Source organism: Pseudomonas sp. PKS, from assembly GCF_051913525.1.
GTDB lineage: Bacteria > Pseudomonadota > Gammaproteobacteria > Pseudomonadales > Pseudomonadaceae > Aquipseudomonas > Aquipseudomonas guariconensis_D.
In genome coordinates, this window is the sequence record NZ_JBEGDO010000021.1 from 1 (window position 1) to 55,946 (window position 55,946).

The 55,946-nt window shown below is 59.6% G+C and carries 59 protein-coding genes and 5 tRNA genes (1 of these 64 running past the window's edge); 60 read left to right on the forward strand and 4 right to left on the reverse strand.

Going from position 1 to position 55,946, the window contains the following annotated elements; all coding sequences use genetic code 11:
- Positions 1–173: 173 nt before the first annotated feature.
- From birA to bfr, 50 genes are all read left to right on the forward strand, one after another.
- Entirely contained in the window at positions 174–1,133 is a 960-nt protein-coding gene (gene birA / locus ABOA88_RS18705) for a bifunctional biotin--[acetyl-CoA-carboxylase] ligase/biotin operon repressor BirA (protein WP_196170821.1), read from the forward strand.
- Positions 1,123–1,872, forward strand: coding sequence for a pantothenate kinase (locus tag ABOA88_RS18710; RefSeq protein ID WP_196170822.1), 750 nt, complete (start codon positions 1,123–1,125; stop codon positions 1,870–1,872). Before birA ends, ABOA88_RS18710 begins: the two co-directional genes overlap by 11 nt.
- Positions 1,873–1,879: 7 nt before the next feature.
- The gene (locus tag ABOA88_RS18715) at positions 1,880–2,305 is read left to right on the forward strand and encodes a hypothetical protein (protein WP_196170823.1); all 426 of its coding nucleotides are present in this window, start codon (positions 1,880–1,882) and stop codon (positions 2,303–2,305) included.
- A 144-nt stretch (positions 2,306–2,449) separates the two neighbouring features.
- Positions 2,450–2,534: transfer RNA gene (locus ABOA88_RS18720), tRNA-Tyr, on the forward strand.
- Positions 2,535–2,557: 23 nt separating this feature from the next.
- Positions 2,558–2,631: transfer RNA gene (locus tag ABOA88_RS18725), tRNA-Gly, on the forward strand.
- A 28-nt stretch (positions 2,632–2,659) separates the two neighbouring features.
- A tRNA-Thr gene (locus ABOA88_RS18730) sits at positions 2,660–2,735 on the forward strand.
- Between the two features lie 80 nt (positions 2,736–2,815).
- Positions 2,816–4,009: an elongation factor Tu gene (gene tuf, locus ABOA88_RS18735; RefSeq protein WP_099593972.1), complete on the forward strand. Its 1,194-nt coding sequence runs from the start codon at positions 2,816–2,818 to the stop codon at positions 4,007–4,009.
- Positions 4,010–4,064: 55 nt separating this feature from the next.
- Positions 4,065–4,140: transfer RNA gene (locus ABOA88_RS18740), tRNA-Trp, on the forward strand.
- Positions 4,141–4,183: 43 nt separating this feature from the next.
- Positions 4,184–4,552: a preprotein translocase subunit SecE gene (gene secE / locus ABOA88_RS18745; RefSeq protein WP_196170824.1), complete on the forward strand. Its 369-nt coding sequence runs from the start codon at positions 4,184–4,186 to the stop codon at positions 4,550–4,552.
- A gap of 9 nt (positions 4,553–4,561) precedes the next feature.
- Positions 4,562–5,095 (forward strand): transcription termination/antitermination protein NusG, encoded by a 534-nt coding sequence (nusG, locus tag ABOA88_RS18750; protein WP_011531880.1) that lies wholly within the window; start codon positions 4,562–4,564, stop codon positions 5,093–5,095.
- Positions 5,096–5,214: 119 nt separating this feature from the next.
- Positions 5,215–5,646 carry a 50S ribosomal protein L11 gene (gene rplK / locus ABOA88_RS18755; protein ID WP_084859380.1) on the forward strand — a complete coding sequence of 144 codons (432 nt, stop codon included), beginning with the start codon at positions 5,215–5,217 and terminating at the stop codon, positions 5,644–5,646.
- Positions 5,646–6,341: a 50S ribosomal protein L1 gene (rplA, locus tag ABOA88_RS18760; protein WP_043215354.1), complete on the forward strand. Its 696-nt coding sequence runs from the start codon at positions 5,646–5,648 to the stop codon at positions 6,339–6,341. The genes rplK and rplA overlap by 1 nt, the downstream gene beginning before the upstream one ends.
- 200 nt (positions 6,342–6,541) lie before the next feature.
- Positions 6,542–7,042 (forward strand): 50S ribosomal protein L10, encoded by a 501-nt coding sequence (gene rplJ / locus ABOA88_RS18765; RefSeq protein ID WP_043215352.1) that lies wholly within the window; start codon positions 6,542–6,544, stop codon positions 7,040–7,042.
- A gap of 80 nt (positions 7,043–7,122) precedes the next feature.
- Positions 7,123–7,494: a 50S ribosomal protein L7/L12 gene (rplL, locus tag ABOA88_RS18770; protein WP_043215349.1), complete on the forward strand. Its 372-nt coding sequence runs from the start codon at positions 7,123–7,125 to the stop codon at positions 7,492–7,494.
- A gap of 219 nt (positions 7,495–7,713) precedes the next feature.
- A complete protein-coding gene (gene rpoB / locus ABOA88_RS18775; protein ID WP_196170825.1) occupies positions 7,714–11,787 on the forward strand; it encodes a DNA-directed RNA polymerase subunit beta in 4,074 nt (1,357 codons plus the stop codon).
- A gap of 64 nt (positions 11,788–11,851) precedes the next feature.
- Positions 11,852–16,051, forward strand: coding sequence for a DNA-directed RNA polymerase subunit beta' (rpoC, locus tag ABOA88_RS18780; RefSeq protein ID WP_043215343.1), 4,200 nt, complete (start codon positions 11,852–11,854; stop codon positions 16,049–16,051).
- 210 nt (positions 16,052–16,261) lie between these two features.
- Entirely contained in the window at positions 16,262–16,633 is a 372-nt protein-coding gene (rpsL, locus tag ABOA88_RS18785; protein ID WP_003257088.1) for a 30S ribosomal protein S12, read from the forward strand.
- A 105-nt stretch (positions 16,634–16,738) separates the two neighbouring features.
- Positions 16,739–17,209, forward strand: a complete 471-nt coding sequence (rpsG, locus tag ABOA88_RS18790) for a 30S ribosomal protein S7 (RefSeq protein ID WP_003246741.1) — start codon at positions 16,739–16,741, stop codon at positions 17,207–17,209.
- Positions 17,210–17,239: 30 nt separating this feature from the next.
- Positions 17,240–19,387 (forward strand): elongation factor G, encoded by a 2,148-nt coding sequence (gene fusA, locus ABOA88_RS18795; protein ID WP_196170826.1) that lies wholly within the window; start codon positions 17,240–17,242, stop codon positions 19,385–19,387.
- A 30-nt stretch (positions 19,388–19,417) separates the two neighbouring features.
- Positions 19,418–20,611 (forward strand): elongation factor Tu, encoded by a 1,194-nt coding sequence (gene tuf / locus ABOA88_RS18800; protein ID WP_099593972.1) that lies wholly within the window; start codon positions 19,418–19,420, stop codon positions 20,609–20,611.
- A 142-nt stretch (positions 20,612–20,753) separates the two neighbouring features.
- A complete protein-coding gene (rpsJ, locus tag ABOA88_RS18805; RefSeq protein WP_003186070.1) occupies positions 20,754–21,065 on the forward strand; it encodes a 30S ribosomal protein S10 in 312 nt (103 codons plus the stop codon).
- A gap of 81 nt (positions 21,066–21,146) precedes the next feature.
- Positions 21,147–21,782: a 50S ribosomal protein L3 gene (rplC, locus tag ABOA88_RS18810; RefSeq protein WP_043210317.1), complete on the forward strand. Its 636-nt coding sequence runs from the start codon at positions 21,147–21,149 to the stop codon at positions 21,780–21,782.
- 12 nt (positions 21,783–21,794) lie between these two features.
- Positions 21,795–22,397 carry a 50S ribosomal protein L4 gene (gene rplD, locus ABOA88_RS18815; protein WP_043210315.1) on the forward strand — a complete coding sequence of 201 codons (603 nt, stop codon included), beginning with the start codon at positions 21,795–21,797 and terminating at the stop codon, positions 22,395–22,397.
- Positions 22,394–22,693, forward strand: a complete 300-nt coding sequence (rplW, locus tag ABOA88_RS18820; RefSeq protein WP_003255484.1) for a 50S ribosomal protein L23 — start codon at positions 22,394–22,396, stop codon at positions 22,691–22,693. Before rplD ends, rplW begins: the two co-directional genes overlap by 4 nt.
- Positions 22,694–22,707: 14 nt before the next feature.
- Positions 22,708–23,532, forward strand: a complete 825-nt coding sequence (gene rplB, locus ABOA88_RS18825; protein ID WP_043210313.1) for a 50S ribosomal protein L2 — start codon at positions 22,708–22,710, stop codon at positions 23,530–23,532.
- Between the two features lie 16 nt (positions 23,533–23,548).
- Entirely contained in the window at positions 23,549–23,824 is a 276-nt protein-coding gene (gene rpsS, locus ABOA88_RS18830; protein WP_010486981.1) for a 30S ribosomal protein S19, read from the forward strand.
- Positions 23,825–23,835: 11 nt separating this feature from the next.
- Positions 23,836–24,168, forward strand: coding sequence for a 50S ribosomal protein L22 (gene rplV, locus ABOA88_RS18835; protein WP_003103908.1), 333 nt, complete (start codon positions 23,836–23,838; stop codon positions 24,166–24,168).
- A gap of 13 nt (positions 24,169–24,181) precedes the next feature.
- A complete protein-coding gene (rpsC, locus tag ABOA88_RS18840) occupies positions 24,182–24,868 on the forward strand; it encodes a 30S ribosomal protein S3 (RefSeq protein ID WP_003255481.1) in 687 nt (228 codons plus the stop codon).
- 12 nt (positions 24,869–24,880) lie between these two features.
- Positions 24,881–25,294 (forward strand): 50S ribosomal protein L16, encoded by a 414-nt coding sequence (gene rplP / locus ABOA88_RS18845; protein WP_009397508.1) that lies wholly within the window; start codon positions 24,881–24,883, stop codon positions 25,292–25,294.
- Positions 25,294–25,485: a 50S ribosomal protein L29 gene (gene rpmC / locus ABOA88_RS18850; RefSeq protein WP_002555481.1), complete on the forward strand. Its 192-nt coding sequence runs from the start codon at positions 25,294–25,296 to the stop codon at positions 25,483–25,485. Before rplP ends, rpmC begins: the two co-directional genes overlap by 1 nt.
- A 2-nt stretch (positions 25,486–25,487) precedes the next feature.
- Positions 25,488–25,754, forward strand: a complete 267-nt coding sequence (gene rpsQ / locus ABOA88_RS18855) for a 30S ribosomal protein S17 (protein WP_043210310.1) — start codon at positions 25,488–25,490, stop codon at positions 25,752–25,754.
- 23 nt (positions 25,755–25,777) lie between these two features.
- The gene (rplN, locus tag ABOA88_RS18860; RefSeq protein ID WP_008089810.1) at positions 25,778–26,146 is read left to right on the forward strand and encodes a 50S ribosomal protein L14; all 369 of its coding nucleotides are present in this window, start codon (positions 25,778–25,780) and stop codon (positions 26,144–26,146) included.
- An 11-nt stretch (positions 26,147–26,157) separates the two neighbouring features.
- Positions 26,158–26,472, forward strand: a complete 315-nt coding sequence (rplX, locus tag ABOA88_RS18865) for a 50S ribosomal protein L24 (RefSeq protein ID WP_013970637.1) — start codon at positions 26,158–26,160, stop codon at positions 26,470–26,472.
- Between the two features lie 20 nt (positions 26,473–26,492).
- On the forward strand, positions 26,493–27,032 hold the full coding sequence (rplE, locus tag ABOA88_RS18870) for a 50S ribosomal protein L5 (protein ID WP_043210306.1): 540 nt from the start codon (positions 26,493–26,495) through the stop codon (positions 27,030–27,032).
- Between the two features lie 13 nt (positions 27,033–27,045).
- On the forward strand, positions 27,046–27,351 hold the full coding sequence (gene rpsN / locus ABOA88_RS18875; RefSeq protein WP_013970638.1) for a 30S ribosomal protein S14: 306 nt from the start codon (positions 27,046–27,048) through the stop codon (positions 27,349–27,351).
- A gap of 209 nt (positions 27,352–27,560) precedes the next feature.
- Entirely contained in the window at positions 27,561–27,953 is a 393-nt protein-coding gene (gene rpsH, locus ABOA88_RS18880) for a 30S ribosomal protein S8 (protein ID WP_043210304.1), read from the forward strand.
- A 12-nt stretch (positions 27,954–27,965) separates the two neighbouring features.
- Positions 27,966–28,499, forward strand: a complete 534-nt coding sequence (gene rplF, locus ABOA88_RS18885) for a 50S ribosomal protein L6 (protein ID WP_070093900.1) — start codon at positions 27,966–27,968, stop codon at positions 28,497–28,499.
- Between the two features lie 10 nt (positions 28,500–28,509).
- Positions 28,510–28,860, forward strand: a complete 351-nt coding sequence (gene rplR, locus ABOA88_RS18890; protein ID WP_011531893.1) for a 50S ribosomal protein L18 — start codon at positions 28,510–28,512, stop codon at positions 28,858–28,860.
- A gap of 3 nt (positions 28,861–28,863) precedes the next feature.
- Positions 28,864–29,364: a 30S ribosomal protein S5 gene (rpsE, locus tag ABOA88_RS18895; protein WP_023382626.1), complete on the forward strand. Its 501-nt coding sequence runs from the start codon at positions 28,864–28,866 to the stop codon at positions 29,362–29,364.
- Positions 29,365–29,366: 2 nt separating this feature from the next.
- Positions 29,367–29,543 carry a 50S ribosomal protein L30 gene (gene rpmD, locus ABOA88_RS18900; protein WP_009397493.1) on the forward strand — a complete coding sequence of 59 codons (177 nt, stop codon included), beginning with the start codon at positions 29,367–29,369 and terminating at the stop codon, positions 29,541–29,543.
- 3 nt (positions 29,544–29,546) lie between these two features.
- Positions 29,547–29,981: a 50S ribosomal protein L15 gene (gene rplO / locus ABOA88_RS18905; protein ID WP_003257107.1), complete on the forward strand. Its 435-nt coding sequence runs from the start codon at positions 29,547–29,549 to the stop codon at positions 29,979–29,981.
- The gene (secY, locus tag ABOA88_RS18910; protein WP_070093901.1) at positions 29,982–31,313 is read left to right on the forward strand and encodes a preprotein translocase subunit SecY; all 1,332 of its coding nucleotides are present in this window, start codon (positions 29,982–29,984) and stop codon (positions 31,311–31,313) included.
- A 28-nt stretch (positions 31,314–31,341) separates the two neighbouring features.
- Positions 31,342–31,458: a 50S ribosomal protein L36 gene (gene rpmJ / locus ABOA88_RS18915; protein WP_011531897.1), complete on the forward strand. Its 117-nt coding sequence runs from the start codon at positions 31,342–31,344 to the stop codon at positions 31,456–31,458.
- A 131-nt stretch (positions 31,459–31,589) separates the two neighbouring features.
- The gene (gene rpsM / locus ABOA88_RS18920; protein ID WP_003255457.1) at positions 31,590–31,946 is read left to right on the forward strand and encodes a 30S ribosomal protein S13; all 357 of its coding nucleotides are present in this window, start codon (positions 31,590–31,592) and stop codon (positions 31,944–31,946) included.
- An 18-nt stretch (positions 31,947–31,964) separates the two neighbouring features.
- The gene (rpsK, locus tag ABOA88_RS18925; protein WP_003255454.1) at positions 31,965–32,354 is read left to right on the forward strand and encodes a 30S ribosomal protein S11; all 390 of its coding nucleotides are present in this window, start codon (positions 31,965–31,967) and stop codon (positions 32,352–32,354) included.
- Between the two features lie 15 nt (positions 32,355–32,369).
- Positions 32,370–32,990, forward strand: a complete 621-nt coding sequence (gene rpsD / locus ABOA88_RS18930; protein WP_196165009.1) for a 30S ribosomal protein S4 — start codon at positions 32,370–32,372, stop codon at positions 32,988–32,990.
- Positions 32,991–33,012: 22 nt separating this feature from the next.
- Positions 33,013–34,014 (forward strand): DNA-directed RNA polymerase subunit alpha, encoded by a 1,002-nt coding sequence (locus ABOA88_RS18935; RefSeq protein WP_003255452.1) that lies wholly within the window; start codon positions 33,013–33,015, stop codon positions 34,012–34,014.
- A gap of 42 nt (positions 34,015–34,056) precedes the next feature.
- Positions 34,057–34,443: a 50S ribosomal protein L17 gene (rplQ, locus tag ABOA88_RS18940; protein ID WP_043210290.1), complete on the forward strand. Its 387-nt coding sequence runs from the start codon at positions 34,057–34,059 to the stop codon at positions 34,441–34,443.
- Between the two features lie 170 nt (positions 34,444–34,613).
- Positions 34,614–36,053, forward strand: a complete 1,440-nt coding sequence (locus ABOA88_RS18945) for a catalase (RefSeq protein ID WP_367851956.1) — start codon at positions 34,614–34,616, stop codon at positions 36,051–36,053.
- A gap of 163 nt (positions 36,054–36,216) precedes the next feature.
- Positions 36,217–36,681: a bacterioferritin gene (gene bfr, locus ABOA88_RS18950; RefSeq protein WP_012316512.1), complete on the forward strand. Its 465-nt coding sequence runs from the start codon at positions 36,217–36,219 to the stop codon at positions 36,679–36,681.
- 74 nt (positions 36,682–36,755) lie between these two features.
- Here bfr and uvrA read toward each other — a convergent pair whose 3' ends face one another.
- On the reverse strand, positions 36,756–39,590 hold the full coding sequence (gene uvrA / locus ABOA88_RS18955) for an excinuclease ABC subunit UvrA (RefSeq protein ID WP_196170828.1): 2,835 nt from the start codon (positions 39,588–39,590) through the stop codon (positions 36,756–36,758).
- Between the two features lie 129 nt (positions 39,591–39,719).
- Here uvrA and ABOA88_RS18960 point away from each other — a divergent pair, with 129 nt between their 5' ends.
- Together ABOA88_RS18960 and ABOA88_RS18965 are read left to right on the forward strand one after the other, a co-directional pair.
- On the forward strand, positions 39,720–41,114 hold the full coding sequence (locus tag ABOA88_RS18960) for an MFS transporter (RefSeq protein ID WP_196170829.1): 1,395 nt from the start codon (positions 39,720–39,722) through the stop codon (positions 41,112–41,114).
- A 9-nt stretch (positions 41,115–41,123) separates the two neighbouring features.
- Positions 41,124–41,669 (forward strand): single-stranded DNA-binding protein, encoded by a 546-nt coding sequence (locus ABOA88_RS18965; protein ID WP_043210277.1) that lies wholly within the window; start codon positions 41,124–41,126, stop codon positions 41,667–41,669.
- Positions 41,670–41,753: 84 nt separating this feature from the next.
- Here ABOA88_RS18965 and ABOA88_RS18970 read toward each other — a convergent pair whose 3' ends face one another.
- Positions 41,754–43,136, reverse strand: coding sequence for an aminotransferase-like domain-containing protein (locus tag ABOA88_RS18970; protein WP_367851957.1), 1,383 nt, complete (start codon positions 43,134–43,136; stop codon positions 41,754–41,756).
- Between the two features lie 276 nt (positions 43,137–43,412).
- On the opposite strand from ABOA88_RS18970, the gene ABOA88_RS18975 reads away from it, so the two are divergent.
- From ABOA88_RS18975 to ABOA88_RS19010, 8 genes are all read left to right on the forward strand, one after another.
- The gene (locus tag ABOA88_RS18975) at positions 43,413–44,183 is read left to right on the forward strand and encodes an SDR family NAD(P)-dependent oxidoreductase (protein WP_367851958.1); all 771 of its coding nucleotides are present in this window, start codon (positions 43,413–43,415) and stop codon (positions 44,181–44,183) included.
- Positions 44,184–44,348: 165 nt separating this feature from the next.
- Positions 44,349–47,417: a formate dehydrogenase-N subunit alpha gene (gene fdnG, locus ABOA88_RS18980; RefSeq protein WP_139146855.1), complete on the forward strand. Its 3,069-nt coding sequence runs from the start codon at positions 44,349–44,351 to the stop codon at positions 47,415–47,417.
- Entirely contained in the window at positions 47,417–48,367 is a 951-nt protein-coding gene (fdxH, locus tag ABOA88_RS18985) for a formate dehydrogenase subunit beta (protein ID WP_367851959.1), read from the forward strand. The genes fdnG and fdxH overlap by 1 nt, the downstream gene beginning before the upstream one ends.
- Positions 48,364–49,020 carry a formate dehydrogenase subunit gamma gene (locus ABOA88_RS18990; RefSeq protein ID WP_367851960.1) on the forward strand — a complete coding sequence of 219 codons (657 nt, stop codon included), beginning with the start codon at positions 48,364–48,366 and terminating at the stop codon, positions 49,018–49,020. The genes fdxH and ABOA88_RS18990 overlap by 4 nt, the downstream gene beginning before the upstream one ends.
- 4 nt (positions 49,021–49,024) lie before the next feature.
- Positions 49,025–49,945, forward strand: a complete 921-nt coding sequence (fdhE, locus tag ABOA88_RS18995) for a formate dehydrogenase accessory protein FdhE (RefSeq protein WP_070573904.1) — start codon at positions 49,025–49,027, stop codon at positions 49,943–49,945.
- Between the two features lie 130 nt (positions 49,946–50,075).
- On the forward strand, positions 50,076–51,503 hold the full coding sequence (gene selA / locus ABOA88_RS19000; protein WP_367851961.1) for an L-seryl-tRNA(Sec) selenium transferase: 1,428 nt from the start codon (positions 50,076–50,078) through the stop codon (positions 51,501–51,503).
- A complete protein-coding gene (gene selB, locus ABOA88_RS19005; protein ID WP_367851962.1) occupies positions 51,500–53,422 on the forward strand; it encodes a selenocysteine-specific translation elongation factor in 1,923 nt (640 codons plus the stop codon). The genes selA and selB overlap by 4 nt, the downstream gene beginning before the upstream one ends.
- 6 nt (positions 53,423–53,428) lie before the next feature.
- Positions 53,429–53,524, forward strand: a tRNA-Sec gene (locus tag ABOA88_RS19010).
- A 73-nt stretch (positions 53,525–53,597) separates the two neighbouring features.
- On the opposite strand, the gene ABOA88_RS19015 is transcribed toward ABOA88_RS19010, so the two are convergent.
- Positions 53,598–54,587: an asparaginase gene (locus ABOA88_RS19015; RefSeq protein ID WP_367851963.1), complete on the reverse strand. Its 990-nt coding sequence runs from the start codon at positions 54,585–54,587 to the stop codon at positions 53,598–53,600.
- Between the two features lie 70 nt (positions 54,588–54,657).
- On the reverse strand, positions 54,658–55,946 hold the 3' portion of the coding sequence (locus ABOA88_RS19020) for an alanine/glycine:cation symporter family protein (protein ID WP_043210256.1). The gene runs 154 nt beyond the window's last position; 1,289 of the gene's 1,443 nt are visible here — the last part of the coding sequence; the start codon falls outside the window, past its right edge; the stop codon is at positions 54,658–54,660.

The following is a 55,946-nucleotide window of genomic DNA, read 5'->3' on the forward strand; positions in this document are numbered from 1 at the left end:
CAAGATTCATTTCGCAAAACCCCTATCTGCGCGAGCAGGTAGGGGTTTTGTCTTTTCTGGTTCGACCTTTTTCTCCCCGTGTTGCTTCAGTACTGCCTTTCTGTGGGCCCTTTTCCTATGCAAGCCCCCGGGCCGTGGCTATCATGCCAGCCTAATTCCTAGTCGAGACTGGCATGCTGAAGTTGTTGAATCTCCTCAAGGATGGCCGGTTCCATTCCGGGCAGGCCCTGGGGGAAGCAATGGGGGTGAGTCGCAGCGCCGTGTGGAAGCAGCTGCAGCACCTGGAAAGCGAATTGAACCTTGTCATTCACAAGGTGCGAGGTCGTGGCTATCAATTGGCCGTACCGCTGACCTTGCTCGAGTCTGAGGTTATCCATGAGCACGCCCGGTGCGAACACTGGCCGCTTTGGATTCACGAGACAATCGATTCCACCAATGCCGAAGCCCTGCGTCTTATTTCTGGGGGCGAGTCCGCGCCTTTTCTTGTATTGGCGGAGCAACAGACTGCTGGCCGTGGCCGACGCGGGCGCCAATGGGTGAGTCCGTTCGCTGAAAATCTCTATTACAGCCTAGTGCTGCGGGTCGAGGGCGGCATGCGTCAGCTTGAAGGGCTGAGCCTGGTCGTGGGTTTGGCGGTCATGCGCACCTTGCAGGCGTTCGGTTTGAATAGTGTCGGTTTGAAATGGCCGAATGATGTGCTTGTGGGGGAGCGGAAAATTGCGGGCATCCTGCTGGAGTTGGTGGGCGACCCTGCAGATGTGTGTCATGTAGTGCTGGGTATCGGTATCAATGTGAACATGCAGAGCAATGACCGGGTCGATCAGCAGTGGACTTCGATGAAGCGTGAGGTGGGCGCGTCAATCGACCGCAACTACCTAGTCGCGCAACTCAACCAGCAACTGCAGCATGAGTTGGCCCGTCATCGTCGTTACGGGTTTGCGGCGTTCCAGGAGGAGTGGGAGCAGGCAAGCCTGTGGCAGGGGCGCACGGCGTCCCTGATTGCGGGAAGTAACCGGATCGATGGTGTGGTGCTAGGGGTTGACGGGCAGGGCGCCTTGCGCCTCGAGGTCGACGGTGTGGAGAAGAGCTTTAGTGCTGGAGAGCTCAGTTTGAGGTTGCGTGATGATTCTTGAGCTCGACTGCGGAAATAGTTTCATCAAGTGGCGTGTAATTCATGTCGGCGATGCGACCATTGTGGGTGGGGGCATAGTCGACTCTGATCAGGCTCTGCTGGCCGAAGTGTCGGCGTTGCCTTCCGTGCGCCTTAGTGGCGGCCGGATGGTGAGTGTGCGCAGCGAAGAAGAAACCGAAGCGCTTTGCCTACAGTTGACGAAACATTTCGGTGTCCGGGTGCGAGTTGCTCACCCTGCCCGGGAGATGGCCGGTGTGCGTAACGGATACGACGACTATCAGCGCCTGGGCATGGATCGCTGGTTGGCGGCACTGGGTGCATACCATCTGGCAAAAGGGGCGTGCTTGGTGATTGACCTGGGTACAGCAGCCAAGGCGGACTTCGTCGCTGCGGACGGTCAGCATCTGGGCGGTTACATTTGTCCGGGGATGCCATTGATGCGTAGCCAGTTGCGCACTCATACCCGTCGGATCCGTTACGACGATGCTTCGGCTGAGCGAGCTTTGGTCAGTCTCGTGCCGGGGCGCTCCACCGTGGAAGCTGTCGAGCGCGGGTGTGTGTTGATGTTGCAGGGTTTTGCGCGCACGCAGATCGAGCAGGCGCAGGTGTTATGGGGTGAGTCATTCACGGCGTTCCTTACTGGCGGGGATGCGCCTCTGGTGAGAGATGCCGTTCCTCAGGTTCGGGTGGTGCCCGATCTGGTCTTTGTCGGCCTGGCCATTGCCTGTCCACTTGGTTGAGGTGCCTATGCGTTGGTTGTTTCTGCTGTTGGTGGTGCTCAATGTTGCCTATTACGTCTGGCACCAACAGGAGGCGCCTCTGAAGGCCAAGGAGGTTGCTCCTCTTTCCTTGTACAAAGGTAGTCAGCAAGAAATTCGCCTATTGCGTGAAACAGGTGCTTCTGCGCCGGCCAAGCGCCGCGATGAGTGCCTGGTCGTCGGTGGAGTTCAGACTCAAGAGCAGTTGGACGCGTTGCGTCAGCGCCTGGTAAGCCTGGATATTTCGACAGCGGAGGTGCCTGGTCAGTTACCGGGTGCCGATGGGCGCTGGCTAAAAGTTTCGGCAGAAAGCGAGCGTTTGCTGGACTCTGCGGTACTCTCAAGTCTTTCCAAGGATTTCAAAGACTTAAAACACAAAATTATTTTGTGCGAGGGTATTGCAACTGCTGAATAGCTTGATAGAATGGCGCCCGCTTCGCAGGGAACACCACTGAGGTGGTCGAACCGGAAGCTGTTGTCAAAGTAGCTAACCTCAAGATTTTAATGAGAAAAAGCTTGACAGCAGGACGGCAAGAGTTGAAAATGCCGCCCACACTCAGGAGGGGTTCCCGAGTGGCCAAAGGGATCAGACTGTAAATCTGACGTCTTCGACTTCGAAGGTTCGAATCCTTCCCCCTCCACCAGTTTAGCGAGAGCTGCAAGCTCCGCGGGTATAGTTTAGTGGTAGAACCTCAGCCTTCCAAGCTGATGATGCGGGTTCGATTCCCGCTACCCGCTCCAAGTTTGCTGTTTTTGCGCAAGGTGTTACGCTCTTGTAGCTCAGTTGGTAGAGCACACCCTTGGTAAGGGTGAGGTCAGCGGTTCAAGTCCGCTCAAGAGCTCCATATAAACAAGGCAGATATGAAAATATCTGCCTTTGTTTTATCAGTTGTAGTGACTATTTCTTCTGCGGAGGACTGTATCGATGGCTAAGGAAAAGTTTGATCGTTCCCTTCCCCACGTTAACGTCGGCACCATCGGCCACGTTGACCACGGTAAGACCACTCTGACCGCAGCTCTGACTCGCGTCTGCTCCGAAGTTTTCGGTTCGGCCGTCGTTGAGTTCGACAAGATCGACTCGGCTCCAGAAGAAAAAGCGCGCGGTATCACCATCAACACCGCTCACGTCGAGTACAACTCGAACATTCGTCACTACGCTCACGTTGACTGCCCAGGTCACGCTGACTACGTGAAGAACATGATCACCGGTGCTGCCCAGATGGACGGCGCGATCCTGGTTTGCTCGGCCGCCGATGGTCCGATGCCACAAACCCGTGAGCACATCCTGCTGTCCCGTCAGGTTGGCGTTCCTTACATCGTGGTCTTCCTGAACAAGGCTGACCTGGTAGACGACGCTGAGCTGCTGGAACTGGTCGAGATGGAAGTTCGCGACCTGCTGTCCACCTACGACTTCCCAGGCGACGACACTCCGATCATCATCGGTTCGGCTCGTATGGCTCTGGAAGGCAAAGACGACAACGAAATGGGTACCAGCGCTGTCAAGAAGCTGGTTGAAACTCTGGATGCCTACATTCCTGAGCCAGTTCGTGCCGTTGACCAGCCGTTCCTGATGCCGATCGAAGACGTCTTCTCGATCTCGGGTCGTGGTACCGTTGTTACCGGTCGTATCGAGCGTGGTATCGTCCGCGTTCAGGACGCCCTGGAAATCGTTGGTCTGCGTCCAACCACCACCACCACCTGCACCGGCGTTGAGATGTTCCGCAAGCTGCTGGACGAAGGTCGTGCTGGCGAGAACTGCGGCGTCCTGCTGCGCGGCACCAAGCGTGACGAAGTTGAGCGTGGCCAGGTTCTGGTCAAGCCGGGTTCGGTCAAGCCGCACACCAAGTTCACCGCAGAAGTCTACGTTCTGTCCAAGGAAGAAGGCGGTCGTCACACTCCGTTCTTCAAAGGCTACCGTCCTCAGTTCTACTTCCGTACCACTGACGTGACCGGTAACTGCGAACTGCCGGAAGGCGTTGAAATGGTAATGCCAGGTGACAACATTCAGATGACTGTCACCCTGATCAAGACCATCGCAATGGAAGACGGTCTGCGCTTCGCTATCCGTGAAGGCGGTCGTACCGTCGGCGCCGGCGTCGTAGCAAAAATTATTGAATAAGTAGTTGATTTCTCATGATCAGGTCGGCATAATGGCCGGCCTGATACAGCGTTAAAGGTCAGTAGCTCAATTGGCAGAGCGACGGTCTCCAAAACCGTAGGTTGGGGGTTCGATTCCCTCCTGACCTGCCATTCACTTCGGTGTGATGGCTTTCTTCTCACAGGATCCTCCTCGATGACTCCCAAAACTGAAGCCCAAGAATCGCGTTTTGATCTGTTCAAGTGGCTGGCTGTTGTTGTATTGGTAGTCGTTGGTGTTGTGGGTAATCAATATTACTCCGCGGCTCCAATCCTGTATCGCGTCCTTGCACTTCTTGCCCTGGCTGCTGTTGCAGGCTTTGCTGCCTTGCAGACTGCGAAGGGTAAGGCGTTCTTTGCGCTGGCGAAGGAAGCACGTACCGAGATTCGTAAAGTCGTGTGGCCGACCCGCCAGGAAACCACTCAGACCACGCTCATTGTCGTGGTTGTTGTGTTGGTTATGGCGTTGCTGCTGTGGGGGCTCGATTCCCTGCTCGGCTGGGCGGTCTCCTTGATTGTTGGCTAAGGGTGTCCCGTGGCTAAGCGTTGGTACGTCGTGCATGCTTACTCGGGTTACGAGAAGCATGTGATGCGCTCTCTGATTGAGCGCGTCAAGCTGGCTGGCATGGAAGACGAATTCGGCGAGATCTTGGTCCCGACCGAAGAAGTCGTAGAAATGCGCAATGGCCAGAAGCGCAAGAGCGAGCGCAAATTCTTCCCTGGCTATGTGCTGGTCCAGATGGAAATGAACGAAGGTACTTGGCACCTCGTCAAGGATACTCCTCGTGTCATGGGTTTCATTGGTGGTACCGCAGACAAGCCTGCGCCGATCACAGATAAAGAAGCTGAAGCTATCCTGCGTCGCGTTGCCGATGGTAGTGATAAGCCTAAGCCCAAGACTCTGTTCGAGCCGGGTGAAGTGGTTCGAGTCATTGATGGTCCGTTTGCTGACTTCAATGGCAGTGTCGAAGAGGTTAACTACGAGAAGAGCAGGCTGCAGGTTGCAGTGCTCATTTTCGGTCGCTCTACTCCGGTGGAGCTCGAGTTCAGCCAGGTCGAGAAGGTCTAGGCGAACGACGCATCCCATACCCCGCAGCCCTATGTGCTGCGGGGTTTTGTCGTCACTGGGATAAAACGCAAGTCATACGGGGAGCCATCTGGCGTTCGTACCCGATTTTGGAGTAGCTCATGGCTAAGAAGATTCAGGCTTACATCAAGCTGCAAGTTAAGGCCGGCCAGGCCAACCCAAGCCCACCCGTTGGTCCAGCACTGGGTCAACACGGTGTTAACATCATGGAATTCTGCAAGGCCTTCAACGCCCGTACTCAGGGTCAAGAGCCAGGTCTGCCGACTCCAGTGATCATCACTGTCTACAGCGACCGTAGCTTCACCTTCGAAACCAAGAGCACCCCTGCCTCGGTTCTGCTGAAGAAAGCTGCTGGCCTGGCCAGTGGTTCGGCTCGCCCGAACACCGTCAAGGTTGGTACCGTTACCCGTGCTCAGCTGGAAGAGATCGCCAAGACCAAGCAGGCTGATCTGACTGCCGCTGACCTGGATGCAGCTGTGCGCACCATCGCCGGCTCTGCCCGCAGCATGGGCCTGAACGTGGAGGGTGTGTAATGGCTAAGCTGACTAAGCGCCAAAAGGCTATCGCTGAGAAAATCGAAGCAGGCAAGGCCTACAACTTCGAAGAGGCCGCAACTCTGCTGGCTTCGCTGCCGGCGGCCAAGTTCGTCGAGTCTTACGACATCGCCGTCAACCTCGGTGTTGATCCGCGTAAATCCGACCAGGTCGTTCGCAGCGCTACCGTGCTGCCGCATGGCACTGGCAAGACCGTTCGCGTTGCCGTCTTCACCCAGGGTCCAGCTGCTGAAGCTGCTCTGGCTGCCGGCGCTGACCGCGTAGGTATGGACGATCTGGCTGCCGAAATGAAAGGCGGCGATCTGAACTATGACGTCGTCATCGCATCGCCTGATGCCATGCGCGTTGTGGGTCAGCTGGGTCAGGTCCTGGGTCCTCGCGGCCTGATGCCAAACCCGAAAGTGGGTACTGTAACTCCAGACGTCGCCGGTGCCGTCAAGAACGCCAAGGCTGGTCAGGTTCGCTACCGTACCGACAAGAACGGTATCATTCATACCTCCGTTGGCAAGGTCGGCTTCGAAGCTGGCAAGCTGAAGGAAAACGTTGAAGCCCTGATCGCCGATCTGAAGCGTATCAAGCCGGCTTCCTCGAAAGGTATCTACGTCAAGCGCGTTACCCTGAGCACCACCATGGGCCCAGGTCTGATCATCGATCAGAGCTCGCTGAACGTGTAATGCTCGGCCGGTGCGGCCCTGTCCGCACCGGCTGCTTAAAATTGGGGTCCCTGCCTGGCGGGGGCTATCCAAGACCGTAGGCGGCGCAAGCCTTAAACCACAAGCCTACGCAGATGGTGCTCCCGATTCGTTACCGAATCAGACACCAAAACGACATCTGGCCTCGGCTGGATGAAACGGTAGAAACCAGGAGTAAACCCGTGGCAATTAAACTCGAAGACAAGAAGGCCATCGTCGCTGAAGTCAACGAGGCTGCCAAAGTCGCTCTGTCCGCTGTCGTGGCTGATGCCCGTGGTGTGACTGTAGGCGCAATGACCGGACTCCGTAAAGAGGCCCGCGAAGCTGGCGTTTACGTACGTGTCGTACGTAACACCCTGCTCAAGCGCGCTGTTGAAGGCACCGAGTACTCGATCCTCAACGACGCGTTCAAAGGCCCGACCCTGATCGCTTTCTCCAACGAACATCCGGGCGCTGCTGCTCGTCTGTTCAAGGAGTTCGCCAAGGGTCAGGACAAGTTCGAGATCAAGGCAGCTGCGTTCGACGGCAAGTTCCTTGCCGCTAACCAGATCGACGTGCTGGCAACCCTGCCAACTCGCGACGAGGCTATCGCACAGCTGATGAGCGTAATCCAAGGTGCAACCAGCAAGCTGGCTCGTACCCTGGCTGCTCTGCGCGACCAGAAAGAAGCCGCTGCTGCCTAAGGCCGCGTAGCTTTTTTCGAAATCAAACGTTTAATTTGATGGCCGCGTAGGCTGTCACCCCAATACAGGAATTCATAGTCATGTCTCTGACTAACGAGCAAATCATCGAAGCGATCGGCCAGAAAACTGTTCTGGAAATTGTTGAACTGATCAAGGCGATGGAAGAAACCTTCGGCGTTACCGCTGCTGCCGCCGTTGCTGCTGCCCCTGCTGGTGGCGCTGCTGCCGCTGCTGAAGAGCAGACCGAGTTCAACGTCGTTCTGGCCGAAGCTGGCGACAAGAAGGTCAACGTGATCAAGGCAGTTCGTGAACTGACCGGTCTGGGCCTGAAAGAAGCCAAAGAGAAAGTAGACGGCGCTCCTGCTGTCATCGCTGAAGGCGTTTCGAAAGAAGCCGCTGAAGACGCGAAGAAGAAGCTGGAAGAAGCAGGCGCTAAAGTCGAGCTGAAGTAATTTCGACTTTGCGACTCCAGCCCAAGCGTTGAGCGAAAGGCTGACGGCTGGTGGCTTATGCCACCGGCCTTTTTCCGTTATTGGTGGCCGATCAAGTCGGCCCCGATAACGAGCTGTAAAACACCCAAGAGGGTGTGCAAACCATGGGGTTTGCAGATTTTCTGGCTGCTTCCGCTCGGGAGGAGCCAAACAAGCAGGTGACCAAGCTGGGGAACGCTGATGGCTTACTCATACACTGAGAAAAAACGTATCCGCAAGGACTTTAGCAAGTTGCCGGACGTCATGGATGTGCCTTACCTCCTGGCCATCCAGCTGGATTCGTATCGCGAATTCCTGCAGGCGGGAGCATCCAAGGATCAGTTCCGCGACGTCGGCCTGCACGCGGCCTTCAAATCGGTATTCCCGATCATCAGCTACTCCGGCAATGCTGCCCTGGAGTACGTCGGCTATCGCCTGGGCGAGCCGGCCTTCGATGTGAAGGAATGTGTCCTGCGCGGTGTGACATTCGCTGTTCCGCTGCGTGTGAAGGTGCGCCTGATCATCTTCGACAAGGAATCGTCGAACAAAGCGATCAAGGACATCAAAGAGCAAGAAGTCTACATGGGTGAAATCCCCCTGATGACTGAGAACGGTACCTTCGTTATCAACGGTACCGAGCGTGTAATCGTTTCCCAGCTGCACCGTTCGCCAGGTGTGTTCTTCGACCACGACCGTGGCAAGACCCACAGCTCCGGCAAACTGCTTTACTCCGCCCGTATCATTCCTTACCGCGGCTCCTGGCTGGACTTCGAGTTCGATCCGAAGGACTGCGTGTTCGTTCGTATCGACCGCCGTCGCAAGCTGCCGGCCTCGGTACTGCTGCGCGCGTTGGGTTACAGCACCGAAGAAATCCTCAACACCTTCTATACCACCAACGTGTTCCACGTTTCCGGCGAAAAACTCAGCCTGGAACTGGTGCCTCAGCGTCTGCGTGGTGAAGTCGCGGTCATGGATATCCATGACGGCAGCGGAAAGATCATCGTTGAGCAAGGCCGTCGTATCACCGCGCGCCACATCAACCAGCTCGAAAAAGCCGGCGTCAAGCAGCTGGACGTTCCAATGGAATACGTCCTGGGTCGCACCACTGCCAAGGCCATCGTGCATCCGGCCACCGGCGAGATCCTGGCCGAATGCAACACCGAGCTGACCACCGAGCTGCTGATCAAGGTCGCCAAGGCTCAGGTTGTACGCATCGAGACCCTGTACACCAACGACATCGACTGCGGTCCGTTCATCTCGGATACCCTGAAGATCGACACCACCAGCAACCAGCTGGAAGCTCTGGTGGAAATCTACCGCATGATGCGTCCAGGCGAGCCGCCAACCAAGGATGCCGCCGAGACCCTGTTCAACAACCTGTTCTTCAGCGCCGAGCGTTACGATCTGTCCGCTGTTGGCCGCATGAAGTTCAACCGTCGTATCGGTCGCACCGAGATCGAAGGTTCGGGCGTGCTGAGCAAGGAAGATATCGTCGATGTCCTGAAGACCTTGGTCGATATTCGTAACGGCAAAGGCATCGTCGACGACATCGACCACCTGGGTAACCGTCGTGTCCGCTGCGTCGGCGAGATGGCCGAGAACCAGTTCCGTGTCGGCCTGGTGCGCGTCGAGCGCGCGGTCAAGGAACGTCTGTCGATGGCCGAAAGCGAAGGCTTGATGCCGCAGGACCTGATCAACGCCAAGCCAGTCGCGGCGGCGGTGAAGGAGTTCTTCGGTTCCAGCCAGCTCTCGCAGTTCATGGACCAGAACAACCCACTCTCCGAGATCACCCACAAGCGCCGTGTCTCTGCGCTCGGCCCGGGTGGTCTGACCCGTGAGCGTGCAGGCTTCGAAGTCCGTGACGTACACCCGACCCACTACGGCCGTGTGTGCCCGATCGAGACCCCAGAAGGTCCGAACATCGGTCTGATCAACTCCCTGGCTGCATACGCCCGCACCAACCAGTACGGCTTCCTGGAAAGCCCGTACCGCGTGGTGAAAGAAGGTGTGGTCACCGACGACATCGTGTTCCTGTCCGCCATCGAAGAGGCCGATCACGTGATCGCCCAGGCTTCCGCTGCGATGAACGACCAGAAACAACTGATCGATGAGCTGGTTGCCGTACGTCACCTGAACGAATTCACCGTCAAGGCGCCGGAAGACGTCACCCTGATGGACGTTTCGCCGAAGCAGGTTGTTTCTGTCGCTGCCTCGCTGATCCCGTTCCTCGAGCACGACGACGCCAACCGTGCATTGATGGGTTCGAACATGCAGCGTCAGGCTGTTCCGACTCTGCGTGCCGACAAGCCGCTGGTAGGTACCGGCATGGAGCGCAACGTCGCTCGTGACTCCGGCGTCTGCGTCGTTGCTCGTCGTGGTGGTGTGATCGACTCGGTCGATGCCAGCCGTATCGTCGTGCGTGTAGCCGATGACGAAGTCGAAACCGGCGAAGCAGGTGTGGATATCTACAACCTGACCAAGTACACCCGTTCGAACCAGAACACCTGCATCAACCAGCGTCCGCTGGTGAGCAAAGGTGATGTGGTCGCGCGTGGTGACATCATGGCCGACGGCCCATCCACCGACATGGGTGAGTTGGCGCTGGGTCAGAACATGCGCATCGCGTTCATGGCGTGGAACGGCTTCAACTTCGAAGACTCCATCTGCCTGTCCGAGCGTGTGGTTCAGGAAGACCGCTTCACCACTATCCACATCCAGGAACTGACCTGTGTGGCGCGTGACACCAAGCTTGGCCCAGAGGAAATCACCGCGGACATCCCGAACGTGGGTGAGGCTGCGCTGAACAAGCTGGACGAAGCCGGTATCGTCTACGTGGGTGCCGAAGTCGGCGCTGGCGACATTCTGGTCGGTAAGGTCACTCCGAAAGGCGAGACTCAGCTGACTCCAGAGGAAAAACTGCTGCGTGCGATCTTCGGTGAGAAGGCCAGTGACGTAAAAGACACCTCCCTGCGCGTGCCGACCGGCACCAAGGGTACTGTCATCGACGTCCAGGTCTTCACCCGTGATGGCGTTGAGCGCGACAGCCGCGCCCTGGCCATCGAGAAGATGCAGCTGGACGAGATCCGCAAGGACCTCAACGAAGAGTTCCGTATCGTCGAAGGCGCGACTTTCGAGCGTCTGCGTGCGGCTCTGAACGGCCAAGTGGTCGACGGTGGCGCGGGCCTGAAGAAAGGCACCGTGATCACTGACGACGTACTGAACGGTCTGGAGCACGGTCAGTGGTTCAAGCTGCGCATGGCCGAAGATGCTCTGAACGAGCAGTTGGAAAAGGCTCAGCAGTACATCGTCGATCGCCGTCGTCTGCTGGACGACAAGTTCGAAGACAAGAAGCGCAAGCTGCAGCAGGGCGATGACCTGGCACCGGGCGTGCTGAAGATCGTCAAGGTCTACCTGGCTATCCGTCGTCGCATCCAACCGGGCGACAAGATGGCAGGCCGTCACGGTAACAAAGGTGTGGTCTCCGTGATCATGCCGGTCGAAGACATGCCGCACGACGCCAACGGTACTCCGGTCGACGTCGTTCTGAACCCGCTGGGCGTACCTTCGCGTATGAACGTCGGTCAGATCCTTGAAACCCACCTGGGCCTTGCGGCCAAGGGCTTGGGCGAGAAGATCGATCGCATGATCGAAGAGCAGCGCAAAGCCGCTGAGCTGCGCAGCTTCCTGACCGAGGTCTACAACGAGATCGGTGGTCGTCAGGAAAACCTGGATGAGTTCTCGGACGAAGAGATCATCGCGCTGGCCAACAACCTGAAGAAAGGCGTGCCGATGGCTACCCCGGTCTTCGACGGTGCCAAGGAGCGTGAGATCAAGGCCATGCTGAAGCTGGCCGACATGCCTGAGAGCGGCCAGATGGTCCTGTTCGATGGCCGTACCGGCAACAAGTTCGAGCGTCCTGTGACTGTCGGTTACATGTACATGCTCAAGCTGAACCACTTGGTGGACGACAAGATGCACGCGCGTTCCACTGGTTCGTACAGCCTGGTTACCCAGCAGCCGCTGGGTGGTAAGGCGCAGTTCGGTGGTCAGCGTTTCGGGGAGATGGAAGTGTGGGCGCTGGAAGCATACGGCGCGGCATACACCCTGCAAGAAATGCTCACAGTGAAGTCGGACGACGTGAACGGCCGTACCAAGATGTACAAGAACATCGTGGATGGCGATCACCGTATGGAGCCGGGCATGCCCGAGTCCTTCAACGTGTTGATCAAAGAGATCCGTTCGCTCGGTATCGATATCGATCTGGAAACCGAATAACACGTGACGCGAAGGGGAGCGGGGCAGGTACTGCCCGCTTCCTGCTCCGCCAGGAGGAAAGGCCTTGAAAGACCTACTGAATTTGCTGAAAAACCAGGGTCAAGTCGAAGAGTTCGACGCCATCCGCATCGGTCTGGCGTCGCCTGAAATGATCCGTTCGTGGTCGTTCGGTGAAGTTAAGAAGCCGGAAACCATCAACTACCGTACGTTCAAGCCTGAGCGTGACGGTCTGTTCTGCGCCAAGATTTTTGGCCCAGTCAAGGACTACGAGTGCCTGTGTGGCAAGTACAAGCGCCTTAAGCACCGCGGCGTCATCTGCGAGAAGTGCGGCGTTGAAGTTGCTCTGGCCAAGGTTCGTCGTGAGCGCATGGCGCACATCGAGCTGGCCTCGCCGGTTGCCCACATCTGGTTCCTGAAGTCGCTGCCGTCCCGTATCGGCCTGCTGATGGACATGACCCTGCGTGACATCGAGCGCGTGCTCTACTTCGAGAGCTACGTCGTTATCGATCCGGGCATGACCACCCTCGAGAAGGGTCAGCTGCTCAACGACGAACAGTACTTCGAAGCGCTGGAAGAGTTCGGTGACGACTTCGACGCCCGCATGGGTGCCGAGGCCGTTCGCGAGCTGCTGCACGCTATCGACCTGGAGCACGAGATCGGTCGCCTGCGCGAAGAGATTCCGCAGACCAACTCGGAAACCAAGATCAAGAAGCTGTCCAAGCGCCTGAAGCTGATGGAGGCTTTCCAGGGCTCGGGCAACCTGCCTGAGTGGATGGTCCTGACCGTTCTGCCGGTTCTGCCGCCGGACCTGCGTCCGCTGGTTCCGCTGGATGGCGGTCGCTTCGCGACTTCCGACTTGAACGACCTGTACCGCCGGGTGATCAACCGTAACAACCGTCTGAAGCGCCTGCTCGATCTGTCGGCGCCGGACATCATCGTGCGCAACGAAAAGCGCATGCTGCAGGAAGCGGTCGACGCCCTGCTGGACAACGGCCGCCGCGGTCGCGCCATCACTGGCTCGAACAAGCGTCCGCTGAAGTCCCTGGCTGACATGATCAAAGGTAAGCAAGGTCGCTTCCGTCAGAACCTGCTCGGTAAGCGCGTGGACTACTCCGGTCGTTCCGTAATTACCGTAGGCCCGACCCTGCGCCTGCACCAGTGCGGTCTGCCGAAGAAGATGGCCCTGGAGCTGTTCAAGCCGTTCATTTTCGGCAAGCTGGAAATGCGTGGTCTGGCGACCACCATCAAGGCTGCCAAGAAGATGGTCGAGCGCGAGCTGCCGGAGGTTTGGGACGTCCTCGCCGAGGTGATCCGCGAACACCCCGTTCTGCTCAACCGTGCACCGACCCTTCACCGTCTGGGGATCCAGGCGTTCGAGCCGGTGCTGATCGAAGGTAAGGCTATTCAGCTGCACCCGCTGGTGTGTGCTGCGTACAACGCCGACTTCGACGGTGACCAGATGGCCGTTCACGTGCCGCTGACGCTGGAAGCCCAGCTGGAAGCGCGCGCGCTGATGATGTCGACCAACAACATCCTGTCGCCTGCCAACGGTGAGCCGATCATCGTGCCGTCCCAGGACGTGGTTCTGGGTCTGTACTACATGACCCGTGAAGCCATCAACGCCAAGGGCGAAGGTCGTGTGTTTGCCGACCTGCAGGAAGTCGACCGCGTATTCCGCGCCGGCGAAGCTGCGCTGCACGCCAAGATCAAGGTCCGTATCAATGAGACCGTGAAAGAGCGTGACGGCAGCATCGTCAAGAACACCCGTATCGTCGACACTACCGTCGGCCGTGCGCTGCTGTTCCAGGTAGTCCCAGCCGGCCTGCCGTTCGACGTCGTGAACCAGTCGATGAAGAAGAAGGCGATCTCCAAGCTGATCAACCAGTGCTATCGCGTGGTGGGTCTGAAGGAAACCGTCATCTTTGCCGACCAGCTGATGTACACCGGCTTTGCCTACTCGACCATTTCCGGCGTTTCGATCGGCGTTAACGACTTTGTTATCCCGGATGAGAAGGCGCGCATCATCGGTACTGCTACCGATGAAGTGAAGGAAATCGAGAGCCAGTACGCCTCCGGCCTGGTAACCCAGGGCGAGAAGTACAACAAGGTCATCGACTTGTGGTCCAAGGCGAACGACGAAGTGTCCAAGGCGATGATGGCCAACCTCTCGAAAGAGAAGGTCATCGATCGTGATGGCAACGAAGTCGAGCAAGAGTCCTTCAACTCGATGTACATGATGGCTGACTCCGGTGCGCGGGGTTCCGCTGCCCAGATCCGTCAGCTGGCCGGTATGCGTGGTCTGATGGCCAAGCCGGACGGCTCCATCATCGAGACGCCGATCACTGCGAACTTCCGTGAAGGTCTGAGCGTACTGCAGTACTTCATCTCGACCCACGGTGCTCGTAAGGGTCTGGCGGATACCGCACTGAAGACTGCGAACTCCGGTTACCTGACCCGTCGTCTGGTTGACGTGGCGCAGGATCTGGTCGTGACCGAGATCGACTGCGGCACTGATCAGGGTCTGCTGATGACCCCGCACATCGAAGGCGGTGACGTTGTAGAGCCGCTGGGTGAGCGTGTACTGGGTCGTGTCATCGCCCGTGACGTGTTCAAGCCTGGCACCGAGGACGTCATCGTTCCTGCCGGTACCCTGGTCGACGAGAAGTGGGTCGAGTTCATCGAGCTGAACAGCATCGACGAAGTGGTCGTGCGTTCCCCGATCAGCTGCGAAACCCGCTACGGTATTTGCGCCAAGTGCTACGGTCGTGACCTGGCTCGTGGTCACCAGGTGAACATCGGTGAAGCTGTCGGCGTTATCGCTGCGCAGTCGATCGGTGAGCCGGGTACCCAGCTGACCATGCGTACGTTCCACATCGGTGGTGCTGCAAGCCGGACCTCGGCTGCCGACAGCGTCCAGGTGAAGAACGGCGGTATGGTTCGTCTGCATAACCTCAAGCAGGTCGAGCGTGCCGATGGCAACCTCGTTGCCGTTTCGCGTTCCGGCGAGCTGGCCATTGCCGACGAATTCGGTCGTGAGCGTGAGCGCTACAAGCTGCCTTACGGTGCGGTGATTTCGGTCAAGGAAGGTGAAAAGGTCGAAGCTGGCGCCATCGTCGCCAAGTGGGACCCGCACACCCACCCGATCGTGACCGAACTCAAGGGTACCGTGACCTTCGTGGGCATGGAGGAAGGCATCACCATCAAGCGTCAGACCGACGAACTGACCGGTCTGACCAACATCGAAGTGATGGACGTCAAGGATCGCCCTGCCGCAGGCAAGGAAATCCGTCCAGCGATCAAGATGGTCGACGCTGCTGGCAAGGACCTGTATCTGCCGGGTACCGACGTACCTGCCCAGTACTTCCTGCCGGCCAACGCCCTCGTAGGTGTGGCTGACGGTGCACAGATCGGTGTAGGTGACGTTATCGCGCGTATTCCGCAAGAAACGTCCAAGACCCGTGACATCACCGGTGGTCTGCCGCGCGTTGCCGACCTGTTCGAAGCGCGCCGTCCGAAAGAAGCCTCGATCTTGGCTGAAGTCAGCGGCACCATCGCGTTCGGTAAGGAAACCAAGGGCAAGCGTCGCCTGGTCATCACGCCGACCGATGGCAGCGAGCCGTACGAAGAGCTGATTCCGAAGTGGCGCCACCTGAACGTCTTCGAAGGCGAACAGGTAAACCGCGGCGAAGTTATCTCCGACGGTCCGAGCGATCCGCACGACATCCTGCGTCTGCTGGGTGTAAGCGCGCTGGCCAAGTACATCGTCAACGAGATTCAGGATGTTTACCGCCTGCAGGGCGTGAAGATCAACGACAAGCACATCGAGACCATCCTGCGTCAGATGCTGCGTAAAGTTGAGATCACCGAATCCGGCGACTCCAGCTTCATCAAGGGCGACCAGATGGAACTGACTCAGGTGCTGGTCGAGAACGAGCGTCTCGCCGCCGAAGATAAGTTCGTCTCGAAGTTCTCGCGTGTACTGCTGGGTATCACCAAGGCCTCGCTGTCGACCGAGTCGTTCATTTCCGCGGCTTCCTTCCAGGAAACCACGCGCGTTCTGACCGAAGCGGCCGTCACTGGCAAGCGTGACTACCTGCGCGGTCTGAAAGAGAACGTGGTCGTGGGTCGTCTGATCCCGGCAGGTACCGGTCTGGCCTACCACAGCGAGCGCAAGCGCCGCCGTGATGCCGACAAGCCGCTGCGTGTAAGTGCCAGTGAGGTGGAAGCCGCACTGACCGAAGCGCTGAACTCCAGCGGTAACTAAGAACAGGGCTGGGCCCCGGTTCATCCTCCACGTCATTGGCGACATGAATTGTTGCCGATGACCGGGCGAGGAGGGCCGGGGCCTCGTCTTGACTGGGTGCAAGATCCTCTTTAGACTTTTGTACCCTTAAATTTGGTGAGGCTCCGTCTCGCCAATTTTTGGCTTTCTTGCAAGACAATAGCGTCGCAAGACAATCAGTGGAGCTAGTAGATGGCAACTATCAACCAGCTGGTACGTCAGCCGCGTAAGCGTACCGTCGAGAAATCCGACGTACCTGCGCTGCAGAACTGCCCGCAGCGTCGTGGCGTGTGCACCCGTGTGTACACCACCACGCCGAAAAAACCTAACTCGGCACTGCGTAAAGTATGCCGTGTGCGTCTGACCAACGGTTTCGAGGTTTCCTCGTACATCGGTGGTGAAGGCCACAACCTGCAAGAGCACAGCGTCGTTCTGATCCGTGGCGGCCGTGTAAAAGACTTGCCAGGTGTTCGTTACCACACCGTTCGCGGCTCTCTGGATACTTCGGGCGTTAAAGGCCGTAACCAGGGTCGTTCGAAGTACGGTACCAAGCGTCCGAAGTAATCGGCCGTTTGCAGACATCCATTTTTTGAGTCGATAAGAGTAAGGTCGGGCAGGGGTCGAAGACCCACGTCCCGGGCTAACCTGAAGACCGTTTGAGGGCTTATCATGCCAAGACGTCGTGTAGCAGCAAAACGTGAGATCCTGGACGATCCGAAGTACGGATCCCAGATTCTCGCCAAGTTCATGAACCACGTGATGGAAAGCGGCAAGAAGGCCGTAGCCGAGCGCATCGTTTATGGTGCCCTGGATACCGTCAAAGCACGCAAGAACAGCGACCCCCTGGAAATCTTCGAGAAAGCTCTCGACGCCATCGCTCCGCTGGTCGAAGTAAAGTCCCGCCGTGTAGGCGGTGCCACTTACCAGGTCCCGGTTGAAGTTCGTCCGTCCCGTCGTAACGCTCTGGCAATGCGCTGGCTCGTAGACTACGCCCGCAAGCGTGGCGAGAAGTCCATGGCTCTGCGCCTGGCCGGTGAACTGCTGGATGCTGCTGAAGGCAAGGGTGCTGCAGTCAAGAAGCGTGAAGACGTGCACCGTATGGCCGAGGCCAACAAGGCGTTCTCGCACTACCGCTTCTAATTCAAGCATCAATCTTTTTGCGAGGGCTTTATGGCTCGTACTACAGCAATTAACCGCTACCGTAACATCGGTATCTGCGCGCACGTTGACGCGGGCAAGACTACCACTACCGAGCGGATCCTGTTTTACACAGGTCTGAGCCACAAGATGGGCGAGGTGCATGATGGCGCCGCGACCACCGACTGGATGGTGCAGGAGCAGGAGCGCGGTATCACCATTACCTCCGCTGCCGTTACCACCTTCTGGAAAGGCTCCCGTGGTCAGTACGACAACTACCGCGTAAACGTCATCGATACCCCCGGCCACGTTGACTTCACCATTGAAGTTGAGCGTTCGCTGCGCGTACTCGACGGCGCGGTCGTCGTATTCTGCGGTACCTCTGGTGTTGAGCCGCAGTCCGAAACCGTATGGCGTCAGGCCAACAAGTACGGCGTTCCACGTGTTGTATACGTGAACAAGATGGACCGTGCTGGTGCCAACTTCCTGCGCGTTGTCGGCCAGATCAAGAACCGTCTGGGTCACACCCCGGTACCAATCCAGCTGGCTATCGGTTCGGAAGACAACTTCCAGGGTCAGGTCGACCTGATCAAGATGAAAGCCATCTACTGGAACGATGACGACAAGGGCACCACCTATCGCGAGGAAGAAATTCCTGCCGATATGCTGGAGCTGGCTGAAGAGTGGCGCGCCAACATGGTCGAGTCCGCTGCCGAAGCCAACGAAGAGCTGATGAACAAGTACCTTGAAGAAGGTGACCTGTCTGTCGAAGAGATCAAGGCCGGTCTGCGTGCCCGTACTCTGGCGAGCGAAATCGTTCCTGCTGTCTGCGGCTCCTCGTTCAAGAACAAGGGTGTTCCCCTGGTTCTCGACGCCGTGATCGATTTCCTGCCTGCTCCGACCGAGATTCCTGCGATCAAGGGTATCCACCCTGATCTGGCTGATACGCCGAAGGAAGAAATCACCGAAGAGCAGCAGGACGAGCGTCATGCCGACGACAACGAGCCGTTCTCGGCTCTGGCGTTCAAGATCGCTACCGACCCGTTCGTTGGTACCCTGACCTTCGTTCGCGTCTACTCGGGCGTTCTGAGCTCTGGTGACTCGGTCATCAACTCGGTCAAAGGCAAGAAAGAGCGCGTTGGTCGTATGGTGCAGATGCACGCCAACCAGCGTGAAGAGATCAAGGAAGTTCGCGCTGGCGACATCGCGGCCCTGATCGGCATGAAGGACGTTACCACTGGTGAGACCCTGTGCGACGCCGACAAGCCAATCATCCTTGAGCGCATGGACTTCCCTGAGCCTGTAATCTCGCTCTCCGTTGAGCCGAAGACCAAGCAGGATCAGGAGAAGATGGGTATCGCTCTGGGCAAGCTGGCCCAGGAAGACCCGTCGTTCCGCGTCAAGACCGACGAAGAGACTGGCCAGACCATCATCTCCGGTATGGGTGAGCTGCACCTGGACATCATCGTTGACCGCATGAAGCGTGAATTCAACGTTGAAGCCAACATCGGCAAGCCGCAGGTTTCTTACCGCGAGAAGATCACCAAGTCCGGTGTCGAGATCGAGGGCAAGTTCGTTCGTCAGTCCGGTGGTCGTGGTCAGTTCGGTCACTGCTGGATCCGCTTCTCCGAGCCGGATCAGGATGCCAACGGCAACATCACCGAAGGCCTGGTCTTCACCAACGAAGTCGTTGGCGGTGTTGTTCCGAAGGAATACATCCCTGCGATCCAGAAGGGTATCGAAGAGCAGATGAAGAACGGCGTCGTTGCCGGCTATCCTCTGATCGGCCTTAAGGCTACCGTGTTCGACGGTTCTTACCACGACGTCGACTCCAACGAGATGGCGTTCAAGATCGCGGCCTCCATGGCGACCAAGCAGCTGGCTCAGAAGGGCGGCGGTGTTGTGCTTGAACCGATCATGAAGGTTGAGGTAGTAACCCCTGAGGATTACATGGGTGACGTGATGGGTGACCTGAACCGTCGTCGTGGTCTGATCCAGGGTATGGATGACTCGGTCTCCGGCAAGGTTATCCGTGCAGAAGTCCCGCTGGGAGAAATGTTCGGTTATGCGACCGACGTCCGTTCCATGTCTCAGGGTCGCGCAAGCTACTCCATGGAATTCTCCAAGTACTCCGAAGCTCCGTCGAACATCGTCGAAGCACTCGTTAAAAAACAAGGCTAATCCAGCCCTTTAGGCAAGAGGTTCACTGTCGTGGCTAAAGAAAAATTTGATCGTTCCCTTCCCCACGTTAACGTCGGCACCATCGGCCACGTTGACCACGGTAAGACCACTCTGACCGCAGCTCTGACTCGCGTCTGCTCCGAAGTTTTCGGTTCGGCCGTCGTTGAGTTCGACAAGATCGACTCGGCTCCAGAAGAAAAAGCGCGCGGTATCACCATCAACACCGCTCACGTCGAGTACAACTCGAACATTCGTCACTACGCTCACGTTGACTGCCCAGGTCACGCTGACTACGTGAAGAACATGATCACCGGTGCTGCCCAGATGGACGGCGCGATCCTGGTTTGCTCGGCCGCCGATGGTCCGATGCCACAAACCCGTGAGCACATCCTGCTGTCCCGTCAGGTTGGCGTTCCTTACATCGTGGTCTTCCTGAACAAGGCTGACCTGGTAGACGACGCTGAGCTGCTGGAACTGGTCGAGATGGAAGTTCGCGACCTGCTGTCCACCTACGACTTCCCAGGCGACGACACTCCGATCATCATCGGTTCGGCTCGTATGGCTCTGGAAGGCAAAGACGACAACGAAATGGGTACCAGCGCTGTCAAGAAGCTGGTTGAAACTCTGGATGCCTACATTCCTGAGCCAGTTCGTGCCGTTGACCAGCCGTTCCTGATGCCGATCGAAGACGTCTTCTCGATCTCGGGTCGTGGTACCGTTGTTACCGGTCGTATCGAGCGTGGTATCGTCCGCGTTCAGGACGCCCTGGAAATCGTTGGTCTGCGTCCAACCACCACCACCACCTGCACCGGCGTTGAGATGTTCCGCAAGCTGCTGGACGAAGGTCGTGCTGGCGAGAACTGCGGCGTCCTGCTGCGCGGCACCAAGCGTGACGAAGTTGAGCGTGGCCAGGTTCTGGTCAAGCCGGGTTCGGTCAAGCCGCACACCAAGTTCACCGCAGAAGTCTACGTTCTGTCCAAGGAAGAAGGCGGTCGTCACACTCCGTTCTTCAAAGGCTACCGTCCTCAGTTCTACTTCCGTACCACTGACGTGACCGGTAACTGCGAACTGCCGGAAGGCGTTGAAATGGTAATGCCAGGTGACAACATTCAGATGACTGTCACCCTGATCAAGACCATCGCAATGGAAGACGGTCTGCGCTTCGCTATCCGTGAAGGCGGTCGTACCGTCGGCGCCGGCGTCGTAGCCAAAATCATCGAGTAATCACTCGGTCGATTGAAAAAAGCCCCCGCTCAGCGGGGGCTTTTTTTATTGGGTTGACACTAAATAGGGGCGTCTATAGAATCACGCCTCCTTTTAACGGGCGTAGTGCGCCCGATGGGAACAGCCTGGAGTCTGAAATCCAATGCAAAATCAGCAAATCCGTATCAGGTTGAAGGCTTTTGACCATCGCCTGATCGACCAATCCACCCAGGAAATCGTGGAAACCGCGAAACGTACTGGTGCACAAGTGCGTGGTCCAATTCCACTGCCAACCCGCAAAGAGCGTTTCACCGTTCTGGTTTCCCCGCACGTCAACAAAGACGCGCGTGACCAGTACGAGATCCGCACTCATAAGCGTGTTCTGGACATCGTCCAGCCAACGGATAAAACCGTTGACGCGCTGATGAAGCTTGACCTTGCGGCAGGCGTGGAAGTACAGATCAGCCTCGGCTAAGACTTCGGTCTGAGTCGTGTAACGCTCTGAAATGGGCGGCCATAGCGGGTGAAAGCCCCGTACACTCATGAGGTTTACAACATGACTATTGGTGTAGTCGGTCGCAAGTGCGGTATGACCCGCATTTTCACCGAAGAAGGTGTCTCCATTCCGGTCACGGTCATCGAGATCGAGCCGAATCGCGTCACCCAGTTCAAAACTGAAGAAACCGATGGCTACCGTGCAGTGCAAGTCACTGTAGGTGAGCGTCGTGCTTCGCGCGTGACTGCCGCTCAGGCAGGTCACTTCGCCAAGGCTAACGTTGCCGCTGGTCGCGGTGTCTGGGAGTTCCGTCTTGAAGAAGGCGATTTCCAGGCTGGCGATCTGATCAAAGCTGAACTCTTCACTGCAGGCCAGCTGGTAGACGTAACCGGTCAGTCCAAAGGTAAAGGCTTCGCCGGTACCATCAAGCGCTGGAACTTCCGTGGTCAAGACAACACCCACGGTAACTCCGTATCGCACCGTGTCCCTGGCTCCATCGGCCAGTGCCAGACTCCTGGTCGTGTATTCAAGGGCAAGAAGATGTCCGGTCACATGGGCGCCGAGCGCGTGACTGTTCAGTCCCTGGAAGTAGTACGCGTAGACGCAGAACGCAACCTGCTGCTGGTCAAGGGTGCCGTTCCAGGCGCTACTGGCGGCGACGTGGTTGTGCGTCCAGCTGTCAAGGCTCGCGGTTAAGGGGAAACTGACATGCAACTTAATGTAAATGACGCTCAGGCGATCGAAGTTTCCGAACTGACTTTCGGTGGCGAATTCAACGAGACGCTGGTACACCAAGCAGTCGTGGCCTACATGGCCGGCGGCCGTCAGGGCACCAAGCAGCAGAAGACCCGTTCCGACGTAGCTGGTGGCGGCAAGCGCCCGTGGCGTCAGAAAGGCACCGGCCGCGCTCGTGCCGGTACCACTCGCGGCCCGATCTGGCGCGGCGGTGGCGTCACCTTCGCAGCTCGTCCGCAGGACCACTCGCAGAAGCTCAACAAGAAGATGTATCGCGCAGCCCTGCGCTCCATCCTCTCCGAGCTGGTACGTAGCGAGCGTCTGGTCGTAGTTCAGGACTTCGCTGTTGAAGCTCCGAAGACCAAAGACCTGCTGAACAAGCTGAACGGCATGGGTCTGAACGACGTACTGATCGTTTCCGACGCTGTTGATCAGAACCTGTACCTGGCTGCTCGTAACCTGCCGCACGTCGACGTACGTGACGTTCAAGGTTCCGATCCGGTCAGTCTGATCGCATACGAGAAAGTGTTGATCACTGTCTCGGCCGTGAAGAAATTCGAGGAGCTGCTGGGATGAACCAGGAACGCGTATTTAAAGTCCTCCTTGGCCCGCACGTTTCCGAGAAGGCTACCGTTCTGGCTGAGAAAAAAGGCCAGTTCGTATTCAAGGTTGCTACTGACGCAACCAAGCTGGAAATCAAGAAAGCTGTCGAAGGCCTGTTCAACGTAAAAGTTGAAAACGTGTCGACTGTTAACGTTCTGGGTAAAACCAAGCGTACCGCACGTGGTCTGGGCAAGCGTAATGACTGGAAGAAGGCGATCGTCTCCCTTCAGCCAGGCCAAGATCTCGATTTCAGCAGCAGTGCTGAGTAAGGAAGGGGTGCATCATGGCAATCGTTAAATGCAAACCGACTTCCCCTGGCCGCCGTTTCGTGGTCAAGGTGGTCAACAAGGAGCTGCACAAAGGCGCTCCTCACGCACCGCTGATCGAGAAGAAATCGAAGTCTGGTGGTCGTAACAACAATGGCCGCATCACCACTCGTCACGTTGGTGGTGGTCATAAGCAGCATTACCGTCTGGTTGACTTCCGTCGCAACGACAAAGATGGCATCCCGGCCACCGTCGAGCGTATCGAATACGACCCGAACCGTACTGCTCACATCGCCCTGCTGTGCTACGCAGACGGCGAGCGTCGCTACATCATCGCCCCTAAAGGCGTTGTTGCTGGCGACCAGCTGATCGCAGGCGCTCTGGCCCCAATCAAGGCCGGTAACTCCCTGCAACTGCGCAACATCCCAGTAGGTAGCACCATTCACGGCATCGAACTGAAGCCGGGCAAAGGTGCTCAGATCGCTCGTTCCGCTGGTGCTTCGGCTCAGCTGATCGCTCGCGAAGGCGCTTACGTGACCCTGCGTCTGCGCTCTGGTGAAATGCGTAAAGTACTGGCTGAGTGCCGTGCGACCCTGGGCGAAGTCTCGAACTCCGAGCACAGCCTGCGTTCGCTGGGTAAAGCTGGTGCAAAACGCTGGCGCGGCGTTCGCCCAACCGTTCGTGGTGTTGCCATGAACCCGGTTGACCACCCACATGGTGGTGGTGAAGGTCGTACCTCCGGTGGTCGTCATCCGGTATCGCCATGGGGCTTCCCGACCAAGGGTGCGAAGACCCGTGGTAATAAGCGTACCGACAATATGATCGTCCGTCGTCGCAAGTAACTAGAGGGATACGACAGTGCCACGTTCTCTGAAAAAAGGTCCTTTTATCGATCTTCACCTTCTGAAGAAGATCGAAGTGGCGGTGGAGAAGAACGATCGCAAGCCAGTTAAAACCTGGTCGCGCCGTTCGATGATCCTGCCACAAATGGTCGGTCTGACCATCGCGGTACACAACGGTCGTCAGCATGTCCCAGTTCTCGTGAACGAAGACATGGTCGGCCACAAACTGGGCGAGTTCGCCGGTACCCGCACCTATCGCGGGCACGTGGCTGACAAGAAAGCCAAGCGTTAAGGGGTAAGGAAATGGAAGTAGCCGCTAAGTTGTCGGGCGCTCGAATCTCCGCCCAGAAAGCCCGCTTGGTCGCCGACCAGATCCGCGGGAAGAAGGTGGGCGAAGCGCTCAACCTGTTGGCCTTCAGCAGCAAAAAAGCCGCTGAAATCATGAAGAAAGTCCTCGAGTCGGCCGTTGCCAACGCCGAACACAACGAAGGCGCAGACGTTGATGACCTGAAAGTCTCCACCGTCTTCGTCAACGAAGGGCGTTCGCTGAAGCGCATCATGCCGCGTGCCAAAGGCCGCGCTGATCGCATCGTCAAGCGGTCTTGCCATATCACTGTCAAGGTTGCGGACAAGTAACGGAGTCGATCAGATGGGTCAGAAAGTACATCCCACTGGCATTCGCCTGGGAATCGTCAAGGAGCACACCTCCGTCTGGTATGCAGACGGCGCTACTTACGCAGATTACCTGTTGAAGGATCTGAAAACGCGTGAGTACCTCCAGGACAAACTAAAAAGCGCGTCCGTAAGCCGTATCGATATTCATCGTCCGGCTCAAACTGCACGCATCACCATCCACACCGCTCGTCCCGGTATCGTTATCGGCAAGAAGGGTGAGGACGTTGAGAAGCTGCGTCAGGACCTGACCAAGCAGATGGGTGTGCCTGTGCACATCAACATCGAAGAGATCCGCAAGCCGGAACTCGACGCAATGCTGGTTGCCCAGAGCGTAGCTCAGCAGCTGGAGCGCCGCGTAATGTTCCGTCGCGCCATGAAGCGCGCCGTTCAGAACGCCATGCGTATTGGTGCCAAGGGCATCAAGATCCAGGTTAGCGGTCGTCTCGGCGGTGCTGAGATCGCTCGTACTGAGTGGTATCGCGAAGGTCGTGTGCCTCTGCACACCCTGCGTGCCGATATCGACTACAACACCTACGAAGCTCACACCACTTACGGTGTGATCGGTGTGAAGGTTTGGATCTTCAAAGGCGAAGTTATTGGTGGTCGCCAGGAAGAGCTGAAGCCTCAAGCACCAGCGCCTCGTAAAAAAGCTGCTAAGTAAGGGGTACGCCAAATGTTGCAACCAAAGCGTACAAAATTCCGTAAGCAGATGACCGGCCACAACCGTGGTCTGGCACTGCGCGGTAGCAAGGTCAGCTTCGGCGAATTCGCCCTGAAGGCTGTTGCTCGCGGTCGTCTCACCGCCCGTCAGATCGAGTCGGCACGTCGTGCCCTGACCCGTCACGTAAAGCGTGGCGGCAAGATCTGGATCCGCGTCTTCCCGGACAAGCCGGTTACCAAGAAGCCTCTCGAGGTTCGTATGGGTAAAGGTAAGGGTTCCGTGGAATACTGGGTTGCCCAGATTCAGCCAGGCAAAGTCCTGTACGAGATCGAGGGTGTTTCTGAAGAGCTGGCGCGCGAGGCCTTCGCCCTGGCTGCTGCAAAGCTGCCACTCGCCACCTCCTTTGTTAAGCGGACGGTGATGTGATGAAAGCGAATGAACTTCGTGAAAAATCGGCACAGCAGCTGAATGAGCAACTGCTCGGCTTGCTGCGCGACCAGTTCAATCTGCGTATGCAGAAGGCAACTGGCCAGTTGGGGCAGTCGCACCTGCTCTCGCAAGTTAAGCGTGACATCGCTCGCGTGAAAACTGTGCTCAACCAGCAGGCAGGTAAGTGATCATGGCTGAAGCTGAAAAAACCGTCCGTACGCTGACTGGCCGTGTCGTCAGCGACAAAATGGACAAGACCATCACCGTTCTGATCGAGCGTCGCGTCAAGCACCCGATCTACGGTAAATACGTTAAGCGTTCGACTAAGCTGCACGCGCACGACGAGACCAATCAGTGCAAGATCGGCGACAAGGTTTCCATCCGTGAAACCCGTCCGCTGGCCAAGACCAAGTCCTGGGCACTGGTTGAAGTCATCGAACGCGCTGTTGAAGTCTAAGGGCGAAGGGTCGGAGAAATTTTATGATTCAGACTCAATCCATGCTCGATGTGGCCGATAACAGCGGCGCTCGTCGCGTCATGTGCATCAAGGTGCTCGGCGGTTCCCACCGCCGTTACGCCGGTATCGGTGACATCATCAAAGTTACCGTCAAGGAAGCAATTCCTCGCGGTAAGGTCAAAAAAGGCCAGGTGATGACTGCTGTCGTCGTTCGTACCCGTCACGGTGTACGTCGCGCTGACGGTTCCATCATTCGTTTCGACGGCAACGCTGCTGTTCTGCTGAACACCAAGCAAGAGCCGATCGGCACTCGCATCTTCGGGCCAGTGACCCGTGAACTTCGTACCGAGAAGTTCATGAAGATCGTCTCGCTCGCCCCTGAAGTGCTCTAAGGAGATCCGACATGCAAAAGATTCGTCGTGACGACGAGATCATCGTGATCGCCGGCAAGGACAAAGGTAAGCGCGGTAAGGTGCTGAAGGTTCTCGCTGACAACCGTCTGGTTGTTGGTGGTGTCAACCTGGTCAAGCGTCATACCAAGCCTAACCCGATGGCGGGCGTCCAGGGCGGTATCGTCGAGAAAGAAGCGCCTCTGCACGCTTCCAACGTTGCCATTTTCAATGGTGAAACCAACAAGGCTGACCGCGTTGGCTTCAAGGTTGAAGACGGCAAGAAAATTCGTGTCTTCAAGTCGACCCAGAAAGCGGTTGATGCTTGAACACTGCTAGGTAGAAGACAATGGCACGACTGAAAGAGATTTACCGGAACGAAATCGCTCCCAAGCTTAAGGAAGAACTTAAGCTGGCGAACGTGATGGAAGTTCCTCGCGTAACCAAGATCACCCTGAACATGGGTCTGGGCGAAGCGGTCGGTGACAAGAAAGTCATCGAAAACGCCGTTGCCGACCTGGAAAAGATCACCGGCCAAAAAGCCGTTGTGACTTTCGCTCGCAAGTCGATTGCGGGCTTCAAGGTTCGTGAAGGTTGGCCGATTGGCGTCAAGGTAACCCTGCGCCGTGATCGTATGTATGAATTCCTGGACCGCCTGCTGGCGATCTCCCTGCCTCGGGTTCGCGACTTCCGCGGCCTGAATGCCAAGTCCTTCGATGGTCGTGGCAACTACAGCATGGGCGTGAAAGAGCAGATCATCTTCCCGGAAATCGACTACGACAAGATCGATGCTCTGCGCGGTCTGGACATCACCCTGACCACCACTGCTCGTACGGATGACGAAGGTCGCGCTCTGCTGCGTGCTTTCAAATTCCCGTTCCGCAACTGATTGGAGTAGGAAAATGGCCAAGAAGAGCATGAAAAACCGCGAGCTGAAGCGTCAGCTCACGGTAGCCAAGTACGCTAAGAAGCGTGCTGAGCTGAAAGCGACCATCGTCAACCTGAACGCCTCTCCTGAAGAGCGTTTCGCTGCCGTAGTCGCTCTGCAGAAGCAGCCACGTGACGCTAGCGCCTCGCGCCTGCGTAACCGTTGCCGCCTGACCGGTCGTCCTCACGGTGTATACCGTAAGTTCGGCCTGGGCCGTAACATGCTGCGTCAAGCTGCAATGCGCGGTGACGTACCAGGTCTGGTCAAGGCCTCCTGGTAATCGCTGCAGGTTTAGAGCCGGCGGAAGGGGAGCGATCTTCCGACCGTCGGTATTCTTGCCAACGAACAAGCCCCTTCATGGGGCTTGTTTCGTTTCTGTCTTGTGTCTAGAATGACCGGCTCACCTGAGCCTGGGTTTTTTACCCTGCCCGCTCGGGTGGTTGTGATAGCCGCAAGGCTAATAATTCTTGTATCAGGAGCATCTAGCCCATGAGTATGCAGGACCCGTTAGCGGACATGCTAACTCGCATCCGTAATGCCCAGATGGCTGAAAAGTCCGTCGTAAGCATGCCTTCCTCCACCCTGAAGGTCGCGGTTGCCAAAGTTCTGAAGGACGAAGGTTACATCGCTGGCTACCAGGTAACTGGTGAGGCCAAGCCTTCCCTGTCGATCGAACTGAAGTACTTCGAAGGCCGTCCGGTCATCGAGGAACTGAAGCGCTCCAGCCGTCCAGGCCTGCGCCAGTACAAGTCCGTCGCAGACCTGCCGAAAGTACGTGGCGGCCTGGGCGTGTCTATCGTCTCCACCAACAAAGGTGTGATGACTGATCGCGCTGCGCGCGCTGCCGGTGTCGGCGGCGAAGTTCTGTGCACAGTGTTCTAAGGGGAGATAGGCATGTCTCGCGTCGCTAAGAACCCCGTTAAGCTGCCAGCTGGCGTCGAAGTCAAATTCGCCGGCCAACAGCTTTCGGTTAAGGGTGCCAAAGGCACTCTCGAACTGAACGTTCACTCGTCTGTTGAAGTTACCGAAGAGTCTGGTGAGCTGCGTTTCGCCGCTCGCAACGGTGACCAGCAAGCCCGCGCCATGGCCGGTACTACCCGTGCTCTGGTCAACAACATGGTTCAGGGCGTAAGCCAAGGCTTCGAGCGCAAGCTCCAGCTGATCGGTGTTGGTTACAAAGCACAGGCCAAAGGCACCGTCCTGAACCTGGCTCTGGGCTTCTCGCACCCAGTGGACTACGAACTGCCAGCCGGCATCACCGCTGAAACTCCCAGCCAGACCGACATCCTGATCAAGGGTATCGACAAGCAGCTGGTTGGTCAGGTGGCCGCTGAAATCCGCGACTTCCGTCCGCCAGAGCCTTACAAAGGCAAGGGTGTGCGTTACGCGGACGAAGTAGTCCGTCGTAAAGAAGCCAAGAAGAAGTAGGGCCTAGCAAATGACCGACAAAAAAGTTACTCGACTGCGTCGCGCTCGCAAAGCACGCCTGAAAATGCACGAGCTCGAAGCCGTGCGTCTCTGCGTGTTCCGCTCCTCGCAGCACATCTACGCCCAGGTCATTTCGGCCGACGGCAGCAAGGTTCTGGCAAGCGCCTCTACCTTGGACAAAGAACTGCGTGATGGCGCCACCGGCAACATCGACGCGGCCACTAAGGTTGGCAAGCTGGTAGCTGAGCGCGCGAAAGCCGCCGGCGTCTCTCAAGTTGCTTTCGACCGTTCTGGCTTCAAGTACCACGGCCGCGTCAAGGCGCTGGCTGATGCTGCTCGTGAAGGCGGGCTGGAGTTCTAAGTTATGGCAAATAACGACCAAAAGCGCGACGAAGGCTACATCGAGAAGCTGGTTCAAGTTAACCGCGTTGCAAAAACCGTCAAAGGCGGCCGCATCTTCACCTTCACCGCGTTGACCGTGGTAGGTGATGGCAAGGGCCGTGTCGGCTTCGGCCGTGGCAAGTCGCGCGAAGTACCTGCTGCGATTCAGAAAGCCATGGAAGCTGCCCGTCGCAACATGATCCAGGTTGACCTGAAGGGCACCACCCTGCAGTACGCCACCAAGGCTGCCCACGGCGCCTCGAAGGTTTACATGCAGCCTGCCTCGGAAGGTACCGGTATCATCGCCGGCGGCGCAATGCGTGCTGTCCTGGAAGTTGCTGGTGTCCAGAACGTTCTGGCCAAGTGCTACGGTTCGACCAACCCAGTGAACGTGGTTTACGCCACCTTCAAGGGTCTGAAAGCCATGCAATCTCCTGAGTCCATTGCTGCCAAGCGCGGCAAGAGCGTTGAGGAGATCATCTGATCATGGCAACCGTAAAAGTAACGCTGATCAAAAGCACCGCCGGCCGCCTGCCTAACCACAAACTGTGCGTTAAGGGTCTGGGTCTGCGTCGCATCGGTCACACTGTAGAAGTCCAGGATACTCCCGAAAACCGCGGGATGATCAACAAGGCTTACTACATGCTGCGCGTCGAGGGTTAATCGATGAAACTCAATGATCTGAGTCCAGCGCCGGGTTCCCGTCGCGAGAAGCATCGTCCGGGTCGTGGTATCGGTAGCGGTTTGGGCAAGACCGGTGGCCGCGGCCACAAAGGTCAAACCTCCCGTTCCGGTGGTTCGATCGCTCCGGGCTTCGAAGGCGGTCAACAGCCGCTGCACCGTCGCCTGCCGAAGTTCGGCTTCGTTTCCCTGAAAGCCATGGACCGCGCTGAAGTGCGTCTGTCCGAGCTGGCCAAGGTGGAAGGCGACGTGATCTCCGTGCAATCCCTGAAGGATGCCAACGTGATCGGCCAGAACGTACAGCGTGTGAAAATCATGCTGTCGGGCGAAGTCACTCGCGCAGTCACCATCAAGGGTATCGCAGCCACCAAGGGTGCGCGTGCGGCTATCGAAGCAGCTGGCGGCAAGTTCGAGGAATAAATGGCTAAGCAAGGTGCTCTCTCTTCGCTCGGTAAGGGCGGGATGTCGGAACTCTGGGCTCGTCTGCGCTTTCTGTTCATGGCGATCATCGTCTATCGAATCGGCGCGCATATCCCGGTGCCTGGCATCAATCCGGACCGTCTGGCGGATCTGTTTCGGCAGAATGAGGGGACCATTCTTAGCTTGTTCAACATGTTTTCCGGTGGTGCGCTGGAGCGCATGAGCATCTTTGCACTGGGGATCATGCCGTACATTTCGGCGTCGATCATCATGCAGCTCATGACGGCGGTCAGCCCACAACTGGAGCAGTTGAAGAAGGAAGGTGAAGCTGGCCGTCGCAAGATCAGCCAGTACACCCGCTACGGCACCGTTATCCTGGCACTGGTTCAAGCCATTGGCATGTCCATCGGCTTGGCCAACCAGGGCGTGGCGTTTTCTGTAGGCCTGAGCTTCTATGTTGTCGCCGTCGCCACCTTCGTGGCTGGCGCGATGTTCATGATGTGGCTGGGCGAGCAGATCACCGAGCGCGGTGTGGGCAACGGTATCTCGATGTTGATCTTCGCGGGTATCGTTGCCGGTCTTCCGAGAGCAATCGGGCAGTCTTTCGAGTCTGCGCGTACAGGCGATATCAACATTTTCGCCCTGGTCGCTATCGGTTTGCTGGCAGTAGCGATTATTGGCTTCGTGGTGTTCATTGAGCGTGGTCAGCGTCGTATCGCCGTTCACTACGCCAAGCGTCAGCAGGGCCGCAAGGTCTTTGCTGCGCAGACTAGCCACTTGCCACTCAAGGTGAACATGGCAGGGGTCATCCCGGCTATTTTCGCCAGCAGCATTTTGCTGTTCCCGGCTTCGCTGGGTGCCTGGTTCGGTCAGTCTGAAGGTATGGGCTGGCTGCAAGACATCTCGCAGTCGATCGCTCCTGGTCAGCCGTTGAACATTCTGCTGTTTAGTGCGGGGATCATTTTCTTCTGCTTCTTCTACACAGCGTTGATGTTCAACCCGAAAGACGTAGCGGAAAACCTGAAGAAGTCCGGTGCCTTTATTCCGGGTATCCGTCCTGGTGAGCAGTCGGCACGCTATATCGATGGCGTTCTGACTCGTTTGACCATGTTCGGTGCTCTTTACATGATGGCCGTCTGCCTTCTGCCCCAGTTCCTGGTGGTGGCAGCAAACGTGCCGTTCTACCTTGGCGGGACCTCGTTGCTGATTGTGGTAGTGGTTGTGATGGACTTCATGTCCCAAGTACAATCGCACCTCGTTTCGCACCAGTACGAATCCCTGATGAAGAAAGCCAACCTGAAAGGCTACGGTGGCAGCGGTTTGCTGCGCTGATAGTCCCCTAAGGTTCGAGGAGTCGGTAATGAAAGTTCGTGCATCGGTGAAAAAGCTGTGCCGCAACTGCAAGATCATTCGTCGCGAAGGTATCGTGCGCGTGATCTGCAGCGCGGAACCGCGTCACAAGCAGCGCCAAGGCTGAGTGTGATCCGCGCTTCAAACCCAGCAGCTAGTGTGCTGCTGGGTTGATTATTCGTTTCTACAGCGATATTATCTCGCGCCCTATTTCTTGGCTTCCGGGGCGTAGGTAGCTGTCAATTGGAGTCCCACTGAATGGCCCGTATTGCAGGCGTCAACATTCCAGATAACAAGCACACTGTTATCTCGCTGACCTACATCTATGGTGTCGGTCGCACAACTGCACAGAAGATCTGTGCAGACGCTGGTGTAAACCCAGCCGCTAAGATCAAGGATCTGAGCGACGAGCAAATCGAAACCCTGCGTGGCGAAGTCGCGAAGTTCACCACCGAAGGTGACCTGCGCCGTGACATCAACATGAAGATCAAGCGCTTGATGGACCTGGGTTGCTACCGCGGCCTGCGTCATCGTAAAGGTCTGCCGGTTCGCGGTCAGCGCACCAAGACCAACGCACGCACCCGTAAGGGCCCGCGTAAGCCGATCCGCAAGTAATCGCCCAGGAATATAGACATGGCAAAACCTGCTGCTCGTCCTCGTAAGAAAGTCAAAAAGACAGTGGTTGATGGCATCGCCCACATCCATGCGTCTTTCAACAACACCATCGTGACCATCACCGACCGTCAGGGCAACGCATTGTCCTGGGCTACTTCCGGTGGTTCGGGTTTCCGTGGTTCGCGCAAATCCACCCCGTTCGCAGCCCAGATCGCTGCTGAGCGTGCTGGTCAAGCTGCGCTGGAATATGGCCTGAAGAACCTCGACGTCAACGTCAAGGGTCCAGGTCCAGGTCGTGAGTCCGCCGTTCGTGCACTGAACAGCTGCGGCTACAAGATCGCCAGCATCACCGACGTGACGCCAATCCCGCACAACGGGTGCCGTCCGCCGAAGAAGCGTCGCGTGTAATCAGGAGACAGATAAATGGCACGTTACATTGGTCCAAAATGCAAACTGTCTCGTCGTGAAGGCACCGACCTGTTCCTGAAGAGCGGCGTTCGCGCTCTGGAATCGAAGTGCAACATCGAAGCAGCCCCAGGTATCCACGGCCAGCGCCGTGGCCGTCAGTCCGACTACGGTACCCAGCTGCGCGAGAAGCAAAAAGTTCGTCGTATCTACGGTGTACTGGAGCGTCAGTTCCGCGGTTACTACCAGGCTGCCGCCTCGAAAAAAGGCGCTACCGGTGAAAACCTGCTGCAACTGCTCGAGTGCCGTCTGGACAACGTCGTCTACCGTATGGGCTTCGGTTCCACTCGTTCGGAATCGCGTCAGCTGGTTTCGCACAAGGCAATCAGCGTCAACGGCAAGACCGTAAACATTCCATCCTACCAAGTTCGTCCGGGTGACGTGGTCGCGGTTCGCGAGAAGTCGCAGAACCAGCTGCGCATTGTTCAAGCCCTTGAACTGTGCGCCCAGCGTGGCCGCGTTGAGTGGGTTGACGTGGATGCTGCCAAGAAGTCGGGCGTTTTCAAGAACGTTCCTGCTCGCAGCGACCTGTCCGCCGACATCAACGAAAACCTGATTGTCGAGCTCTACTCCAAGTAAGGGCTAGAAAATAGGTGCATCCATGCAGATTTCGGTAAATGAGTTCCTGACACCCCGCCACATTGATGTGCAGGTTGTCAGTCCGACCCGCGCCAAGATCACGCTCGAGCCTCTCGAGCGTGGTTTCGGCCATACCCTGGGCAACGCGCTGCGCCGCATCCTGTTGTCCTCCATGCCTGGCTGTGCAGTAGTCGAGGCCGAGATCGATGGCGTACTCCACGAGTACTCCGCGATCGAAGGTGTACAGGAAGATGTCATTGAAATCCTGTTGAACCTCAAAGGCCTGGCTATCAAGCTGCACGGTCGTGACGAAGTTACGCTGACCTTGTCGAAAAAGGGTTCGGGGGTGGTTACCGCTGCCGATATTCAGCTGGATCACGATGTCGAGATCGTCAATCCCGATCACGTAATCGCGAACCTGGCGTCCAACGGCGCCCTGAACATGAAGCTCACCGTAGCTCGTGGTCGCGGTTACGAGCCGGCCGACTCCCGTCAAACCGACGAAGACGAAAGCCGCAGCATCGGCCGTCTGCAGTTGGACGCTTCGTTCAGCCCGGTGCGTCGTATCGCCTATGTGGTCGAGAACGCCCGTGTTGAGCAGCGTACCAACCTGGACAAGCTGGTCATCGATCTGGAAACCAACGGCACCCTGGATCCTGAAGAGGCTATCCGCCGCGCCGCGACCATCCTGCAACAGCAGCTGGCCGCGTTCGTCGACCTCAAAGGTGACAGCGAGCCTGTTGTAGTCGAGCAGGAAGACGAGATCGATCCGATCCTGCTGCGTCCGGTTGACGATCTGGAACTGACCGTACGTTCGGCCAACTGCCTCAAGGCGGAGAACATCTACTACATCGGCGACCTGATTCAGCGTACCGAAGTAGAGCTGTTGAAGACTCCTAACCTGGGCAAGAAGTCCCTGACTGAAATCAAGGACGTCCTGGCCTCTCGTGGTCTGTCTCTCGGCATGCGCCTCGACAACTGGCCGCCTGCAAGTCTTAAGAAAGACGACAAGGCGACCGCCTGATCGTCGTAATCACCGAACGTAGTGTTTGGTAAGGAATGAATCATGCGTCATCGTAAAAGTGGACGTCACCTGAGCCGTACCAGCTCTCACCGCAAGGCTATGTTCCAGAACATGGCAGTGTCGCTGATCGAGCACGAGCTGATCAAAACCACCCTGCCGAAAGCCAAGGAACTGCGCCGCGTTGCCGAGCCGCTGATCACCCTGGCTAAGGAAGACAGCGTCGCCAACCGCCGTCTGGCTTTCGACCGTACCCGTTCGAAAGCTGCCGTTGGCAAGCTGTTCAACGATCTGGGCAAGCGCTACGCCACCCGTCAGGGCGGCTACCTGCGTATCCTGAAGTGCGGTTTCCGCGCTGGCGACAACGCGCCTATGGCGTACGTCGAGCTGGTTGATCGTCCGGTCGGTGGTGCTGTAGAAGCCGCCGAGTAAGACGTCAGTCTGCTACAAGAAACCGGGCCTAGTGCCCGGTTTTTTGTGCTTGCACGGATTATCAATTTCTATTGATGTGAATCAATCAATGAATTAGTTCTTGTAACCAGGGTTGCCCATACTTGTCAGCACGCCGATCAGCGGCAGCTAAAGACTGATAAGGAGAGCCCATGAGCAAGATTCTCACCACCGCCAGCGGTGCCCCGGTAGCAGACAACCAGAATTCCCGTTCGGCCGGTCCACGCGGCCCGCTGTTGCTTGATGATTTCCATCTGATCGAGAAACTCGCCCACTTCAACCGGGAGAACATCCCGGAACGCCGTGTACACGCCAAGGGCTCTGGCGCATACGGTACCTTCACCGTCACCCGCGATATCACCCAATACACCAGCGCCAAGCTGTTCGAGCGTATCGGCAAGGAAACCGAGACCTTCCTGCGCTTCTCCACTGTAGGCGGAGAACGTGGCTCTGCGGACACTGAGCGTGATCCGCGCGGCTTTGCCGTAAAGTTCTATACCGAGGAAGGCAACTGGGACATCGTTGGCAACAACACACCCGTATTCTTCATTCGCGATCCGCTGAAGTTCCCGGACTTCATCCATACCCAAAAGCGGCACCCGCAGTCCAATTTGAAGAATGCCCAGATGATGTGGGACTTCTGGTCCCATTCGCCGGAGGCGCTGCACCAGGTCACCATTTTGTTCTCTGATCGAGGCATTCCGGATGGCTACCGCCACATGCACGGCTTTGGCAGTCATACCTACAGCCTGATCAATGCCAAGGGCGAGCGCACCTGGGTCAAGTGGCACTTTAAGACACAGCAGGGTATCAAGAACCTGGCGCCCGCCGAGGCCGCCCGTTTGGCAGGTACAGACCCGGACTACGCTCAGCGTGACTTGTTCGAGGCCATCGAGCGTGGCGATTACCCGCGCTGGACTGTATGCATCCAAGTGATGAGCGAGGCAGAGGCAGCAGCTCGGGAGGAAAAACCCTTTGATGTGACCAAGACTTGGTCGCAGAAAGAATACCCGCTGATCGAGGTCGGCGTGCTGGAGCTCAACCGCAACCCGCTTAACTATTTCGCTGAAGTCGAGCAGGCCGCCTTTGGACCGAGCAACATGGTCCCGGGTGTTGGCCTCTCGCCGGATCGGATGTTGCAAGGTCGCGTGTTCGCCTATGCTGATGCGCACCGCTATCGCGTGGGCACCAACCATCAGCAACTGCCCGTCAACGCGCCGCGTTGCCCTGTTCACAGCTACCAGCGTGATGGGGCGATGGCCTTGGGTAGCTACGGCCGTGCGCCGAACTACGAGCCCAATAGCTACGGTGATGCGCCCAAACAGTCGTCGCGTCACGCGGAGCCGGCACTGGCCCTGCAAGGCGCCGCTGATCGCTATGATCACCGTGAGGACACGGACTACTACAGTCACGCCGGGGCGCTGTTCCGCTTGATGAGTGACGAGCAAAAAGCACTGCTCATCAGCAACATCGCGGGGGCGATGGCGGGAGTCAGCGATGATGTGGTGCAACGTCAGTTGCAGTACTTCTTCAAGGCGGATCCCGCCTATGGCGAGGGCGTTGCAAAGGCCCTGGGCGTGAATCTCGCCTAAGTCGAAGTGATAAGAAGAACCGCCCTCATTTGGGCGGTTTTTCAATGAATATCACTACTGTTTAACCGATTTTTTGCTTCTAATTGCGCCTTTGTCCGTGACCGTGGACAAATCCTGGTTCAAACTATGAGCCATAGCCGTTTTCACAGGGAGAAGCAGGGCGATGCAAGGTCACCCGGACGTAATCAACTACCTCGTCACGTTGCTGAAGGGCGAACTGGCAGCACGCGATCAATACTTCATTCACTCTCGCATGTATGAAGATTGGGGCCTGTCCAAGCTCTACGAGCGTATCAACCACGAGATGGAAGAAGAGACGCAGCACGCCGATGCTCTGATGCGTCGGATCCTCATGCTTGAAGGTACACCCGACATGCGTGCCGACGATCTGGAGGTCGGCAGCACCGTGCCGGAGATGATCGAGGCCGATTTGAAGCTCGAGTACAAGGTGCGCGCCGCACTGTGCAAAGGCATCGAGTTGTGCGAGCTGCACAAGGACTACATCAGCCGCGACATCCTGCGAGCGCAGCTGGCCGACACTGAAGAAGATCACACCTACTGGCTGGAGAAACAGCAAGGTCTGATCAAAGCGATCGGTCTGGAGAACTACCTGCAGTCGCAGATGTAATTGCTTCACGCCTTCCGTGGGGAGGTGGCGCCAAGCAAAAGCCCCTGGCATCAGCATGCCAGGGGCTTTTTTCATCACGCTCGGTCACGCTCCAGCAGCGGCTTGAGGTAGTAGCCGGTATAGGACTGTTTCATCTCGGCCAGTTCCTCAGGCGTACCGCAGGCGATGATCTGTCCGCCCTTCGAGCCTCCCTCAGGTCCAAGGTCAACAAGCCAGTCGGCTGTCTTGATCACATCCAGGTTGTGCTCGATCACCACCACGGTGTTGCCGTGGTCGCGCAGGCGATGCAGCACATCTAGCAGTTGCTGGATGTCGGCGAAGTGCAGGCCTGTAGTCGGCTCGTCGAGGATATAGAGCGTCTTGCCGGTGTCGCGCTTGGACAGCTCGCGGGACAGCTTGACCCGCTGCGCTTCTCCGCCGGATAGCGTTGTGGCCGATTGCCCGAGCTTGATGTAGGAAAGCCCGACATCCATCAGCGTTTGCAGTTTGCGCGCCAAGGCGGGGACCGCGTCGAAGAATTCACGGGCGTCCTCGATGGTCATTTCCAGGACCTCGTGGATGTTCTTGCCCTTGTATTTGATCTCCAGCGTTTCGCGGTTGTAGCGCTTGCTCTTGCACACATCACACGGGACATAGATGTCCGGCAGGAAGTGCATCTCCACCTTGATCAGACCATCACCCTGGCACGCTTCGCAGCGACCGCCCTTGACGTTGAACGAGAAGCGCCCAGGGCCATAGCCGCGGGCGCGCGACTCCGGTACGCCGGCGAACAGTTCGCGGATCGGGGTGAAGATGCCGGTGTAGGTCGCTGGGTTGGAGCGGGGCGTGCGGCCGATCGGGCTTTGGTCGATGTCGACCACCTTGTCCAGGTGTTGCAGGCCGTCGAGGCTTGTATGGGCGGCGGCTTCCAGGCTGCTGGCGCCATTGAGGGCCGTGGCCGCCAGGGGGAACAGGGTATTGTTGATCAGGGTCGATTTACCCGAGCCGGAAACCCCGGTGACGCAGGTCAGCAGGCCGATCGGCACTTCGAGATCGACGTTCTGCAGGTTGTTCCCGCGGGCGCCTTTGAGCTTGAGGGCAAGCTTCTTGTTGCGGGGTGTGCGTTTGGCCGGCACGACGATCTTCTTGCGCCCGGACAGGTATTTGCCTGTGAGCGAGTCGGGGTGAGCCATGACTTCCTCAGGCGAGCCCTCCGCGACGATCTGCCCGCCATGCACGCCAGCGCCAGGGCCGATGTCCACCACGTAGTCGGCCAGACGGATCGCGTCCTCGTCGTGCTCCACCACGATCACGGTGTTGCCAAGGTCCCGCAGGTGATTGAGGGTCGCCAGCAAGCGGTCGTTGTCGCGCTGGTGCAGGCCAATGGAGGGTTCGTCGAGAATGTACATCACCCCCACCAGGCCGGCGCCGATCTGGCTGGCCAGGCGGATGCGCTGGGCTTCGCCGCCGGAGAGGGTCTCGGCGCTGCGGTCCAGGGTGAGGTAGTCGAGGCCGACGTTGACTAGGAACTGCAGGCGCTCGCAGATTTCCTTGAGGATCTTCGCCGCGATCTCGCCGCGTCGGCCTGTCAGGGTCAGGTCGCTGAAGTAGTCGCTGGCTTCGCCGATCGGCAGGTTGGTGACGGCCGGCAAGGTCTTCTCGCCCACCCACACGTGACGGGCTTCACGGCGCAGGCGGGTGCCGCGGCAATCCGGGCAGGGTTGGGTGCCCAGGTACTTGGCCAGCTCTTCGCGCACGGTGGCCGATTCGGTCTCGCGATAACGCCGCTCCAGGTTGGGCACGATGCCCTCGAACGGGTGCGAGCGCTTGACGATGTCGCCACGGTCGTTGAGGTACTTGAAGTCGACGCTTTGCTTGCCGCTGCCGTGCAGAATGACCTTCTGGTGCTCGGCCGACAGCTCACCGAATGGCAGCTCGAGACTGAAACCGTAGTGCGCCGCCAGGGAGCCGAGCATCTGGAAGTAATAGACGTTGCGCCGGTCCCAGCCACGAATGGCGCCTTCGGCCAGGGTCAGTTCATTGTTGACCAGGCGCTTGGTGTCAAAGAACTGCTTGACCCCCAGGCCGTCGCAGGTCGGGCAGGCGCCGGCTGGGTTGTTGAAGGAGAACAGCTTCGGCTCGAGCTCGCTGATGGCATGTCCGCACACCGGGCAGGCGAAGCGCGCCGAGAAGATCATCTCTTCGCCGGTCTCGTCGTCCATCGGCGCCACAAGGGCAATGCCGTCGGCCAGCTTCAAGGCAGTCTCGAACGACTCGGCCAGGCGCTGCTGCAAGTCTTCACGGACCTTGAAACGGTCCACCACCACATCGATGCTGTGCTTTTTCTGTTTATCCAGCTTGGGCAGCTCGTCCAGTTCGTAGAGCTTGCCGTTGACCCGGGCGCGCACGAAACCCTGGGCGCGCAGTTCGTCGAACACCGCCAGATGTTCGCCCTTGCGTTCGCGCACCACCGGCGCCAGCAGCATCAGCTTGGTGCCTTCGGGGCGTTCGAGCACCAGGTCGACCATCTGGCTGATCGTTTGCGCCTCTAGCGGAATGTCATGGTCCGGGCAGCGTGGCGTGCCGACGCGGGCATAGAGCAGACGCAGGTAATCGTAGATCTCGGTGATGGTGCCGACAGTGGAGCGCGGGTTGTGGGAGGTCGACTTCTGTTCGATGGAGATGGCTGGTGACAGGCCTTCGATGGTATCGACGTCAGGCTTTTCCATCATCGACAGGAACTGCCGGGCATAGGCCGACAGGGATTCCACATAGCGCCGCTGGCCCTCGGCGTAGAGGGTATCGAACGCCAGGGACGACTTGCCGGAGCCGGACAAGCCGGTGATCACGATCAGCTTGTCCCGGGGCAGGGTCAGGTCGATGTTCTTCAGGTTGTGGGTACGTGCCCCACGAATCAGGATCTTGTCCACTGCGGCCTCGCTCGGCGGGCATAAACAAGGGAGTATAAGGCGCGCTGCCAGTACGCGGCAAAGCGTCGCGTAGATGCCGTTACGCTGTCGGACTGATAGAATCGCCGCCGGTTCACACGAGGTTATTCCATGCACGACACGCACAACGAGCGCATGAGTGGCAGCGAAACCCGCGCTGCTGGCGGCCTGGCCCTGGTCTTTGCCTTTCGTATGCTGGGCATGTTCATGGTCCTGCCGGTGCTGGCGACCTACGGCATGGACCTGGCCGGCGCCACGCCGGCGCTGATTGGCCTGGCCATCGGGGCCTATGGCCTGACCCAGGCTGTCTTGCAGATCCCGTTCGGGATGATTTCCGACCGCATCGGCCGCCGTCCAGTCATTTACCTCGGGTTGGTGGTGTTTGCGCTCGGCAGTTTGCTGGCGGCCCAGGCTGACTCCATCTGGGGCGTGATCGCCGGTCGCATCCTGCAAGGTGCCGGGGCGATTTCGGCCGCCGTCATGGCACTGTTGTCCGACCTGACCCGTGAACAGCACCGCACCAAGGCCATGGCGATGATCGGCATGAGCATCGGCCTGTCGTTCGCGGTCGCCATGGTCGTTGGCCCGTTGCTGACTCGTGCTTTCGGCTTGTCAGGATTGTTCCTTGCTACGGCAGGACTTGCCCTGGTGGGTATCGTGCTCATCGCCTTCGTCGTGCCTAGCGCACACAGTGCCTTGCAGCACCGAGAGTCGGGCGTGGCCCGCAAGGCTCTGGGCCCAACGCTGCGTCATCCGGACCTTCTGCGCCTGGACGTGGGCATCTTTATCCTCCACGCCATCCTCATGGCCAGCTTCGTCGCGCTGCCCTTGGCTTTCGTCGAGCGTGGCGGCCTGCCGAAGGAGCAGCACTGGTGGGTGTACCTGACCGCGTTGCTCATTTCATTTTTTGCAATGATCCCCTTCATCATCTATGGCGAGAAGAAGCGCAAGATGAAACGGGTGTTGCTCGGCGCGGTCAGTGTGCTGCTGGTTGTCGAGGTGTTCTTCTGGCAGTGGGCTGACAACTTGCGCGGACTGGTGACCGGCACCGTGGTATTCTTTACGGCATTCAACCTGCTGGAGGCATCGCTGCCTTCGCTGGTGAGCAAAGTGTCGCCCGCAGGCGGCAAAGGGACGGCCATGGGGGTATATTCTACCAGTCAGTTCCTGGGTGCCGCACTGGGAGGAATCATCGGTGGCTGGTTGTTCCAGCACGGTGGTCTGGGCATGGTGTTCCTCGGTTGCGCAGGGCTGTGCGCCATCTGGTTGGCCACGGCATTGAGCATGAACGAACCGCCGTATGTAACCAGCCTGCGCATGCCGCTGTCGCCCGAAGGTGTCCGGGAAGCCGGGCTGACCGAGCGCCTGCTGGCTGTGCCGGGTGTGACCGACGCCGTAGTGGTGGCGGAAGAAGCCGCCGTCTATATCAAACTGGATACGAAAATTTTGGACCGTGCGACCCTCGAGCGTCTGGTGAACCCAGCCTCTTCGGCGTGCGAAGCCTAGGAGAACGTTATGGCCCGTGGGGTTAACAAAGTCATTCTGGTCGGCACTTGCGGTCAGGATCCCGAAGTCCGCTACCTGCCCAACGGTAACGCCGTGACCAACCTGAGCCTGGCCACCAGCGAGCAATGGACCGACAAGCAGTCCGGCCAGAAAGTCGAGCGCACCGAGTGGCACCGTGTTGCCATGTTCGGCAAGGTCGCCGAAATCGCCGGCGAATACCTGCGCAAAGGATCCCAAGTGTACATCGAGGGCAAACTGCAGACCCGCGAGTGGGAAAAAGACGGCATCAAGCGCTATACCACCGAAATCATCGTCGACATGCAAGGCACCATGCAGCTGCTGGGCGGTCGTCCGCAGAACCAGCAACAGGGCGGCGACCCGTACAACCAAGGTGGTGGCAACTACAACCAAGGTGGCGGCCAGCAGCAGTACAACCAGGCGCCACGCCAGCAGGCTCCGCGTCCACAGCAGGCTCCACAGCGTCCTGCGCCGCAGCAGCCAGCTCCGCAACCGGCCGCTGACTTCGACAGCTTCGACGACGATATTCCGTTCTGACGGATCGCTGACCGACAGTACCCGAAAAAAAGCCGCAGCCAGGCAACTGGCTGCGGCTTTTTCATGCGCGCTCTAAAACGGGGGTCAATAGAACAACCGTGGCTCTGGTGAGGCCAGCAAGCTGGCCAGTTTGGTAAGCGCAAAGGCGAGCTCGTCCCGGCTTGGTGCCATCAGCGCAATACGCACGCCGTTGGGCGCGTCGCTGCGTTGAGGCAGGAACTGGCTGCCGCTGACTACGGTTACGCCGTTGCTGCGTGCCAGGTGGGCGAATTCATCGCTGGTCCAGGGGGCGGGGAGTTCGAGCCAGAGGTGGAAACTGTGGGGTTGGCTGCGGATCGAGTACTTGCCGAGGATGTCCTTGGCCATCTGCTGGCGTGCGGCGGCTTCGTCCTGCTGGGTTCTTACCAGTTGGTCCGCCCTGCCGCTGTTGATCAAGTTGCTGGCGAGCTGGGCCATCAAGGGTGAGGGCATCCAGACGCTGCTTCGCACCATCGAGGACAAGCGCGACAGCATGTGTGGCGGTGCATACAGATAACCGATACGCAGCGCCGGCAACACGCTCTTGGACAGACTGGTCAGGTAAATGGAGCGCTCCGGTGCATAGGCGGCCAGAGGCTTGTAGCTGGGCGTCGGCTCCAGGAACCCGTAGATGTCGTCATCGATGATGACCAGATCGAACTCGCGGGCAATGGCGGCGATGGCCTCACGCCGGGCGTGGGGCATGATCGAGTTGGTCGGGTTCTGGTGCGTGGTCACACAAACCAGCAGGGTAGGGCGATGCTCCAGGCAGGCGGCGCGCAGAGCCTCAGGAATCAGGCCATGCTCATCCACGGCCACGCCCTGAAGGCGTCGGCCCAGGCTGTGGGCCAGGGAAATGATGCCGGGGTAGCAGAAGGATTCGCACAGAATCACATCGTCGGTTTTCGACAGGCTGCCGAGGGCGACCAGCAGGCCGTGCTGGGCGCCGGAGGTCAAGACCACCTGCTGCCAGGTGGCGTCCGGCAGCCAGCGCCTGATCCAGGCCGCACCAGCCTCCTTGTGGACGGCATGACCGCCGTCGGTGACGTAATCGAGCGCCTGGATCAGGTCGGCGGAGTCGGCCAGCTCGTGGAGCGAGCCGCGCAACCACTGTGTCATGTGAGCGTCGTTGGGCTTGATGATCGATAAATCGATCTGGCCGTTTTCATTGCTGATGCCCGTGCTGCGAGTTGCTGGGGCGGCAGGGGCTTTTGGGGGGCGTACAAAGGTGCCGCGTCCGACTTCGCCGACCACCAGACCCCGCTTGGCCGCCTCGTCATAAGCCCGGCCAATCGTGCCGGGCGTCACACTCAGGCGCTCGGCCAGGTCCTTGAGCGTGGGCAATCGGTCGCCCGCTACCAGTTTCCCGCTGGCAATGTCCTGTTCAAGGGCATCGGCGATCATCAGGTAAACCGGTTGCGTCAGGGTGCTGTAAAGAGGAACCCACATGAAATGGCACCAGTATAGGGTGAGCGCGCAAGCCTAGCATGAAAGCAATAGGGGTGTAATCAAGGTGAATTACACCCCTATTGCAACCACCTGAGTTCATGTGCATGTGATGTATAAAGTTAATAATTAGTTATTAATCAAAGGCTTGAGTTAGTATAGATGATCGAAAAAATAAAATAATTGAATCGATGATCTTCACAAGATTACTATCATTGGATCGATGCAATCCTGCCGTGACAAGCACCTGACCTGATGTTCGCCCTCTGGAGACCCTCTATGAAAACCGCATTTGTAACTGGCGCTTCCGCAGGCTTTGGCCGCGCCATCTGCCGCACGCTGGTCGCCGAGGGCTACCGGGTCATCGGTGGCGCTCGACGCATGGACAAACTCAAGGAGCTCGAGGACGAACTGGGCGACTCGTTCATCCCGCTGGCGCTGGATGTCACCGATCCAGCCTCCCTGGGCGCGGCTGTCGAGTGGATCGGCAAGGCCTCGTTGAACATCGATGTGCTGGTCAACAATGCCGGGCTGGCGCTGGGCATTGATCGGGCCCAGCAGGCCAGTGCCGAGAACTGGCAGCGGATGATCGACACCAACGTCACCGGCCTGACGATGGTCACCCACAAGATCCTCCCCCAGATGGTTGAGGCCGACAGCGGCCTGATCATCAACATCGGCTCCATCGCCGGCACCTATCCATACCCGGGCGGTAACGTGTATGGCGCCAGCAAGGCATTCGTCCGACAGTTCAGCCTCAACCTGCGCGCCGACCTCGCCGGCACCCGCGTACGGGTGAGCAACATCGAGCCGGGCCTGTGCTCGGGCACGGACTTCTCGGTGGTTCGACTCAAGGGTGACCTGGACGCCGTGGAAGCGCTGTACCGCGACGTCGAGGCGCTTCTGCCCGAGGACATCGCCGCCACCGTAGCCTGGATCGCGGCCCAGCCTGCACATGTGAACATCAACACGATCGAGATGATGCCGGTGGCGCAAAGCAGCGCGGGGCTGAATGTGGTGCGTAATCTGCCGTCTACCGCGAAGGTCTGAGGGGCAGGGGATGTTTCACAAATGAAACAGTCCCTTGAGCCATGTCATCGCGCATTCAGGATTCTTGGCTAGAGTTAGCGTTGGTGGCCATTCATTGGCCGCCACCGTGAAGTCCTTGAGGCGTCGGCGATGTCCCGACGTCCAGAACCTGATCAGGAGTGCACGATGGACCTCAACCGTCGGCAATTCTTCAAGGTCGCCGCGATCGGCCTTGGAGGCTCGAGCCTCGCGGCGTTGGGCATGGCCCCGACCCCTGCGTTCGCCGAGCAGGTGCGCCACTTCAAGCTGGCGCACACCAAAGAAACCCGTAACACCTGCCCCTACTGCTCGGTCGGCTGCGGCCTGATCATGTACAGCCAGGGCGATGCGGGCAAGAACGTCAAACAGAACATCATCCACATCGAGGGCGACGCGGACCATCCGGTCAACCGCGGGACCTTGTGCCCGAAAGGCGCGGGCCTGCTGGACTTCATCCACAGCCCGAACCGCTTGCAATACCCCGAGGTACGCAAGCCTGGCAGCAAGGAGTGGACCCGGATCAGTTGGGACGAGGCGCTCGATCGCATCGCCGATCTCGTGAAAAAGGACCGCGACGCCAATTTCATCGAGAAGAACGCCCAAGGGCAGACGGTCAACCGTTGGCTCAGCGTGGGCTTTCTCGCAGCGTCCGCCGCTTCCAGCGAAGCGGGCTATCTGACGCACAAGGTCGTCCGTTCATTGGGTGTACTGGGGTTCGATAACCAAGCGCGTGTCTGACACGGCCCGACGGTGGCAAGTCTTGCCCCGACGTACGGCCGTGGTGCCATGACCAACCACTGGTCCGATATCGCCAACGCGAATCTGGTCCTGGTGATGGGCGGCAACGCAGCAGAAGCGCACCCGTGCGGCTTCAAGTGGGTGACCGAGGCCAAGGCGCACAACAAGGCGCGGCTGATCGTGGTCGACCCGCGGTTCACGCGTACCGCCTCGGTGGCGGACTACTACGCGCCGATCCGTACCGGAACCGACATCGCCTTCATGGGCGGGTTGATCAACTACCTGCTGAGCAACGACAAGATTCAGCACGAATACGTGCGCAACTACACCGACGTGTCGTTCATCGTCAAAGAAGGCTATGGCTTCGAGGACGGCCTGTTCAGTGGCTATGATGCGGACAAGCGCATCTATGCCGACAAGTCCGGCTGGGGCTATGAGTTGGGCGAGGATGGTTTTGCCAAGGTCGATCCGACCCTGCAGCACCCGCGTTGCGTCTACCAGTTGATGAAGCAGCACTACAGCCGCTACACCCCGGAAGTGGCGAGCATGACCTGTGGCATGCCCCAGGACGCCATGATGAAGGTGTGGGAAGAGATCGCCACCTGCTCGCAGCCGGGCAAGACCATGACGATCCTTTATGCGCTGGGCTGGACGCAGCATTCGATCGGTGCGCAGATCATCCGCAGCGCGGCCATGGTCCAGCTGCTTCTGGGCAACGTCGGCATGCCGGGTGGCGGGGTCAACGCCCTGCGCGGTCACTCCAACATCCAGGGCCTGACCGACCTGGGGCTGCTGTCCAACTCGCTGCCCGGTTACCTGACCCTGGCCGGCGATGCCGAGCAGGACTACGCCGCCTTTATCGACAAGCGCGCCTCCAAACCGCTGCGCCCGGGGCAGTTGTCCTACTGGCAGAACTACGGCAAGTTCCACGTCAGCCTCATGAAGGCCTGGTACGGCCCCAACGCCACCGCCGAGAACCACTGGGGCTATGACTGGCTGCCCAAGCTCGATGTGGGGGCCTACGACGTGCTGCGCATGTTCGAGATGATGAGCCAGGGCAAGGTCAACGGCTACTTCTGCCAGGGCTTCAACCCGATCGCCGCGTTGCCGGACAAGAACCGCGTCACCGCTGCACTGGCCAAGCTCAAGTGGCTGGTGATCATGGATCCGCTGGCCACCGAGACGTCCGAGTTCTGGCGCAATGCAGGCCCCTTCAACGATGTCGATACCGCCAACATCCAGACCGAGGTGATCCGCCTGCCCACCACCTGCTTTGCCGAGGAGGATGGCTCGCTGGTCAACAGTAGCCGTTGGCTGCAGTGGCACTGGAAGGGCGCCGACGGGCCGGGCGAGACCCGCACCGATGTGCAGATCATGAGCGAGCTGTTCCTGCGCCTGCGTCATCGCTACAAGACCGAGGGCGGTGCGTATCCGGATCCGCTGCTCAACATCAACTGGCCTTACAAGATTCCCGAAGAGCCTTCGCCTGAGGAGTTGGCCAAGGAAATGAACGGCTGGGCGGTCAGCGACTTCACCGACCCTACCGGCGCCACGCTCAAGGCCGGCCAGCAACTGGCAGGCTTCGGCCAGCTCAAGGACGACGGCAGTACGGCGTCCGGCTGCTGGATCTTCGCTGGCAGTTGGACCGAGCAGGGCAACCAGATGGCTCGGCGCGACAACAGCGACCCCTACGGCATGCATCAGGTGCAGAACTGGGCCTGGGCCTGGCCTGCCAACCGCCGCATCCTCTACAACCGCGCCTCCAGCGACCCGCAAGGCAAGCCTTGGGATCCGGAGAAAAAACGCCTGGTGTGGTGGAACGGCAAGGCCTGGACGGGCACCGACGTGCCGGACTTCAAGGTTGACTCGCCACCTGAAGCGGGGATGAACCCGTTCATCATGAACCCCGAGGGTGTGGCGCGTTTCTTCGCCATCGACAAGATGGCCGAGGGGCCGTTCCCCGAGCACTACGAGCCGTTCGAGACGCCCATCGGCATCAACCCGCTCAACCCGCAGAACAAGAAGGCCATCAGCAACCCGGCCGGGCGCGTGTTCGACTCGGTGTGGGACACCCTGGGCAAGGCCGACGAGTTCCCTTATGCGGCGACCACCTACCGATTGACCGAGCACTTCCACTTCTGGAGCAAGCACTGCCGCCTCAACGCCATCGCCCAGCCCGAGCAGTTCGTCGAGATCGGCGAGGTGCTGGCCAACGAGAAAGGCATCAAGGCGGGCGACCGGGTGCGGGTCAGCTCCAAGCGCGGGTATATCGAGGCGGTGGCGGTGGTGACCAAGCGGATCCGTCCACTGAAGGTCAACAACCAGACCGTTCACCAAATTGGCATTCCGCTGCACTGGGGTTTCACCGGCATCACCCGGCATGGCTACCTGACCAACACCCTGGTGCCGTTCTTGGGTGATGGCAATACCCAGACGCCGGAATCCAAGTCGTTCCTCGTCAACGTGGAGAAAATCTAATGGCCCAGCAAGACATCATCGCCCGCTCGGCCACCACGACCGTACCGTCTTCGGTGCGCCAGCAGCAGGAAGTCGCCAAGCTGATCGACACGACCAAGTGCATCGGCTGCAAGGCCTGCCAGGTGGCGTGCTCGGAGTGGAACGAACTGCGTGACGAGGTCGGCCACAACCACGGCACCTACGACAACCCCCAGGACCTGACCGCCGAAACCTGGACCCTGATGCGCTTCACCGAGCACGAGCGCGACGATGGCAACCTGGAGTGGCTGATCCGCAAGGATGGCTGCATGCACTGCGCCGAGCCAGGTTGCCTGAAGGCCTGCCCGAGCCCAGGGGCGATCATCAAGCACGCCAACGGCATCGTCGATTTCAACCAGGATCACTGCATCGGCTGCGGTTACTGCATCACCGGCTGCCCGTTCAACATCCCGCGGATTTCGCAGAAAGACCACAAGGCCTACAAGTGCAGCCTGTGTTCCGACCGTGTGGCCGTGGGCTTGGAACCGGCCTGCGTGAAGACCTGCCCGACCGGGGCGATCGTCTTCGGCAGCAAGGATGAAATGAAGGTGCATGCCGCCGAGCGCATCGTAGACCTGAAGTCCCGGGGCTTCGACAAGGCCGGCTTGTATGACCCGGACGGCGTCGGCAGTACCCACGTGATGTATGTGCTGCACCACGCCGATACGCCCAAGTTGTACGCCGGGCTGCCGGATGCGCCGGTGATCAGCCCGTTGGTGGGGCTGTGGAAAGGCATCAGCAAACCGCTGGCGCTGCTGGCGATGGGCGCGGCAGTGCTGGCGGGGTTCTTCCACTATGTGCGGGTCGGCCCGCAGCGGGTCGAGGAGGACGATGCCCTGGCGCCTGCCGATGACAGCGTGCATCAGGTGGACCCGTCGGTGCATGTCTATGATCCGACCAAGCCCGGCGGGCAAGGGGGGCCGCGGCCATGAGCGACAACAAACCGATCCTGCGCTACAACGCCAATGAGCGCAGCAACCACTGGATCGTCGCGATCCTGTTCGTGATGGCCGGGCTGTCGGGGCTGGCGCTGTTCCATCCGGCGTTGTTCTGGCTCAGCCATCTGTTCGGCGGTGGTCCGTGGACGCGCATCCTGCACCCGTTCCTGGGCGTGGCGATGTTCGTGTTCTTCCTGGGGCTGGTGCTACGGTTCTGGCGCGCCAACTTCATCACCGCCAACGATCGCTTGTGGCTGCGCCGCATCGACCGGGTGATGCGCAACGAGGAGGAGGGCGTTCCACCGATCGGCAAGTACAACGCTGGGCAGAAGCTGCTGTTCTGGACCTTGCTGCTGTGCATGCTGGTGCTGCTGGTCAGTGGCGTGGTGATCTGGCGCGCTTGGTTCAGCCAGTACTTCGACATCGGAGCGATTCGCCTGGCGACCTTGCTTCATGCGCTGGCGGCGTTCGTGCTGATCCTCAGCATCATCGTGCACATCTATGCTGGCATCTGGATCAAAGGCTCGGTAGGCGCCATGCTGCACGGCTCGGTCAGCCGCGCCTGGGCACGCAAGCACCATGAGTTGTGGTATCGCGACGTGACCGGCGACAAGACACCGGGCAAGCACGGACGAAAAGAAGGATGAGCGCTTGAGCACGATACTTGAACCTGGGCAGATCGAAGCGTCGGCCGTGGCGCCGCCGTTTCTGAACCTGCCGCCCGCCAACCTGTTCGAACGGCGCGCCGAGCGCCTGGAGCACCTGGCCGAGGGCAATGCCCTTGGCCAGTACCTGATGCTGGTCGCGCGGTTGTGCCGCCTCCAGCAGCAGCTTGTGGATAACCCGCCCGGTGACTTGCCGGTGGCAGACGAGCGCCAGCGGCTGTGCATAAGTCATGGCTTGCCGCCGCTGGCAGCCGACAGCCTGGTACGCGAGGGGCCCTGGTTGGCTTGGCTGCAGGCGCTGCTCGAGTACTTCGATGAGGCGTCAGACGGGCCCTTGGGCGAGGCGCTGCGATCCTTGCGGGAAAGCGACGACAGCCAGCGCAAAGGCTGGGCCATCGCCCTGCTGGCCGGTCAATACGATGCCGTACCGGCGGCGCTGGTGCCCTTCATCGGCGCGGCGCTGCAGGCGGCCTGGTCCTATTGGCTGCTGGCGCTGCCGGAGCCTGAACTCAAGCCCGCCGACAGCCTGGCCCAGTGTCCGGCCTGTGGATCACCGGCCATGGCCGGGGTGGTGCGCAACCGCGGCAAGCATAATGGCCTGCGATACCTGGTCTGTTCACTGTGTGCCTGCGAGTGGCATGTGGTGCGGGTCAAGTGTGTGTACTGCGAGTCGAGCAAGGACCTGCGTTACACCAACCTGGAGGATGACCGGCACGCGCCGGGCAAGGCGCCACTGCGCGCCGAATGCTGCCCAGGATGCCAGCATTACCTGAAGCAGAGTTACCTGGAAAACGACGCCGCGGCCGAGCCGCTGGCCGATGACCTGGCGAGCCTGGCGCTGGATATCCGCCTGGACGAGGAGGGCTTCCAGCGGCTGGCGCCGAACCTGATGCTGGCGCCGGGATAGAGGAGAGTGTCTACACTGCAAGATCGAGTTGCCCTGTTCGCGGGTAAGCCCGCTCCCACAAGGTTCGGCGGAGCGGGTTTGCCCGCGAACAGGGCGCAATAGACTAAGGATCAGTTTAAGGTAGTACTGCATGTCCTCGAGCCCCGCCAGCGACACCCCACGCCTGCCGTCCATCGACACCCTGCTACGCCACCCGACCTGCGAGCCGCTGATCGAGCGCCATGGCCGCGAGGCCGTGCTAGCCACCCTGCGCCAACTGCTTGGCGATCTGCGAGAGCCCGCTCGCCTTGGTCAGATGAGTGCGGTCGAGCTGGTGCCGGATGTTCTTAATGGTCGCGCCGGCGAACGCCTGGCCATCCAGCAGCGCAGTCAGGTCCGCCGCGTGTTCAATCTCACCGGCACGGTCCTGCATACCAACCTGGGCCGTGCGCTGTTGCCCGAGGAGGCGGTGGAAGCCATGCAGGTCGCCGCCCGCCACCCGCTGAACCTGGAGTTCGACCTGGCCACCGGCAAACGCGGTGACCGCGACGACCTGATCGAAGGCCTGATCCGCGAGCTCACCGGGGCCGAGGCCGTGACGGTGGTCAACAACAATGCCGCTGCCGTGCTGCTGGCACTCAACAGCTTGGGCGCGCGCAAGGAGGGCATCATCTCCCGGGGCGAGCTGATCGAAATCGGCGGCGCCTTCCGTATCCCCGACATCATGGCCCGCGCCGGTGTCCGCCTGCATGAGGTCGGCACCACCAACCGCACCCACGCCCGTGACTACGAAGGTGCGATCAACCCGCGTACGGGTTTGCTGATGCGTGTGCATTGCAGCAACTACAGCATTCAAGGCTTCACCACCCAGGTACCCACCGCCGAGCTGGCAGCCATTGCCCGCGCTCATGGCCTGCCACTGCTGGAGGACCTGGGCAGCGGCAGCCTGCTCGATCTCACCCGTTGGGGCCTGCCGGCCGAGCCCACGGTGCGCCAGGCCCTGGCCGACGGCGCCGACATCGTCACCTTCAGCGGTGACAAGCTACTCGGTGGTCCCCAGGCCGGCATCATCGTCGGGCGCAAGGAACTGATCGCCAAGATCAAGAAGAACCCCCTCAAGCGCGCTCTGCGGGTCGACAAGATCACCTTGGCCGCGCTGGAGGCCGTGCTGGCGCTGTACCGCAATCCGGATCGGCTGGCCGAGCGATTGCCCAGCCTGCGCCTGTTGACCCGCTCGCAGGAAGAGATTGCGGCCCAGGCCGAGCGTCTGGCCCCGGCGCTCGCAACCTGCCTGGGGGCGCAATGGGCCGTGAGCGTCGAGCCGGCCCTGGGCATGATCGGCAGCGGTAGCCAGCCGGTGGCGCGTTTGCCCAGCGCCGCCCTGTGCCTGCGTCCGCAGGTGTCGAAGAAGCTGCGCGGGCGCAGTTTGCACGTGCTGGAGCGCGCCTTGCGCGACCTGCCGGTGCCGGTGCTCGGACGCATCGACGATGACGCCCTGTGGCTTGACCTGCGTCAGCTCGACGACGAGGCTCACTGGCTGGCGCAACTGCCAGCACTGCGCCTGGGGCCGGTCCAGTGATCGTCGGCACCGCCGGCCATATCGACCATGGCAAGACTGCACTGCTCCAGGCCCTGACCGGCCAGGCCGGTGACCATCGCCAGGAAGAACGCGCCCGTGGCATGACCATCGACCTCGGCTACCGCTATGCTGCGCTGGCCGAGGGGGCGCGTTTGACGGGTTTCATCGACGTACCCGGACACGAGCGCTTCATCCACAACATGCTCGCCGGTGCCCATGGCATCGACCTGGTGTTGCTGGTGGTGGCCGCGGACGATGGCGTCATGCCGCAGACCCGCGAGCACCTGGCGATCATCGAGCTGCTGGGCATCCCCCAGGCCTTGGTGGCGATCAGCAAGTGCGACCGGGTCGAGCCGCAGAGGGTGGCGCAGGTCCAGGCTCAGGTGTCGGCGCTGCTGGCGCCTGGGCCTTACGCGCAGGCGAAGCAGTTCCCCTTGTCCAGCGTCACCGGTGAGGGCGTCGAGGCGTTGCGCCAGGCGCTGCTGGAGGCTGAACACGCTGTAGGTCAACGCCGCGCTCGCGGTGGTTTCCGTCTGGCCGTGGATCGGGCGTTTGCCGTGGCCGGCGCCGGTATCGTGGTCACCGGCACCGCTTTGGCCGGGCAGGTCAGCGCCGGTGATACCTTGCTGCTGGGCAAAGCCGGCAAGCCGGTGCGGGTGCGCGGGCTGCACGCGCAGAACCAGGCCGCGCTGGTAGCCCAGGTCGGCCAGCGGGTGGCGCTTAACCTCCACGCCGAGCGCCTGGCACTGGAGCAGATCCATCGGGGCGACTGGCTGGTACCGGACTGGCTGCATGCGCCCAGCATGCGGGTGGATATCCATCTCACGTTATTGCCCAGCGAGACGCGGACCTTCGAGCATTTCAGCGCCGTGCACGTGCACCTGGGCACCCAGGACGTCACGGCGCGCGTGGCGCTGCTCGAGGGGGAGAAACTGCAGGCAGGGCAACGGATGTTCGCCCAGCTGCTGCTCAACGCACCTTTGCAGGCGGTGCATGGCGATCGGCTGGTGCTCAGGGATCAACGCGCCCAACGCACCTTGGGCGGTGGGCGCGTGCTCGACCCCTTTGCCCCGAGCCGGCAACGGCGAAGTGAAATGCGCCTGCGGCAGTTGCAGGCCCTCAGCGAGGCCGAGGCGTTGGAGCAGGCCTTGCCGGCCTTGCTCGATGCCGCTCCCGGCGGGCTGGATCCGCAGCGCCTGGAGCGTCAGTTCAATCGACTGCGCGAAACCTGGGTATTACCTGAAGCGGTCCAGGTCATCACCACGCGGCAAGGGCAATTGCTATTCGCCAGGCACCACTGGCAGACGCTGAAGGAGCGGGTCACGATGCAGTTGGCGCTGTTCCATGAGCAGGAGCCTGACCAGCTCGGGCCGGATCGCGACCGCCTGCGCAGGTTCGCGGCGTTGCCCACGGAGCGGCCGGCGTTCGTCAGTTTGCTGGAGGAGTTGCTCGAAGCCGGCAAAGTCGTCAGTAGCGGGCCGTGGTTGCATTTGCCGGAACACAAAGTGCAATTGAGCGAGGCCGACGCTGCCTTGTGGGCGCTGCTGGAGCCTGAGTTGTCGAGGGGGGAGTACGATCCGCCCTGGGTCAGGACGTTGGCCGCGGCGCAAGGACGCGATGAAGCCGACGTGCGCCTGTTGCTGCGCAAGCTGGCCCGGCTGGGGTTGGTGCACCAGGTAGTGCGCGATCTTTTTTACCCTGAAGCGACTGTCCGGCGCATGGTAGACATGCTCTTGCAGCTGTCGGCCAGTACGCCGATAGTGCAGGTGGCCGCGTTTCGCGATATGTTGGGCATCGGTCGCAAACGCAGTGTTCAGATCCTCGAATACTTCGACCGAATCGGCCTGACCCGGAGGGTCGCCGACCAGCGTTACATCCGAGCCGACAGTGCACTGGCCGAGCAGCAGACCAGGCACTGACTACAAGGAAGGCAATCGCGCCCGGTGGCGCGGCCGGGCTTCAAACCCGGTTGGGGACGGCATCCGTTCCCGGGCAGGTTCGACTCCCGCTGCCTTCCGCCATTTCTCCGAGAACCTCTGGGAGCGGGTTTATCGAGGCGTCGAACCGCCGCGAATGCGTCAGTCTGGGCGGCCTTCAGGCCCGCTCACCGCACAGGTCCAGGGCAAACCAGTGCTCTGCCGCCTGCACATCCAGCCCTGCGCCCAGCAATGCGAACAGCTTGCCCAGCGCCGCCTCGCGGGTCATGCCGCCGCCGCTGACCAACCCGGTATCGCGCAGGCGGCTGCCAGCGGCATAAGTATCGAACACCACCGAACCTTCAGGGCACTGGCTGATCGCAACGATCATCACCCCGCGCGCGCGGGCTTCGTGCAGCGCGTCCAGCAGCGCCTGGTCATCCGAAGGGCCGGTGCCGCTGCCGTAGCATTCCAGCACCAGGCCCTGCACGCCGGCAGCGAGCATCGCCTGCACGAAGCTGGCCTGCAGGCCAGGCACCACCGGCAGCACCGCAAGGTGCACCGGCTGGCGACGTTGGCGATAGTCCAGTGTCGGCGGGATCGCCGTGGCACGCTTGCCTTCGCGGTGGCGGGGCAGGGCTGCGAAGGCATCGAAGGCCTCGCTGCGCAGCTTCGAGGCCCGGCAGCCATGCAGCAGTTGGCCGTGGAAATACAACTGCACGCCATCGGCCAGCCCGCTTTCGAACAGGTGCAGGGCACCAAGCAGGTTGTCCCAGGCGTCGCTGTCTGGCGCACCGGCCGGCAGCATCGAACCGGTCAACAACACCGGTACCGGCAAGCCCAGCAGCAGGAACGACAGCGCCGCCGCGCTGTAGGCCAGGGTATCGGTGCCATGCAGCACCAGCACACCGTCATGGCCGTCGTGTTCCACCGCCTCGACGATGGCATCGCGCATGGCCAACCAGTTGGCCTGCTGCATGTTGGCACTGTCGATCAATGGGTCGAGCTCGCGCAGCGACCATTGAAGGCTTGGCGCCTCGGCGTGCAGCACCAGGTGCTCGCGCATTCGCGCCTCGAAGCCGCTTGCCGGCGCCAGGCCCTCGGGGGTCTGCAGCATGCCGATGGTGCCGCCGGTATAGAGGACGAGAAGATTCTTGACTGCACGCATGGAAAGCATCCGTAGCGATGAGCGGAGAAGGAAAGCCGCCCCGGACGGGGCGGCTGGGCAGCAGAGGATATCAGCGCTGTGGCTGAGCTTGGGCGACGGCTTTGTCAGCGGCGGTTTCAGCCTGAGGATTGGCCGGCCAGGCGTTGCGGTCCAGGTCCAGGTCAGCGAACTTGCTGGAGTCGAACACCGGCTGGTCGATGCCCGCGCGGCGCTGTTCGTCGTAGTCGCGCATCACGCGCAGACCGACCTTGAACAGCAGGGCCAGGGCGATCAGGTTGACGAACGCCAGGCAGGTCATGGTGATGTCGGCGAAGGCGAACACGGTCGATAGGTCTTGCATCGAGCCCCACACCACCAGCGCCAGTACCAGGCCGCGGAAGATCATCAGCACGACACGGTTGCGGCTGAGGAACTGCAGGCTGTTCTCGCCCAGGTAGTAGTTGTAGAGGATGCAGGTGAAGACGAACAGCGACAGGGCGATGCTGACGAACAGGCGGCCCCAGTCACCGACCACGGCGGCCAGCGAGTTCTGGGTCAGGACGATGCCATCACCTTCGAAGCCCGGCGTGTAGAAGCCCGACAGCAGGATCAGCAGCGCGGTGCAGGTACAGATCACGAAGGTATCGAGGAACACGCTGAAGGCCTGGACCACGCCCTGGGCGCCCGGGTGCTTCACGGCGGCCACGGCGGCGACGTTCGGCGCACTGCCCAGGCCCGCTTCGTTGGCGAACACGCCACGCTTCACACCCATGACGATGGCGCTGCCGAGCAGGCCGCCGAACGCAGGGTCGAGGCCGAAGGCGCTCTTGAAGATGGTTTCCAGCATGGCTGGGACGTGTTCGATCTGGGTGCCGATCACGTACAGGGTCACGCCGATGTAGGCCAGGGTCTTGATCGGAACCAGCAGGTCCGACACCGCGGCGATGCGCTTGATGCCGCCGATAAAGGTGATAGCCAGCAGCACGGCCAGGACGATGCCGGTGTGCTTTGGATCGAAGGCAAAGGCGTTCTGCAGCGAGTGGGTCACGGTGTACGACTGCAGGCCAATGAAGGCGAAGCCGTAGGTGACCAGCAGCAGGATCGAGAACACGATCGCCATGCTTTTGAGCTTCAGGCCGTGCTGGATGTAGTACGCCGGACCGCCGCGGTACAGGCCGTCGCCGTCGGCGCGCTTGTAGACCTGGGCCAGGGTGCATTCGAAGAAGCTGCTGGACATGCCCACCAGCGCGGTGACCCACATCCAGAACACGGCGCCTGGGCCACCGAGGGTCACGGCGATGCCGACGCCTGCGATGTTACCGGCGCCCACACGGCCGGCAAGGCTCAGCATCAGGGCCTGGAACGAGCTCAGTTGGCCTG

Coding starts and splice junctions, on each gene's coding strand:
- bfr (WP_012316512.1), top strand. CDS start 36,217: ATGCAAGGTCACCCGGACGTAATCAACTACCTCGTCACGTTGCTGAAG.
- rplP (WP_009397508.1), top strand. CDS start 24,881: ATGTTGCAACCAAAGCGTACAAAATTCCGTAAGCAGATGACCGGCCAC.
- secY (WP_070093901.1), top strand. CDS start 29,982: ATGGCTAAGCAAGGTGCTCTCTCTTCGCTCGGTAAGGGCGGGATGTCG.
- rpsK (WP_003255454.1), top strand. CDS start 31,965: ATGGCAAAACCTGCTGCTCGTCCTCGTAAGAAAGTCAAAAAGACAGTG.
- rpmJ (WP_011531897.1), top strand. CDS start 31,342: ATGAAAGTTCGTGCATCGGTGAAAAAGCTGTGCCGCAACTGCAAGATC.
- rplA (WP_043215354.1), top strand. CDS start 5,646: ATGGCTAAGCTGACTAAGCGCCAAAAGGCTATCGCTGAGAAAATCGAA.
- rplE (WP_043210306.1), top strand. CDS start 26,493: ATGGCACGACTGAAAGAGATTTACCGGAACGAAATCGCTCCCAAGCTT.
- rpsC (WP_003255481.1), top strand. CDS start 24,182: ATGGGTCAGAAAGTACATCCCACTGGCATTCGCCTGGGAATCGTCAAG.
- rpsL (WP_003257088.1), top strand. CDS start 16,262: ATGGCAACTATCAACCAGCTGGTACGTCAGCCGCGTAAGCGTACCGTC.
- rpsH (WP_043210304.1), top strand. CDS start 27,561: ATGAGTATGCAGGACCCGTTAGCGGACATGCTAACTCGCATCCGTAAT.
- fusA (WP_196170826.1), top strand. CDS start 17,240: ATGGCTCGTACTACAGCAATTAACCGCTACCGTAACATCGGTATCTGC.
- ABOA88_RS18935 (WP_003255452.1), top strand. CDS start 33,013: ATGCAGATTTCGGTAAATGAGTTCCTGACACCCCGCCACATTGATGTG.
- rpsM (WP_003255457.1), top strand. CDS start 31,590: ATGGCCCGTATTGCAGGCGTCAACATTCCAGATAACAAGCACACTGTT.
- ABOA88_RS18715 (WP_196170823.1), top strand. CDS start 1,880: ATGCGTTGGTTGTTTCTGCTGTTGGTGGTGCTCAATGTTGCCTATTAC.
- rpsD (WP_196165009.1), top strand. CDS start 32,370: ATGGCACGTTACATTGGTCCAAAATGCAAACTGTCTCGTCGTGAAGGC.
- ABOA88_RS18945 (WP_367851956.1), top strand. CDS start 34,614: ATGAGCAAGATTCTCACCACCGCCAGCGGTGCCCCGGTAGCAGACAAC.
- rpsQ (WP_043210310.1), top strand. CDS start 25,488: ATGGCTGAAGCTGAAAAAACCGTCCGTACGCTGACTGGCCGTGTCGTC.
- ABOA88_RS18970 (WP_367851957.1), bottom strand. CDS start 43,136: ATGTGGGTTCCTCTTTACAGCACCCTGACGCAACCGGTTTACCTGATG.
- rplK (WP_084859380.1), top strand. CDS start 5,215: ATGGCTAAGAAGATTCAGGCTTACATCAAGCTGCAAGTTAAGGCCGGC.
- rplC (WP_043210317.1), top strand. CDS start 21,147: ATGACTATTGGTGTAGTCGGTCGCAAGTGCGGTATGACCCGCATTTTC.
- fdxH (WP_367851959.1), top strand. CDS start 47,417: ATGGCCCAGCAAGACATCATCGCCCGCTCGGCCACCACGACCGTACCG.
- rpoB (WP_196170825.1), top strand. CDS start 7,714: ATGGCTTACTCATACACTGAGAAAAAACGTATCCGCAAGGACTTTAGC.
- tuf (WP_099593972.1), top strand. CDS start 2,816: ATGGCTAAGGAAAAGTTTGATCGTTCCCTTCCCCACGTTAACGTCGGC.
- rplD (WP_043210315.1), top strand. CDS start 21,795: ATGCAACTTAATGTAAATGACGCTCAGGCGATCGAAGTTTCCGAACTG.
- rplV (WP_003103908.1), top strand. CDS start 23,836: ATGGAAGTAGCCGCTAAGTTGTCGGGCGCTCGAATCTCCGCCCAGAAA.
- selA (WP_367851961.1), top strand. CDS start 50,076: ATGTCCTCGAGCCCCGCCAGCGACACCCCACGCCTGCCGTCCATCGAC.
- ABOA88_RS18710 (WP_196170822.1), top strand. CDS start 1,123: ATGATTCTTGAGCTCGACTGCGGAAATAGTTTCATCAAGTGGCGTGTA.
- ABOA88_RS19015 (WP_367851963.1), bottom strand. CDS start 54,587: ATGCGTGCAGTCAAGAATCTTCTCGTCCTCTATACCGGCGGCACCATC.
- rpsJ (WP_003186070.1), top strand. CDS start 20,754: ATGCAAAATCAGCAAATCCGTATCAGGTTGAAGGCTTTTGACCATCGC.
- rplQ (WP_043210290.1), top strand. CDS start 34,057: ATGCGTCATCGTAAAAGTGGACGTCACCTGAGCCGTACCAGCTCTCAC.
- rplF (WP_070093900.1), top strand. CDS start 27,966: ATGTCTCGCGTCGCTAAGAACCCCGTTAAGCTGCCAGCTGGCGTCGAA.
- rpmC (WP_002555481.1), top strand. CDS start 25,294: ATGAAAGCGAATGAACTTCGTGAAAAATCGGCACAGCAGCTGAATGAG.
- rpmD (WP_009397493.1), top strand. CDS start 29,367: ATGGCAACCGTAAAAGTAACGCTGATCAAAAGCACCGCCGGCCGCCTG.
- rplO (WP_003257107.1), top strand. CDS start 29,547: ATGAAACTCAATGATCTGAGTCCAGCGCCGGGTTCCCGTCGCGAGAAG.
- ABOA88_RS18990 (WP_367851960.1), top strand. CDS start 48,364: ATGAGCGACAACAAACCGATCCTGCGCTACAACGCCAATGAGCGCAGC.
- ABOA88_RS18975 (WP_367851958.1), top strand. CDS start 43,413: ATGAAAACCGCATTTGTAACTGGCGCTTCCGCAGGCTTTGGCCGCGCC.
- rplB (WP_043210313.1), top strand. CDS start 22,708: ATGGCAATCGTTAAATGCAAACCGACTTCCCCTGGCCGCCGTTTCGTG.
- rpsE (WP_023382626.1), top strand. CDS start 28,864: ATGGCAAATAACGACCAAAAGCGCGACGAAGGCTACATCGAGAAGCTG.
- birA (WP_196170821.1), top strand. CDS start 174: ATGCTGAAGTTGTTGAATCTCCTCAAGGATGGCCGGTTCCATTCCGGG.
- rplX (WP_013970637.1), top strand. CDS start 26,158: ATGCAAAAGATTCGTCGTGACGACGAGATCATCGTGATCGCCGGCAAG.
- rpsN (WP_013970638.1), top strand. CDS start 27,046: ATGGCCAAGAAGAGCATGAAAAACCGCGAGCTGAAGCGTCAGCTCACG.
- rplL (WP_043215349.1), top strand. CDS start 7,123: ATGTCTCTGACTAACGAGCAAATCATCGAAGCGATCGGCCAGAAAACT.
- ABOA88_RS18965 (WP_043210277.1), top strand. CDS start 41,124: ATGGCCCGTGGGGTTAACAAAGTCATTCTGGTCGGCACTTGCGGTCAG.
- ABOA88_RS18960 (WP_196170829.1), top strand. CDS start 39,720: ATGCACGACACGCACAACGAGCGCATGAGTGGCAGCGAAACCCGCGCT.
- rplW (WP_003255484.1), top strand. CDS start 22,394: ATGAACCAGGAACGCGTATTTAAAGTCCTCCTTGGCCCGCACGTTTCC.
- rplR (WP_011531893.1), top strand. CDS start 28,510: ATGACCGACAAAAAAGTTACTCGACTGCGTCGCGCTCGCAAAGCACGC.
- secE (WP_196170824.1), top strand. CDS start 4,184: ATGACTCCCAAAACTGAAGCCCAAGAATCGCGTTTTGATCTGTTCAAG.
- rplN (WP_008089810.1), top strand. CDS start 25,778: ATGATTCAGACTCAATCCATGCTCGATGTGGCCGATAACAGCGGCGCT.
- rpsG (WP_003246741.1), top strand. CDS start 16,739: ATGCCAAGACGTCGTGTAGCAGCAAAACGTGAGATCCTGGACGATCCG.